Below are 57,671 nucleotides of genomic sequence, written 5' to 3' on the forward strand. Positions count from 1 at the left end.
CTTTATTAAAAAAACTTGAAAATCATCAAGGAACAACTCTATGCATTTTTAAAAACAGCAATTATGAAATTGATTCATATGATTAACTAATTGTTTAATTTGCTATTTGTTTTCCTTTCTCAGAAACCAACATATTATTAAGTACATAAAAATCCGATATTTTACTGTACTGTTTAACTTTCCCGTTTTCTATAAGAACTCCCATTGGAGTAGTATAGACATGATACGCTGTCGTTATATAAACTGATCTAATGTAAGTGATGGAAAGTGGTAATAACTTTTTAATTAGCGAATCATCTAAAGACTCATCATTATTTATCACAATTATGTTAAGATCGTAATTATCATTTATTAAGTCCACTTTACCTAAAATTGATTTGCAAATTGGACACTTAGAATTCACAAATAATATTAAAGTATTCTTATTATAGAATAACTGTTTTGCAATAACTTTTTTCCCATTATCATCCATCACTCTAAAGAGAGGAGATTCTTCACCTATATCCAATGTATTAAATTGAATCCCCTTTATACTTTGAATCTGTTTTAGAAAATTACTGTTATATTTTAACATGTAATAAAGAATACCTAGAACTGCTATAAGTAAGACGAGAATCACCGTTATCATAACATCCATGATCATATAAACTCCCCCTGTTATTCTTCAAAATATACTAACCTAGCACGTAACTTTCTAATCATTATATTATGTTCGATAAATACTTTAGCGACACCATATAATAATAGGATTGCTATAGAAACTAAAAAAGGAAGAACAATGTAGCTGTCCGAGTTAATGTTTAGAAAATCATTCATTTTCAACAAAGAAATACCTAAAATTATCAATACTATATTACGATATACAAGTAAGGTAGATAGTTTGTCGCTTTCAAGAACGCCACCACATCCACAAGAAATATAAATATTACCTCGAAACAAATTAATTAATATAGCTGTAGTATATACTATCAATATGAAAACTAATAACAGTATATTCAATAGACCTATTTCTTTTAATAAAAACATAAAACCTATGTAAGCATCAGTAGCCATAAAAATTGTACTTAAAGGTTTAATTAAACGATTTGGTATTATTCTATATTCTTCTACCTTTACTTTGAAAATTTTCCAATTTGTTATCTTATCAATAAAAGAAGCAATAAAAATAATCGAAATTAAATAACTACCTATAGAAATAAAAAAATCACCCAACCGAAACACCACCCCTCCTCTTTTTTAGTTGTTCAATTTGCTTATTGTAAAGCTCAAAGTATCTTCCCCTCTGTTTAACTAATCTTTCATGTGATCCTTGTTCAATTATTCTACCGTTTTCCATCAAAATTATCTCATCTGCGAGCATGGCCACATTGATACGATGGGTAATATAAACAACTCCTAAATCTCCGATTACTTCAAAAAGATTTTCAATTACAAATAGCTCACTTTCAGGGTCGAGTGCAGAAGTTGGTTCATCCAAAAAAAGAATATCCCCTTCTTTGAATAAAGCCCTTGCTATTGCTAATTTTTGCCACTGCCCGCCAGATAATTCTTGGCCACCATTGAATAGCCTTCCAAGTACACTGTTATATTTCAAAGGTAATTTTTCTACGTAAGTATGTAAACCTGTATATTTCATATATTTAGCGATTGCTTCCTTATTCTCTAACTTATCAAGATTAGTCATACCGATGTTTTCTTTCACTGTAAGGTCGTATTTATTAAAATCTTGAAAAAGCACACTAATTTTATCCCAATAGCTTTTTTTTATAATTTTTGATATATCATATTCAGTATTTATTTTTATCATATCATTTGTATCATATAGACCTGTCAAACACTTAACTAGAGTGGTTTTTCCCGCCCCATTACCTCCTATAATAGCAGTTTTCTTCCCTTTCTTAATACTAAGATTTAAATTGTCAAGGCTAGGCTCTAATTTATCTGGATAATAGAACGTTAAGTTGGTAGCTTCGATTGACTCCAATGAATTAATCGTCTCTTTTTCCTCAATGCATTTATTAATTGGCGGCAGGAAATTTATAAATTCTCTTACATGCAAAGTATACTCATAGAAATTTGATAAACTCCCTGTAAAACTGGGGACTATTCCTTGTAATCTTTGTATAGCTTGTAAAACAGCTGCTAATGCACCAATTGTTAATAATCCATTTACCATTAAATAGTATACATAGGTACCTGAACCAATAAATGAAATGAAAAGAAGTAAATTTGCAAGAAATAACCACTTTGTTTGTTTGATATCAAGTTTTATTTTTTCTTTTGCGTTTTTTATATAACTTGTTTGCCATTTTAAGATAAAAAAGTTCTCAAGATTATTTATTCTAATTTCTTTTAAGGATTCACGTCTTATTAATAAACTTTCAAAGTAATTTTCCTTACGTCCTCTCTCAACTAACCCTTTAGATAAATTAAATCTTTGTTTGCCATATTTAGTTTCAATAAAGATTAATGGAATAACCATTACAAATAAAAGAATTAAAAAATATTTGCTAATATTTATTAAATATATTAAGACAGATATGAGGGAAATCGTAGTTTGAATAATAGTTGTACTACTATCAACCACACTGATAATATTTTTTTGTCCAGTAAAAGCACGTAAAAAACTATTCTGAAATCGTGGATCTTCATAGTTAATATACGATATATCTTTAGCTGAATTAAAAAGTTTTCCTTTCATTTTCACTTCAAATTTATAGATTAAAATACTCCTTACTATATCTGTAAACTTGTTAAATGCAAAAGCAAAAAATACCGTCCCCGCTAGACCCGCTAGATATAACATAATTTCTATAGAAAATGCATTTTCCTTTACAGCAGCCAAAATACTATCAAATAAATTTTCAAAAAGCCATACACTAAGTAAAGGTAGAAATCCTAGAATAATTTTGGTAGTTAGAATTACCGTTAGACCTATTCTACTAACACCCCATACACTTTTATAACTGAAGGATAAAGATGAAATAATTTGTTTAGTTCGCAAAATATTACACTCCAATATTTTTTCAGAATAGGTTGACTCTTTTAAATAATAGTATAAAATGAAATGTAAGAATTGTAAATAAATTACTGTGTGGTGTGATAAATTGTATTTTAATTTTATAAACAGTCTTTTAATTTTAATATGCCTTGTTATGGTTATCTACCTACTGTATAGATTACTTACTTGGTGGTCTAAATATAAGAAATGGATTGATTCTGTAGAAAAAAGATTTGAGCAGCGAGAATTAAATATTAATTCTAGTGGGTTTGCCCAAGGCATTAAAATTCCTAATCTAATACTTAAGGACCCTTGGGATAATTCTTATATTGAACTACACAATTTGGTTCACAATGATAGTATTTTAGTTTTTTTGGATAAAAGTTGTCTTCAATGTAGTATTAACTTTGAAGAATTCTTCAACAGTAACCAAAAAGATAATTACTTTGTTATTTTTAAGGAACAAGATGTTGATAAAGCGAAAGAATTAGTAATGTTATACAATAATTCTTTTAGGGTCTACCTAGTAAATCAGTCACTATACAAAACTTTAAAACTCAAGTTTATGCCAGCTTTTGTAAAAATAAATCACAATTATATTGCAGAAAATGCTACTCCAGTTCCATATAAAGCAATTCACTTTTTATAACTATTATAGTAAGGGATACCTGAATCAAATCTTGACAATTAACAATTTTCCCCTTAAGAATCTCTTTTAATAGTTTGAACATTCAATAATTATATATAATATGTTTCTTAGTTTTTAGTAGTTTTAATAAAACTATTAATATAATTCCTCAATAGGAGGTGAAGATTATGCAATATGTACCATGTGGAGATGCTGCGTTTCGTAAGAGTAAAGATTATTGCTGTTATGACTATGATTGCTTTAGAATTTTCAAGAGAGATGCATTGTGCAGAGAAGTATATGATGGGCGTGATGGCACAGTATGCTCAGAATTTGTTGCAGAATGTCCCTGTTAACTTTTTAAATCCGTCTGACGAGCAAGCAAAAATAAGACTGCCGATAAAAAAGTCGGCAGTCTTATTTTTAGAGAAAGGAATGCTAAATAATGGTAAAAAGAATATGGATTTATATTATTGCAAGATGGCTTCTGAATTTATTTACAAAGAGAAAACAAGTTAAATACAAGATTAAAAAACACTTTTCTGGTTTAATAAAAAGCATAAACAATAATGATATCGATACATTTATGAGTTTCCAGAATTCTTTAAACTCTATTTTTTACGAGGAGCAACATAGATGGATGGAGGAAGTAGTAGCTCAAAAAAAGCAGTTCTTTATTTTTGAACCTTCGGTCCATAAAATTAAACTATGTAATAAGAAGCAGGGACTGCTATATTTTAATTTAAAAATTACTAGACCGTCTGGAAGGGTTAAAGATTATAGTGTAGTATACCGTATAGTAAAAGATAGTTCTCATAGTAAATGGATACTAGATGATTACCCTTTTTTAAATGTTAAAAGCCAGAATATAGACGTAAAATACTTTAAAGACGTTCATGACCAGGCTTTATTAGCAATAAATTATGGCAATAGAATTATAGATAATTACAATAAATTATTTAAATGGAATCCAAATCAGGTTAAAATTAAAATATTTAGCACTTTAGATCAAATCTCAACTTCCATACCCTGTTTTACAACGTACGGTTGGAGTGAAGAAAAAGAATCTATTAAAATTTTGGTACCCCATTATACGAAAGAAAAGACAAAAATTTTTTTACAAATGCTAACTCATGAACTATCACATAAAATGCTTTCAAATATCACTAATGATAATGCTTCACTGTGGCTACAAGAAGGACTAGCTGTTCTATTAGAAAAATCTTTTATATTTAAAGGTAATTCTATTAATTTTTCTGCGAGTAATTCGGAAAATTATGTAAAAAAAGTTCTAAAGGATGTTGGCTATACTCTCTTATCCTTATCAGAATTAAACAAACTTGACTATAGATCTGGTCATGAAATATATAACCAAGGTTTTCTATTAGTTTATTTCCTTTTCAGTAAATATGGGTTGCAAAAACTTGATAATATATTTAAAAATTTAAAGGAATTTAATTATATTAATAGTAGAACACAATGCAAATTAAAAAAATTGAATGCACGGACGAACATGGCTTTAGTACAAAACTTGGATAACTATGACGATCTACATAATCAATTAAAGACTTTCTACTTAAAATATACATAATATTAGTCTTAATCTTTGTTCTATAAACCTAAAAAGGCTGGACAAGAACCAGCCTATTATAATATCATTGGAGATTCATTTTATGCTATATTTTTAATCCTGCTCTACTTTACCAGTCATCTTTACCACAAGAATACCTGATTTTGCCCAAAATCTGTGAAAACCTTTCAATATCAAATTGTTAGTATCTTTAGGTACCTCATAAGTCAGTGACAACTTAACTTTTCCAGGTGATCCTAATCGTATTCTTCCCTTCCAATTTTCTGACTCTAAAACTTGATAATCTACTGGCTCATATTCGAAACCTTTGTCATCAACCAAGCGGTACGTTATATGCGGTTGATAATCAATAACCGTTGCTAAAGGTATTTTATCTCTAACTAATTCAGAGGATATAGTTATGAATTTTGTATCCTCACTTTTCTTTTCAATATCTGTTGGAGCCTCCTCCAATAATGTAAAAGTAAACCTTCTATCTCCATCTTGATAGGTTTTACCTAAATGAAAAACCTTTGTTGCACTTTTAACTATACTTTGCAAAGACTCTTTTTTAGATTTTTCTATAGTTGTATCTATTTCCGATTGGCTATGGTCAGATGAAAAAACTTCTTTAACTTCTCCCGAAGTTCCCTTCACATCTGAAGCTTTTGATTGCTTATTATTAGTTGATTCTTGTACATCAGGGATCGCTTGCGCCAACAAAGCAATAATACCTATAAATAGACAAATACCCATTGTGCTAAACACATACCGGAAATTTTTTTCAGTTTTCTTTGAATTGACAACACCACCAGTCAACCCTTCATAAGGCTGTATTTTTACTGCTTTTTTTGCTGGTAATGTTGCCCCTACTATGCCGGTAGTAATTGGAATAAAAATAGTAAGGAGAAAGAATGGTATTCTTTCAATTGGAAACTGATGATATATTCCCCATACCATTCCGAAGGCAAAAATTATTCCAAGCAACCCAGCAATTAATCCGCTTATTGCACCTTCAATTAGCACTAACAATCGAATTGTTCTGTTCTGCCATCCAACTGCTTTAAGAACCGCAAGTTCAGGTTGCCTTTCCGCTACATTTTGCCAAATAATTTCCGTGGTAGTTAAAATAGCGATTGCAATTGCAACGCCCATCGCTACATAATGCATCATCCCAACTTCTAATGCTACATACTCACCTAGCCATGTCGTAAACATAGTTCCACGTAAATGAAAAGTGACAAACAAGAAGAAGATTAACAGACTTGTTGGCAATGCGATAGATATTACTGATAAAATACTTCGTTTCCACTTTGTAAGCAGGTTCTTGAAACTCATACTAAGAATTGTTTTAGTTTTAAATAAATGTCTTTTATGAGTGGATACTTCTCCCGCTTTCATCGTTTCAAATGGAGGAACCTTTCTCACTAATAACCCAGGAATAATAGCCCCCGCTACATATATAGTAATACCCATTATGCCAATAAGAAATAAGCGAATAGCTGATGTTTGTATATCATGCATTACATATATCAGCCCAAGAATAAGCCAACTAATTATCGACACAAATAAACCAATTAGTGTTGCCTCAATAAAGAGTAATTTGCTTAATTGATTCGGTCTCCACCCAATGGAAAGCAAGACTGCAAACTCTTTTTTTCTTGCATACATCATAATAATATTTGATGAAAACACATATACAATTGCCACAATAATAACACTTGCAATAACACCCGACATCCCTACTTTAGATTCCTGAAAAATGGTTACAGATGATCCTAGTTTAATCCAAGGCTGTTCCACCCAACCGATACTCTTTTCATTTCCTACTTTTGGAATATGGGTGAGTGCTGGTTGTGGAGACGATCCTAAGGTAATATCAGTTAACAAACCTGTTTTATCTTCTATTCTTTTCGCAACTGCCTGTAGCTTTTGTTCACTTTCTTTATTTAATTCTTTTACACCCTTTATTTTCAGACGAATTGCAGATATGGGTTCATTTCCTAATATTTCGGCAGCAGATTGCAGTGTAGTAAGCATTAAAGGTGGCTTTGTTAAAAAACCGTATGGATTATTTAATGGTTTCATTTTTTTTGGAGGATTAATTGGTTTCCCATTATCATCTAACACCCATTGCGCTTTGGAAGGAAAGTAAGTTTCCATCGGTAGTTCTGTTAAAGGATCTTTGGATACATTTAATTTACTTGGATCAAATACCCCTTTAAAGTCTAATTGAATTCTCGGCCAAGAAGAACTTTCGTCACCAAACATAGATATTGGACGATAGGCATAATTAACAGCAAGTAATGAATCTTCTGGTACAATATACGGCTCTACTTCATAAGCAAATGGCCACCTTTCAACGTATGGGCTAGTTACTTCTCGGTAATTTACTGAAGAGGGTTTATACGGCATCCAGCTAGAATCTTTAGAATTAATATTGTCACTAATTTGCTTGACAACTTTTTGATGGGCTTCCTTAGTGGTATAGTTAAATTGATCAACTTCAGTCCCAGCAACTTTTTCTAAATAAGATTTCCCACCTTTTTCCTTAATTTTTTCCATTACAGAAGTAGGGTCATCTCCAAACTGTAGTTCGAGTTTTTCAATTGTATAATTAATTTTACCGTCTACATATTCTTGGTTACTTATAATGACCGGTATTTTATTTGTCTTAATTCCATCAATGACTTCTTCAGCTTTAACAGAATCTTTCTCATTAAGATACTCACTATCATTCACAATTGCATGATTAATACCTACTAGTTCTGCTTCTGCTTTCGGATCAATACCTGCAATTAATACATTCGTTCCATACGATAAATCCCCTAAAAATCTAGTAACACCATATTCACTTGTATCTTTTGGGACATCCCAATTTACCGTAAAATAAATGTTACTTTCATCTACTTCCTGTTTAACACCTGTATTAGTTGTTTCTTTTATTGTCATACGATAAATACCTGGTTCTGAATAGTTAACTTGATTAAGTTGAGTAGAATTTTGCATATATCCCATCATAGCAATAGGAGCTGCTACATCAATATCTGTCATTTTCTTAATTTCTTTGTATTGGTTGAGCGTTATACCACCAGAAAGTCCACTGAGATAATTTGGCTCTAATAAGTTTTGTTCTTCAGTCACACTACGAGAATCGGGCGGACGTACAACAATGTGGTATGATGATTTCCATCTCTGTTGTAGTTCATCCACTATTGTTGCGTTTGATGCTTGGGTAATACCCACTAAATAACTAAGACCAATACTTACGATAAGAGCGCCAATAATCAATAATAAGAAGCGTTCCTTGTTACGCCACCAGGAATTCCAAATGAACCTAAACATAAGACTCACTCCTAGTATCACTGATTAGCTTCCCATTTTTCATTCTAATAATGCGCTCTGCTCGTGATGCTAAATTCGGGTCGTGTGTTACAAAAATTACACCGCACCCTTTTTCTTGATTCAGAGTAATTAAACGATCAAAAATAATTTCACCAGTATAAGTATCTAGATTTCCAGTAGGTTCATCTGCTAGAATCCAATTTGGTTCATTAACTAAAGCACGAGCAATTGCCACACGCTGTTGCTGTCCACCGGAGAGCTGGGAGGGTAATGAATTAAATTTATCTTCCAAACCTATTTGAGATAGCAATCCTTCTGCACGCTCTTTTTTATCGTAGCTTATTTTGCGTGAAAATAATGGAGCCATAACATTTTCTATAGATGTAAGATAAGGTAATAGATGGAATTGTTGGAATATAAATCCAATATTTTTAAATCGAAAATCAGCAAGTTTTTTCTGACTTAATTTATTTATTGGATTGTTTCCATAATTTATTTTTCCTTTAGTCGGAAGGTCTAACGCACCTAACAGACTAAGTAAAGTTGACTTACCAGAGCCTGAAGGACCAACAATTGATACAAATTCTCCTTCTTTAAACTGTAAGTTAATATTATCTAAAGCAAATGTACTGATACCATCCCCTTGAAATACCTTGCTCACGTTTATACATTCTATCTCATGAGCCAAACCAATTCCCCCTTTATAGAATTTTCTTTATAATTAATTTATTCTAACTATAACATAAATAAAACAAATACATACCTTGTTTATAGCAGATAATGTAAATGAGTTCCCTAAAAAAATAACAACAACTTATATTAACTAGTAATTTCCCTTAACGTTTCAAAGTGTGTTCATTAGATCTGTGTAAACATTCTTTGTATTTATATTAAGAATGAGATGAAACAAGGGCCATATAGTTGAGCTTTACTTCTTTAGTATCATGAGTTTTCTATGTTTTGGTATGACCAAAGTCAACTTGGAATTATTCCCCCATAGGTGAATCAGGTATGGCTTCATATTTTCTTTATAAATTTAGTTCTTTCCTTGATTGGTGAGCATGTAAACAAAACACAAAATATTTCCCCTTCATTTACCATAAATTTTCTATAATATAAAACAAATATCGGTTTTACTTGAGGTACGGTTCACCGTGGTAAATAAGAGGAAAAAAATAAGCATTGATATTAACCTCCCAATGCTTATTTTCATATTTACAGGTAAGAAGCGTTGTTGGAGTAAAAAAACGCTTACTATCCTTATCTAGAATTTTTCACTAATCCCACTGTCTGTTATCTAATCTTTCTAAACGAAGTTCATGAAGCGTTTTTGTTTGTCCTTCTGGAATAATCCATTCATATACACTCATTGCACTCCAGCCTGTTACAACTTTTCCCCATTGATTATAAGACATTATATTCTCATTAAATGAAACCGTTTTTTCATCTACTACAGTTGCATCTAAATTATCTTGATTTTTAATAGATACTTTTTGATTTGGTGATAGTATCCCCCACTCAAATAGTTCCTTCATTCTAGGCAGATATCTTTTTTTACTTATTCGATTTGAATTATCCCTTTTGATTCGTTACTTTCCAAGAATGTATTCAAATTACGCTGAGCCTGTTCTACGGCAGTTAGTCCTTGTTGTGAGATCTCTCTTTTTTTCTCAATGTATGGTGCATAAATTTTATTTACCAGCGTTTCCACATTATTTATCTTTGCAAGAGTTGCTGCGTATCTGATCGCCTGAAACTCAAAAGGCTCTTTTCGAGATTTAATGTCATCCAGATCACGTTTTATTTCGATTAACACAAGATTTCCATTTTCATCAACAGCTATTAAATCTGTGCGTCCACTACTTATATTACGAACTTGTTGTCCGACTAATAATAAATTTTCATCATCTTCTACTAACAATTCTAGATTAGAAGCTAAAAATTCCTCTAATTGAGCTTCTCTTAAACCTAGATCTTTAAATGTAGTTTTCTCAACCTCAGAATTTGGAATATTCAACGTATTATTTTGTAATTCTAAAGGATAGAACATTCTAATCAGCCCTTTCACTATACTAACCAAATCGATGTAATTGTAGAATTACTTGTATCGTTCGTTACGTTATGTATACATTTCTCTAATTATTTTATTTGCCGGTTATATTATCGTCACGTTGATTAGACAATTTAAACGCGTTCTATGCGCTTAATTCTCTTTTCCATCCATACTAATTAAAATTATACTAGAATAATCTTACACTTGAAAACTTCTCTAACTCCTAGTAAACTATTCAAGTGTTCACTAAAAATAAATCGTACACTGTATAACCTCAAGAATATGGCTTGGGGGTCTCTACCAGGAACCATAAAATCCTGATTACAGAAAATGAGTCTATCATTTTTTGTAATCAGGATTTTTTTGTTTCCTAAGTAACTATCTATGAGAAAGGACGAAAAACAGAATATGAATAGAAAAGTTTTTATATTAGCATTATCCACTGTTGCGGTTGGACTTGTTGAACTGATCGTTGGTGGAATACTTCCTACGATTGCAGAGGATTTAAATACCTCTCTTAGCTCTGCTGGACAGTTTATTACCGTTTTCGCACTTATTTATGCAGTTTTTGGTCCAGTATTACTTGTTCTAACAAGTAAATTGGAGCGTAAAAAAGTATACCTTATTTCCTTAGGTATCTTTTTCATCAGTAATATCATGACGTATTTCAGCCCTGATTTTACATTTATGATGATTGCAAGGGTTTTAAGTGCGATGAGTACAGCACTGATTGTAGTACTATCGTTAACGATTGCTGCCAAGATTGTTACACCAGAACATCGAGCAAAGGCGCTTGGACTTATCTATATGGGGATTAGTTCATCCCTTGTCATGGGTGTGCCATTAGGAATACTCATTTCCGATAACTTCGGATGGCGTGTGATTTTCCTTGGCATTGCCATTTTATCTATTATTTCGTTTGTGCTTATTTCCATCTTCTTAGAACAAATTCCAGGTGGAAAAGTAGTTCCACTCAAACAACAGTTAAAAGCTGTTGCTAGCTTGAAAATTGGTAGTGCCCATTTGGCAACGGTATTTATGCTAGCAGGACATTATACGCTGTATGCATACTTCACACCATTTCTAGAGACTGAACTCCATATGAATGCATATTGGATAAGTATTTGTTATCTATTATTTGGAATTGCAGCAGTTAGCGGAGGAGCATTTGGAGGGTACCTATCTGATTCGGTTGGTCCGCAGAAAAGTATCATTTTCGTAATCACGACCTTTGCTGCGATGCTATTCTTATTACCATTAACGACCTTCTCCCTTGTTCTATTCATCCCCGTGATGATGATTTGGGGAGCACTGAGCTGGAGTCTATCTCCACCACAACAAAGCTATTTGATTGATACAGATCCAGAAACATCCGACATTCAGCAAAGCTTCAATAACTCAGCACTGCAAATCGGCATTTCTATCGGATCCGCATCTGGGGGACTCGTATTAAATCAAACTGGAACAGTTACCAATGCAGCTTACTTCGGTGGCGCACTTGTGATTGTATCCTTACTGTTTGCTGCTTTTTCTATAACAAGTAAGAAGAAGGATGAAGAAGGAGCAATGGTTGGTGATACGGTGAGTGATCGAGGGTAATGGTAGGGTTAAGCTAATCTTTATTAGAAAGACCATTTAGTCATCGTTTTCCATAGCATCTAGATTTAAAATAAATCCAATTGTTCTTTACCTTGGATTATTAGGGGACAATTCAGAGTCAGCATATTCTAATCCACCGGAACTACTGAGTTAATAAAGAACAAATGAAGGTAGGTATCACTTTCCATTCCTCACTAGGCTTCCTATTAAAACCTTCCTTGATCCAAACAAACACGAATGCTTTCTTCTAAAATAGCTTTCTCTTAAACCATTGTACAGAGCGATCTGTTCAAGGAAGATAAAATAAGCTCCATTAGAACAGAAAGAAACTAGGTAGAATAGCTAGAAAAACGCGAAGCTTTGACAAAAATAGAAAGCAAACATTATATCCATAAAAAATGTTTGCTTTCTAGATATTTATTTCGCTAATACAAGTGGAGAAAAAACAATATAAGATGCTACTACAATAACCAGTATTAAAATACCTACCCACTTAGAATGTTTCCAAGGAGTAATATCAACTTTGTTTTTATATTTATCAAATTGAAAGTCCTCTTGATCCGGCTTCAACTGGCTATAGAAATATAGGATACCTAAATCTAATAGGAACAAAACGCTCCAGACATATAAATAATGTACATCAGGAATCACTACCTTTGAAAGCGCATAAACAATAATGTGAAATATTAATACAACTTTCGCCCCAGTAGCAGATGTTTTTCTAGAAAAGAAACCAACTAGAATGATAGCTAAAAGTGGCATACTGTATAATCCATTGAACTCTTGGATTACTGCATATAATCCCTGTGGGAAAAGTGAAATAAAAGGTGCTATCAAAACAACTATTATCCCAATTACAACCGTTAGAATTCTTCCTGCTTTTGCTATTTGATGGTTTGTTGCCTGCTTATTAATAACCGGCTTGTAGAAGTCTAAACTGAATAAAGTAACAGTAGCATTTAGCGCCCCTACAAAAGAGCTAATAATTGCTCCAAATATTACTGCCCCAAAAAATCCGGCAGCCCAATTAGGTAACACTTCTGCTACTAATGCAGGATAAGCAAGGTCCATTTGCATTCCTTCACCAAACATATTGTAAGCTAAAATACCAGGAATAACTAAGAATAACATGCCTGTAATTTTAAAGAAACCAACGAACATTGCCCCTTTTTGTGCTTCCTTTAAGTTTTTAGCTGCAAGTGCTTTTTGCACAATCATTTGGTTTGTACACCAGAAATACAAATTATTAAATAGCATTCCTAAAAATAAAGTTGGCCATGGTACGATAGATGAATCTAGAGCTCCCCATGCATTTAGTTTTTCAGGGGAACTATTTAAAAATATATCTAAACCACGGAAAAAGCTATTTTCCCCTAAAGCAATAACTGCTAAAACTGCAATTGTCAATCCGCCAAGAAGGAGACCAATTCCATACAGCGTATCACTATGTGCTATAAGTGAAAGTCCCCCTACAAACAGATACGTAACACCTACCAAGCCAATAACTGTAGAAATAATGACAACTGCAGTTATGTTACTAACACCAAGATGCTCTTCAATCCCAAACAAATCATTAAAAATTAATGCACCGGAATATAATACAACTGGCATAAAACTTACTACATAAGTAACTATAAAGAGGATGGAAACTATTCTTTTTGTAAACGTATCATAGCGAATCTCAATAAAATCTGAAATCGTATTTACACCATATTTAAAATATTTCGGCAAGAAAACCCAAGCTAGCATAACAATGGCTACAGAAGCTGTTACCTCCCATGCCATAACTTCCATACCAGCTACATAACTTTGACCATTTTGACCTACTAATTGTTCAGTAGAAAGATTTGTCATAATAATAGTCATACCAACAGTTGTTCCGACGAGAGAACGGCCACCTAGAAAATACCCCTCTGAATCTTTTTTATCTATGCTTCTACTGCGATAATAAGCATATAAGTAAATGAACGCCAATACTAACACAAAACTAAAAATACTAAATAGATTCAACTCTTTCCCCCCTAACAAATGATTTATTCAGATATTTCTTAATATTTAACGTCTACTAATTTATTTTCATTGAACGATTTTTGACAGGCTAAAGCCACTTCTGTTCCTCGTAATCCATCAAGACTTGTTACTTCCGGTGACTTATTTTCACGAATACAACGTACAAAATCTTTTATTTCATTCTCATATGCTCGCGCAAATCGCTCAGGAAAATGTTGTGAGGACGGGCGAACTGTACCATGCTCGTTAAATACTGTCACTTTATTCTTTTCAGGTGCTGCGGCAACTCGAATCATTCCCTTAGTCCCAATGATTTCTGTCTCTACATGGTACCCATGTGAAGCGGTACGACCCGCCACAAGTAAAGCGGTTACATTATTCTCTAATTTCATAGTCACCGTTCCCATATCTAACTCATTCACTTCACTCAATTCAGGAGCAGCTTTATTATTACCGGTAGCCCAAACGGTTGAAATTTCCGAATTAGTTAACCATCTAATTACATCAATATCATGAACACTCATATCTAGAAATAACCCACCACTAGGACTCTTTTTTGCAAAGTTTACAAAACTATCTAATTCTTGAATTGGGTCAATACTATATGAACGAATTAGTGAGATATCTCCAATTCCTCCATTATCTATCAATTCTTTAGCGTATAAATAGTCTTCGTCATACCTTCTCATAAACCCTAAATGAAAAATACGATCATGTTTCTCAATAACTTTAATCGTATTTTTAATATCTTCTACATCTAAACCAATTGGCTTCTCACAAAATATATGTAAATTTTTTGCTAATGCTAATCTTATATGTTCTGTATGGAATCCAGACGGGGTTACAATACAAACTGCATCTAATTCTGGATTTTCCAGCATATCCTCATAGCTTGTGTAAGTATAAGGAACCTTATATTTCTCTTTCACTTTTTTGTTTATTTTCTCATCTAGATTAGAGATTGCTGTTAATTCTATTCCTTTCATGTTATATATATTTTCTGCATGAATTAAACCCAACCTTCCCAATCCAGCTACACCTATTTTAAGCGTTTCCATTTTATTTCCTCCTATAATAATTTTAGTTAAATGTTATTATTAGTTATATCTTTGTTATATATTAGTACAACATGTAATAATTAGTCAAGTATTAGTTAAATATTGGTCAATTATTTGTTATTTTTTGTGATATAATTGAATTATAGTAGAATTACTTTCATACTATACAAATTACCTTCCATAAAAGAACCTGAGATAAAACACAACTTCTTTACTCAAAACACGAATAATCATGTTATCACGCCGCACCGTGAAAATATACTCGCTTTCCGCGGGGCACGGCCTCAGCTAACTTGGTAAAGAAAAAACCTTTACCAAGTGGATCTTCGGACTCGTGCTGTTCCCGCAGGAGTCTCGCCTATTTCAGGTGCTAAATGAATGTTTATAATCAAAAAAACGAACGATAATTAATTTTGAATAATTATCGTTCGTTTTTACTGTTTCTTCATTCTTTTATCTCAGCCTCTTTTTACATCATAAGCTTTATACTTTTTCTGCCATTTTCAAGTGAAGCTCTGCTAATTCTTGTGCCATATCACAAATTATTTGAGCATTTGTCACATGATCCATCGCATGTATTAAAAAAACATTGACATCAGCTTGCTGCTCTCTAGAATTTAACTGAAGTAGCTCCGTTTGTTTATTATGGGCATTTATCAAATGCTTTTTTGCATAAGAAATCGCCTCTTCATATCCTGTGATATCTCTTCCCTTTGCAAACTCCAATGCATTATAAGCGAATGTCTTTGCTTGTGAAGCTTCCATAATTAAAGGCATAAATACTTGCACATCAATTAACATCCTTATAACTCACTCATTTGCTCATAAATGCTGTAGATATTCATTGTATTATAGTCACTTACAGAGATTTTAACCACTTTAGCATCTGTCGATTCGATGTATTTATCAGCTACATGATGAACTTGTGGACCCAATAATACAACATCAACTTTATTCTGTTTCAGATAGTCTAACCCTTCTTCCATACTTTTGGATTGAATATCATAATCCTCCCTCTTTTCCTTAGCAAGATCCTCTAATTTTTTTACTAATAAACTCGTAGTTATCCCAGCTTCACAGACTACAATTACTTTACCCAAAATTATCACCACTCCTGTAATTTATTATTTTTATCCACACAAATCGTAAGCATACAAAACGTGATATTTTACTGTAAGAGCTTACTAATTTGTTGCCTTAAGCTAAGTCAACCTTTCACTATACACTAATATGACTGGGGTATAAAACGCTATATTGATTATGCTCACTGTGTTTAATGTATTCTATCGGTGGTTCTTGATTTGTTATTAAATAATCAATTTCACTAAAATCACAATAGGTAGTTAATGCATATTTATCAAATTTTGTATGGTCAACGAGTATAAATACTTGCTCACTTTTCTGAATCACCTTTGCTTTTACTTGTGTCTCTAAAGGCGAAGAGTTTGTTATCCCCTTATCTAAAGAGATACCGGTCGAAGCCATAAAAGCTTTATTAAAATTATACTTTTGAATTACTTCTGCACTTTCTGTTCCAACATATGACCTTGTAGATCGTTCGAAAACACCACCAGTTGAATAAATATGTAAATTCGGATATGCACTGGCATCCAATGTGAAATCTAAATTATTGGTTACAATGGTAATATTTTTATGTTTCATAAATTCTAGCATCTCTACAGTAGTTGTACCAGAATCAATAAAAATAATATCTCCCTCTTCAACAAATTCTGCTGCTAATTTAGCAAGTTGTTGTTTTTCATTAAATTGCTTTATTTTACGATCTTGATAAGGAACTGTTAAAGGTTTTGCTATTGAAACTCCACCGTATACCTTCACTAGTTTTTCTCCATCAACAAGTTCTTGTATATCTCGCCTAATTGTATTTTTTGATACATCAAATCGTTCCACTAACTCATCAAGTGATACGGACTCTTTCTCTTTCACAAATTCGAGTATGGCATTTACTCGTTGTGCTTTTAACATACTAAGTGCTCCCTTCTTTATTTTTTCATCTTCCACAATGCTAAGATAAGTTCGTGCAATCATATTCATGTTAACTATATATTAACTTTTTAATAATTTATGCACAAATCAAATCATTTTCACCAATGAATAAAACATCGTAATTCAATCCCCCTGGTATTTACTTCCTTTCCAATAAGCTTTTAATCATAGTCTTCACCATTTACTTCTATTACTACCTACTAAGTCAGCAATCCTACTTTAAACTTATTTCTTCTTATTACAAATCCGTTTACATTTATAAAGATAGTCTTATTCTACATTATATAATCCGAGAGTTCCAAGTCATATTTAATGAATCAAATGCACGAAAACTACTATACCCATAGACAACCAAACTTAAAACTTATACACATAATTTATCTAACTTTATATAAAGTTTTGGTAATATTGTTGTTAACTTTTTGTATTTTATGTGCTATAATCTTAGACAAGAAAAGAGGTGATCAACATCAAATCTAAGCGCATCGCTAAATTGGAAGAATATATTACCCATAAGCAACAAGCTTCCTACGATGAACTCGTTGATAAGTTCGCTGTTTCTAAAAATACAATTCGTAATGATGTACAAGAATTAATAAAATCTGGAAAAATCATAAAAGTCCACGGTGGTGCAGCTGTAAAAAATCCTGTACAAGAAAAATCACAAAATAATGAAGTAACAAAACCTTTAACTTCCTTCACCTACCGGAAAGAAACAAATCTAGCAGGAAAGCAACGAATTGCACAACAAGCTGCTACATATGTTCAAGAAGGTGACATTATTTTTATAGACACAGGTACAACGGTATTGGAAATGATAGAACATATTCAAGAAAAAACGATTACAATTGTCACTAATAATATTGACATTATTCTGAGAACGATTCCTTTTGAGAATCTTACCGTTTATAGTCTCGGAGGATTGCTCGATCGAAGATCTCAATCTTTCACAACCCTTCAGGCACAGGAAATTATTAAAAAATACAATATCAACAAAGCTTTTTTAGCTGCAACTGCCATTTCTATTAAAAATGGTATTACAAGTTCAATTCCTGAGGAAACAGAGTTAAAATCCTATATTGCTAAACAAATTGATCAGAAGTTTTTATTAGTTGATCACCAAAAATTTGATAAAGTCGCCCTCACTACTTATTGCGACTTAAATCAATTGGATTATCTCATTACTGATCGATTACCAAATAACAAGTATGTCGAATATTGTACGAATAATAAAGTTGAGCTAGTGACTGCAAATCCGAATAAAGGAGTAAAGAAATGCCTTTAGTAAAAATTGATTTAATAAAAGGTAAAAAGCCTGAAGAAATCAAACAGATTATGGATGTAACGCATCATGTTTTATTGAAAACGTTTCAAGTTCCTGAGGGAGATCGCTATCAAATCGTTACTCAACATGAACCATATGAAATGATACTAGAAGATACTGGATTAGGATTTAGTAGAAGTAGTAATGTACTTTTGTTTACTGTAATCAGCACGCAAAGAACCGATAAAATGAAGCAAGACTTTTATCGAATTTTGACTGACAAATTAAAGTCTGAGTGCCAGATTGATTCGAAGGATGTAATGATAACGTTTGTTACAAACGGAGCTGGAGAATGGAGCTTTGGCTTTGGAAAAGCCCAATTCTTAACAGGTGATCTCTAGAGATTTATGAAGGCGCTATCTATCTTTCAGATTACTAGTATTAGAAGTTGTTAGAATAAAGAGGAGGATATCAAATGTCTAAAAAACTAAAAAACTTTATTAACGGTGAGTGGGTCGAAAGTAAAACTGATAACTATGAAAATGTTTATAATCCAGCTACAAAAGAGGTATTAGCTCAGGTACCAATCTCTACTTCTGTAGATTTCGAAGATGCCGTACAATCCGCTCAGGCAGCTCAAGATAAATGGAAAAAGGTATCTGTAGCAAAACGCGCTCGTATCTTATTTAAATATCAAAACCTATTAGAGGAACATAAAGAAGAATTAGCTAAATTAATTACACAAGAGAATGGAAAGAGCGTTAGTGAAGCATTAGGTGAAGTTGGACGTGGTATTGAAAACGTAGAATTTGCTGCTAGTGCGCCAACCCTAATGATGGGTGATTCACTTGCAACAATCGCAACAGATGTAGAAGCTACAAACTATCGTTATCCTGTAGGGGTTGTCGGCGGGATTGCTCCATTTAACTTCCCAATGATGGTTCCATGCTGGATGTTCCCAATGGCAGTCGCTTTAGGTAACTCCTTCATCTTAAAACCATCTGAAAAGACACCTATTCTTGCAGCTAGACTTGCAGAATTATTAGATGAAGCTGGTCTTCCGAAGGGTGTATTCAGCATTGTTAATGGTGCACATGATGTGGTTAATGGTATTTTAGATCACCCTGCTGTGAAGGCAGTATCCTTCGTAGGTTCTAAGCCTGTTGGAGAATATGTATACAAACGCGGAAGTGAAAACTTAAAACGCGTTCAGGCATTAACTGGTGCGAAAAACCACTCTACTGTACTAGCAGATGCTGACTTAGACTTAGCAACTAAAGAAGTAATTAGCGCAGCATTCGGTTCAGCTGGAGAGCGTTGCATGGCTTGCGCCGTTGTAACAGTAGAAGATTCTGTTGCAGATGAATTTATCGCTAAATTAAAAGAAGCTGCTGACAACATTAAAATGGGTAATGGCCTAGATGAAGGTATCTTCTTAGGACCAGTTATTCGCGATGAGGCAAAACAACGTACACTTGGCTACATCGAAAAAGGTATTGAAGAAGGAGCTACATTAATTCGTGACGGCCGCGATGAACAACTAGAAGACGGTTACTTTGTTGGACCAACTATTTTTGACGGGGTAACTCAAGATATGTCCATCTGGAAAGATGAAATTTTTGCTCCCGTACTGTCTATTGTACGTGTGAAAAACTTAAAAGAGGCTGTTGAATTTGCTAACCAATCTGAATTTGCTAACGGTGCTTGCCTATTCACTACAAGTGCATTGTCCGTACGCTACTTCCGCGAAAACATCGATGCAGGGATGTTAGGAATCAACTTAGGTGTGCCGGCTCCAATGGCATTCTTCCCATTCTCTGGATGGAAGTCTTCCTTCTATGGTACATTGCATGCTAATGGCAAAGACAGTGTAGATTTCTATACGCGTAAGAAGGTAGTAACAGCTCGTTATCTTGAACCTGATTTTTCATAATAAGAGAATACCAGCTTTCCAGTATTAACACGAGGTTGGGGCTTGTTATCCCACTACCCCGGCCTCAGCCCATATTGAAAGGAGTCCGTTATGAGTCATTTACTAAGAAAACCTGAAAATAATAAACTAGCAGACGGCGTGACGCTTGTTCATGAAGTGACAGAGAAAAATTCCGATCTTCATTATGTCGGTTTTAAAGTTGTTGATTTAGAACCTCATACTAGCTATGATGAAAAGCTGACTAATTTAGAACTTTGCGTTGTGGCACTGACAGGAAAAATCACTGTCACAGATGGATATCAAAGCTTCTCGGAAATCGGTACGCGTGACAGTGTATTTGAACGAAAACCAACGGACAGTGTTTATATTTCCCACAATAAAACAGCTACGATTACAGCCGTTACAGAAGCTCGTGTAGCACTATGCTTTGCCCCATCCGATAAAGAGCTGCCGACAAAGCTGATTAAAGCTGAGGATAATGGGGTAGAGCATCGAGGCAAGTATCATAACAAACGTCAGGTACACAACATTTTGCCAGACTCTGACCCTTCTGCAAACAGCTTGCTTGTTGTAGAAGTATTTACAGAAACAGCTAACTGGTCAAGCTATCCCCCGCATAAGCATGATCAGGATAATCTCCCGGAAGAGTCCTTCTTGGAAGAAAGCTATTATCATGAGATGGACCCTCCACAAGGATTTGTTTTCCAACGTGTGTACACAGAGGATCGTTCTTTAGATGAAACAATGGCTGTAGAAAACGCAAATGTTGTCCTTGTTCCGAAAGGCTATCATCCAGTCGGCGTTCCAGATGGCTATGCTTCCTACTATTTAAATGTCATGGCGGGACCAGAACGTATTTGGAAATTCCATAACGAAAAAGACCACGAATGGATTATTGATAGAGATTAAAAACCAAAAGCGGAAAGCGCTTGGGGCTGGACGTGGCTATTCCAGAATGAAAATGAAATCATGCCATAGTTTAGGTTTTCTGGATTAATAGATTTTGAATCGTCCCTCCTCTTTCTATTTTTATAAAATAGGACGCGGACGGTTCCTCTATGAAAATTCACAATTTAAGGAGCGAAAATCATGTCACTTACACTTAACCAGGATAGAGAATTCGATATTATCGCGATTGGCCGTGCAGCTATTGACTTAAATGCAAACGAATACAACCGTCCAATGGAAGAAACAATGACGTTTACAAAATACGTTGGCGGCTCACCTGCTAATATAGCTATCGGCAGCTCAAAATTAGGATTAAAAGCTGGATTTATCGGAAAAATTTCACAGGATCAGCATGGCAACTTTATCAAGCAATATATGCAGGATAAAGGAATTGATACTTCCAATATCGTTTTTGATACCGATGGACATAAATCCGGACTTACGTTTACAGAAATTCTAAGTCCAGAAGAATGTAGCATCTTAATGTATCGTGATAAAGTAGCAGACCTTTATTTAGATTCTACAGAAGTAAATGAAGATTATATTAAAAAAGCAAAAATGCTTCTTGTTTCTGGCACTGCACTTGCACAAAGCCCATCTCGTGAAGCGGTATTGCAAGCCATTCAATACGCTAAAAAGAATGATGTAAAAGTCATATTTGAATTAGACTACCGACCATATACATGGAAATCAACTGAAGAAACAGCTATTTACTATTCTCTTGTTGCTGAGCAATCCGATGTCGTTATCGGTACACGTGACGAATACGATGTAATGGAAAAGCTTAATTCTACAGGTGATAACGAAAAAACGATTCATCACTTATTCCAGCATCATACTGAGCTTGTTGTTATCAAGCATGGTGTTGATGGTTCTTATGCATACGAGCCAGATGGAACAGTTCACCGCGGTCAAGCATACAAAACAAAGGTATTAAAAACATTTGGTGCCGGAGATTCCTATGCATCTGCATTCCTTTATGCGCTTATCAAAGGAAAAGACTATGAAACTGCTTTGAAATTTGGTAGTGCTTCTGCTTCTATCGTAGTCAGCAAGCATAGCTCTTCCGAAGCAATGCCGACTGTAGAAGAAATTGAACAGCTTATTCGCGAGCGTTCTTAAACTTCAAGAGAAAGGAAGGTTGAACAAATGAGTAAAAGAATCCGTCTAACAACTGCGCAAGCGCTAGTAAAATTTTTAAACCAACAATTTATTTCTATAGATGGTATTGAAACACCTTTTGTTGAAGGTATTTTCCACATTTATGGACATGGAAATGTTTTAGGTTTAGGAGAAGCTCTTGAAAATAATCCAGGTCATCTAAAAAGCTATCAAGGAAAGAATGAACAAGGGATGGCTCATGCAGCAATTGCTTTTTCCAAACAGCATCTCCGCCAAAAGATTTTTGGTGTTTCTGCATCCGCAGGTCCAGGTTCAGCGAATATGTTAACTGCGGCAGGAACTGCTTTCGCAAATAATATCCCGGTATTATTCTTACCGGCAGATACGTTTGCAACAAGACAGCCAGACCCTGTTCTACAGCAATTAGAGCATGAGCATAGTACAGATATAACCACCAACGAAGCATTCAAAGCCGTTTCAAAATATTGGGACCGTATTGATCGACCAGAACAACTAATGAGCGCGTTGTTACGAGCGTTTGAAGTATTAACTAATCCAGCAACAACCGGACCTGTAACCATTTGTTTGCCTCAAGATATTGAAGCAATGGCTTATGATTATCCGACTAGCTTTTTTAATAAACGGGTTCACTATGTAGATCGCAAATTGCCGACGCAACGGGAATTAGATGGAGCAATATCCTCCATTACTCAAAGTAAACGTCCAGTTCTATTAGTTGGTGGCGGTGCTAAGTATTCACAAGCGAGAGATGAATTAGTAGAGCTTTCCGAAAAAGCGAATATTCCAATTGTAGAAACACACGCTGGAAAATCAACCGTTGCGTTTACTCACAATAATAATCTTGGTGGAAATGGTATTTTAGGTACTTCTGCTGCGAATAAAGCGGTAATGAATGCTGATTTAATTATCGGAATCGGTACGAGGTATTCAGATTTCACGACTTCATCAAAAACATTGTTTGACTTTGATAATACAACATTTTTTAATATCAATGTAAATCGAGGACAAGCATATAAATTTGATGGTTTTCAAGTTGTAGCTGATGCCAAAGCAACACTGCAATTAATTAACAAACATATTGGTGACTATCAATCAAGCTACGCTGAAGAAATGAATGCATTAAGACTTGAGTGGGAGAAGGAACGCAATCGCTTAGCTGGAATCGAATTCAATCGAGATAATTTCACACCAGAAATTTCGGAGCATTTCAGTCAAGAGATTTTAAATGCGTATGCAGATGCTCTAAAAACGGAACTAACACAAACAGCCGCATTGATTAAAATCAACGATATAGTCGATGACGACGCAATTGTTGTATCTTCAGCAGGCTCCCTTCCAGGTGATATGCAGCGTCTTTGGAATGCTAATGTGACGAATACGTTCCATTTAGAGTATGGCTATTCTTGTATGGGTTACGAAATTGCCGGAGCTTTAGGAGCTAAATTAGCGAACCCTGACAAGGAATCGTATGCTGTTGTTGGCGATGGTAGCTTCTTAATGCTTCATTCTGAAATTGTGACAGCACTTCAATATGATAAAAAAATCAACCTTTTGCTATTCAATAATTCTGGATTTGGCTGTATCAATAATTTGCAAATGGATCACGGAAATGGAAGTACAGGAACAGAATTCCGTAATTTGCATAACGAAATCATGAATATTGATTACAGTAAAATTGGCGAGGGATATGGTTTGAAAACCTATTCTGTAAATAATTTGGAAGATTTAACTACAGCTATGGAAGACGCAAAAAAGCAAAGTATATCTACGCTAATTGAAATAAAAGTGCTGCCAAAAACAATGACAGATGGTTACGATGGCAGTTGGTGGAATGTAGGTGTAGCTGAAGTTTCAGAAAGAGAAAGCGTACAAAGAGCTTACGCAAAAACACAGCAAGTTCGCGATAATGCAAGACAATATTAATCGAAGTTGGACGTGATGATCTATGGGGAAACAGGATATTCAATGGGGAATTGCCCCAATCGGATGGCGTAATGATGATATACCTGAAATTGGTAAAGCTAACACACTATCTCACCTTTTAAGCGATATTGTTGTAGCAGGGTTTGAAGGTACCGAGGTTGGAGGCTTCTTTCCTGATGCAGAAACATTAAAAAAAGAAATTGAACTTCGTAACTTAAAAATCGCTGGTCAATGGTTTTCCAGCTTTATTGTTCGAGATGGTATCGAGAAAGCATCTGAAGCTTTTCATAAGCATTGTACCTATTTAAAAAAAGTTAATGCAGCCGTTGCTGTCGTTTCCGAGCAAACCTACAGTATTCAAGGGTTAGCACAAAATGTTTTTGCTAATAAGCCAACATTTTCAGATGAAGAATGGAAGCAGCTTACGAACGGCCTTCATGTCCTTGGTAAAATAGCAAATAGCTATGGTTTAAAGCTTGTCTATCACCATCACCTTGGAACCGTTGTCCAAACATTAGAAGAAGTGGACCGCTTAATGGAAAACACAAATCCTGCCATGGTTCACTTACTTTATGATACTGGTCATATTTATGCCTCTGATAAAGAATATATGCCATTATTAGAGAAACATATTGACCGAATTAAACATGTACATTTTAAAGATATTCGTGATAATGTCATGCAAACTAGCAAAGAAAATGGTACATCATTCCAATCCGCTTTTCTTGCTGGAATGTTTACCGTTCCAGGTGATGGCGGTATCGACTTTAAAAAAGTTTTTGATAAGCTACAAGAACATAACTACTGTGGCTGGATTGTTGTTGAAGCTGAGCAAGACCCGGAAATTGCTCATCCACTTGAATATGCAATAATGGCTCGGAAGTACATTGATGAAAACATTTTAAACTAAGTAACAACTATCGTTAAGAGGATGTTCACGTCAAGTCCATATGCTGAAGTGGACATCTGGATATAGTCTATCAAGAATTGAGGTTAAAGTATGTCGCTTGTATCATTAAAAGAACTGATGCCTGAAGCAAAGAAAAAGCACTATGCTATTGGCCAGTTTAACATAAATAATTTCCAATGGGCAGAAGCAACCCTACGTGTAGCAGAAAGAGAAAAGTCTCCCGTTATTCTAGCTTCTACGGATCGAATTGTTGATTATCTTGGCGGATTTAAATTGATTGCTACCACAACTAAAAAAATGGTTGAAGAAATGGGAATCACTGTACCTGTTGTTCTACATCTCGACCACGGACTATCTGTAGAACGCTGTATAGAAGCAGTTGACGCAGGATACAGTTCGGTAATGTACGACGGTTCAAAGTTGCCCTTGGAAGAAAACATTGCTAACACGAAAGAAGTTGTCGATTACGCCAAAAAGCAGAATGTATCTGTTGAAGCAGAAATCGGTTCTGTAGGAGGTACAGAGGACGGAATAACTTCTGGTATTAAGTATGCAGATCCCAAGGAATGCTATCAGCTTGTAGAAGAAACTGGAGTAGACTTGCTTGCAGCAGCGCTTGGATCTGTTCATGGCATATATCAAGGCGAGCCTAAATTGGCCTTTGATTTAATGCAGGAGATTTCCACAAATTTGAATATAATTCCATTAGCCCTGCATGGAGGATCTGGAATACCTTCACATCAAATTGTTAAAGCAATTGAATATGGTCATGCAAAAATCAATGTAAATACCGAATGTAATCAAGCTTGGACAAAAGCAGTACGTAAATATTTGGAACTACATCCAGATTCACATAATATCCCGGAAATCATGCAAACAGGGATGAGTGCCATTGAAAGGGTAGTAGCAGAGAAAATACATTTATTTGGTACTTCCAACAAAGCATTATAATAGAAATAAACGTTTCATAAATAACATGACTGCCTCTACATATAGACAGTTACCGACTTGGGGGAATTAATTTATGTCAAAAGTAGTTGTAGGCATCATTGGTGCCGGACGTATCGGAAAGCTGCATGCCAAAAACATTCTTCTATCCGAGCATTATCAGCTAAAAGCTATTTCAGATGTAGACACTAATCACTTAAGCGATATAGATTATTTAAAAGCAGTTCCTATTATCACAGAGAATGCGGATGATATTCTGAATGATCCGGAAATTGATGCTGTGTTTATCTGCTCAAGCACTGATACACATATTGATTTTATTACAAAAGCTGCAAGGAACCATAAACATATTTTCTGTGAAAAGCCAATCAGCTTTGATATCGAGAAAACAAAAGAGACCTTACAAGTGATTAAACAAACAGGCGTAAAATTCCAAGTAGGATTTAACCGTCGCTTCGATACACATTTCAAAAAAGCACATGATGTTGTTCGCAATGGTGACATTGGTACACCACATGTTATTAAAATCACTTCTCGTGACCCAGAAGCTCCACCAGAAGAATATATAAAACGCTCCGGAGGATTATTTATCGATATGGCAATTCACGATTTTGATATGATCTGCTACTTATCTGGACAGGATGTTAAAAATATCACAGTAAAGGCTTCTTCTCTGGTGAATGATTGTTTTTCACGTAATGATGATGTAGATACGGCAATTATTACACTTACCTTTGCAGATGATTCGCTGGGAGTTATTGATAACAGTCGCCAAGCAGTATATGGATATGATCAACGTATCGAAGTATTCGGCAACAACGGAATGGTCCAAGTTGAAAATCAGAAGCCGACAAATGTTAAAGTAAGCACAAACGCTTCTGTTACAGAAGATAAGCCAATGTATTTCTTCCTTGAGCGTTATAATAAAGGATACATCGCTGAGATTCATGATTTTGCACAATCTATTTTAGAAGATAAACCAGTTGTAGCTAAATTCGAGGATGGATTACAGGCTGAGTTATTAGCAAAGGCTGCTAAAATTTCCTGGAAGGAAAATCGCACGGTAGAATTAAGTGAGCTTCAATAAGTTTAGATACTAGATACAATACTTTCTCATGGATCGTATAAAACTCAACTATGGGAACTGAAGTAACTAGCCGCCTGTTTTACGGGCGGTTTTAATTTCGTCCTATGAGGGCACTTTACCAACGAATCCCTAAAGGGACCTTTGAATTGACCATCAACCGTTTATTCTCCTTGTTTTTAATGGATCTACATATGCTCGCTTGTTTAGATTGTCTCGAAATCGTCTCATACGTTGCCTCCTATATGCTTTCTATTCAGACCTGAGGTTTGCCTCGAGCTTCCTGCAAATTCCACGTCACCCGTGGACACCCTTGCTTTTGACTATGTACGTATCGCTACAAGGTCGAACTGGGGACTTTCAGGCCTTAGAGAGTCCGCCCATGCTGGGCAAACCAAAAACGACCCACCTATTAGGTGAATCGTCCTAGTGCTATTCAAGGAACTTCTGCATATCCTCATTTAAATAAACCCAGCCTTTCCAACCAATATGAATCGTATCACGCATAAAATGAGGGTCGTATTCATGGTCGGAATAATCGGCGTAAGTAAAGCCACTATCATTAATTTGCTTCTTTATACGAGTGTAGTATTCTTGCCGTCCTTTTTCGGGGAAGCCTGTGTAGTCATAATACGCACCATTCACAGGTATAATGACAAAAAGAGGGTCGGCATTAGCTTCCTTGAGAATATCAAGCATCAGCTGGAAATCATCATACTCAAGTGATTCTGCATAGGAATGTCCTTTATTCTTTCCTTTCATTCCCTTGATATAATGCTTCCTGTACTTATACACGTTGTCATCAATATAAAATTTGGAATGCTGTGTCCGTTTCTCGCCATAAGCATCAGCTTGTGCCTGCAGTTCTTCCCACGTCTTGTCCTTCACTTCGTTTGACTGATGCCGATTAGTTGGTTTATCCTTCAGAAGTGTGAAATACAGATCCTTTTTCTTAAGTAAGGATATATAAGCCTTTGCAGAAACTGAAAAAATATTAAACTTAACCTTTTTGTCATTCAAATAAGCATCATAAAGCTGATAAAGTATCGTGTCGTTCTTAACCGCATCATACGTTATCAGGCGTTGCATCAATTTTCGTTTCACTTGCTCGTCCACTTCCTTATTGAAAGGAAGCTGGTAGGCTTGCAGAGCGGAATAGTTGGGTGCAAAATGCTGCTCGTCTGTACCATGCTTTACAAACCATTGCGGCGATACGATGATGACCATCTGCTTGTTCTTCAATTGATCAGCATGCGTGGCAAAGTTTAAATCATGAATAATAGAGGTCATCCCGCCTTTTCCTATTAAATAAGGTGTAAAGGCAGCGGCATTCGTTTCGAAATAATTTGATGGATGGAATGGATCCCAGCGCGACAATTCGGAAGAACCATAGATTGGAACATACGTCGAATGTTTGAGCATTTCACTTTGCAAATATGTTCCTTGGAACATATTTGACTCCAGACTGGTAGCCGATTCCTCCAAACGATCCTCCGGAACTAACTTAGCAAGCCATGATACGGGTACGAGTACGCCCCCGGCAAACAGGACCAATGCAAGAATGATTGGTCCAAAAAAATACTTCTTCTTCATTATTTCAACTCATTCAGACGATCAACGATAGCATTTGGTGTATTCCATGTATCTCGATCGAACTCCGTAATCGGTACATTGATATCAAGCTGCTCCTCGAATTGAACAAGTAATTCTACTGTCGCAAATGAATCAATCAGTCCTGCGTCGAATATATCCAAATCATGCTCTTCTTTCACAACATCATCTTCACAAACTTCTGCAATAACCTGTAGTACTTTTTCTTTAAAATTCATATTCATATTCCCCTTTTATTGAAATGGTCTGCCAGAAAACAGATAAAAACCGAAACAAACGACATGGAAAGTGATAACGATAGACACAATTGTCATCGCTCTTCCTGTTGGCCAGCGTTTATGTTTTTTATTCCAGGTCTCGAAGAAATTAAATCCGGCCATCATCAAGGCATGATATGCTCCATAAATGATGTACTGAATCGCTAAACCATGCCATACTCCCATTAGCAGGAACAGCAGAATATAACCTAGATTCGAGACGAGCATTTTGTTCTGTATCCATTTTTTCTTCTTCATTAAAAAGACGAAGCGCATGAACACATAGTCACGGAACCAGAACGACAGTGACATATGCCATCGATTCCAGAAATCCTTGATGTTGCGGCTGATGAATGGCTTATTAAAGTTCTCCGGTGACCGGATTCCCATCATATAACTGACTCCGACTGCAAACGCCGTATAGCCGGCAAAGTCGAAGAACAGGTACAAGCTATAGCTGTACATATACAACAGATGATAGATAAACTTGTAATCCGCTATATATTCTAGATTCATAATGAAGTACGTATTGATGCTGTAGCCGATTATAAATTTATACAAAAAACCAAGGAAGATTTTGTTAATCCCTTTATAAAGCAGTTCCTTGTACTCCTCCGGTGTCCAATGCTTTTCTTCATCCTTTTGAAATCGGCGGAAGCGATCAATCGGACCTGATGAAATTGTTGGATAAAACAGCATAAAATTGACAAGCTGAAAAATCGAGAGCTGATCCTTAATCAATCCATCTCTTGTTTCAATAATGATTTGAACAGCTCGGAATGTCAGATAGGAAATACCCAGAAAGCTTGCCCAGTTATCCACTGCTAAAATCGGCAAAACCTTGGATAAAATCAAAGGCAGGATCGATAGAAAACTTATTACATAGAATACGAGGCTGCTATTCTTTGTCTGTCGATAAGTAATATAGCCTTTGACCAGTACAACCTGAAGAATGGTGAAGGCTACTAACGAGAAGAAGCCTGCGTCCCCTCCTGAAAATATAATAGCCAATACAACAATGGTGACGAACACATTGTAATACCGCAGCTGCTTACCCATTGTGCCGAGAATCATCGTCGGCAGTAGCAAAATACCTAGAATGATAAAGAAAAGGAAAGAACTATACGGGGTCATGCGAATACCTCTTTCTTCATTTTCTTACGGTCTACTTTCCCATTCATCGTCATTGGAATAGCAGTATGATACGTGAACTTACGCGGGATCATATATGCCGGCAAGCGCAAAGCAAGATCTTTTCGAATAGCAGCTGTCAGCTTGTATTCCTTCTCAAAGTCATGATCGGCTGGTACCACTGCCGCAATCAAGTATTCAATTTCCTCGTTTGGCGCATGAGGGATAACAATGGCAGCCTTAATATAATCAGATTGATTAAGGTGGAATTCAATCTCTTCCAGCTCCATCCGGTAGCCGTGCAGCTTGATTTGATAATCCAGTCTGCCTTGGCAATACACCAAGCCGTCCTGAATAAAGCCGGCATCTCCAGTACGATAGGCGTTCATTCCGTTTATAATGCCGAATGCATTTTCTGTCAGCAGCGGCTCACCCAGATAGCCCTTTGACACACTTGGCCCTGCAAGGATAAGCTCCCCTTTTTCACCTTCAGGTAACAGATTTCCCGATTCGTCCACAACGAGAATACGCATATCGGGCTTTGGATAGCCAACCGGCAATGCCTTCTCTTTCGCGAGCAATTCTTCCGTAATTTCAACAGACGTCACAGCAACCGTTGCTTCTGTAGGTCCGTATGTATTAAAGATTCTCGCTCTCGGAAAACGTTTTTTCAGCTCTTTGGCTACAGCTAACGGCAGTACCTCACCACAGAACAGGAATACCTCAAGCTCAGGAAGCATTTTTTCATTAAAGTCCGGATTCGGAAAACACATTTGTACGAAGGATGGCGTCGATGTCCAAATTTGCAATGCCGAGCGACTCAAGTTCTCAAACAAAAGCTTTGGCTTATTGATTACATCTTTCTCCAATGCATGAACCGAACCGCCACTTTGCAACGCTGGATAAAAGTCCATGACAGACAAATCAAATGAAAACGGTGCCTGATTCAAGAACACTTTTCCTTGCTCTAACGGAAAGTCACCTGTCATCCAGTTAGTAAATGACTGCAGATTTGCAGCGGTTATTTGAACACCTTTTGGATTTCCCGTACTGCCGGATGTATAAATGATATAAAAAACTTCATCAGGCTGGACCCAATATTCATCACCAATAGGCTCTACTGTTTCCAGCTGCAGTGCTGACACGTGTAAAACAGCGATATTATCAAATTCCAGGCTGCTATCTGTTGTATTAATTACTAATTCTGCACCGGATTTTTCCACGATATAGCGCATCCGTTCCATTGGAATGGATGCATCTACCGGTATATAAGGGTGGCCAGCCTGCACACAGGCGAGGAAAGATACCGGTATATCGGTTCCCATATGACCATATACAACAATTGGTGTCTGCCGTCCAAGCTGTCTGGCATGTATGAAGCTTGCCAGTCTGCTCGACCTGTCCCAAAGCAATTCGTAGTTCAGCACCTGGTCCTCTGTACGAAATGCCGTCTGTTCCGGGTTGCTTGCCGCATGCTGTGCAATACGTGTTAAAAGTTTCATGTTATTATCTTCTCCATTTAGAAATCATTATAGATATAGTTGCCTGTATTAGCCGTATGGAAGCCGTACATCAAAAACAAGGTGACAAGAATTGCCAGATAAAAACAAGTATGCAAAGCAAAACGGACACCAGTGTGCGCATACAGCTGCTTGAGTTTATTCATCTTTTCTCTTCCTTTTATTCAAATTTATAGCCGGTTCCAATAACAGTCTTGATGTGATGTGATTCACAGCTTAGCTTAGCTCTCAGCTTTTTAATATGTGTATCGACAACGCGACTATCACCATCGAAGTCCAACCCCCATACGTGATTCAAAATTGCCTCACGTGAAAGGACGTTATTTTTATGGTGAAGCAAGAACACCAATAATTCATATTCTTTTGGCGTCAATTCTACTTGTTTGCCCTCAAGCTGAAGCTGATGGGACTTCATATTAACGATTGCTTGACCGAAGCTGATCATATGACCAGTGGGCAGGTAATGTTCGGTTGCGCGTTTCATTAAAGAATTAGCACGTGCGACTAGCACTTTCGGACTAAATGGCTTGGTTACATACTCATCGGCTCCAAGTTCAAACCCATGAATTTTATCATCGTCACTAGATCTCGCTGTCAGCAAAATGATCGGTACGCCAGATCTCTTTCGCACCTGCTTAGTAACAGCAAAACCATCCATTTGCGGCATCATGATATCGAGAATGACTAAATCCGGATAAACCGCATCATACCAATCGATAGCACTGCTACCATTATCCGTTTCATACACTTCCCAGCCGTCCTTTTTGAAGTAATCGGCTACAACTTCCCGGATTCTTACTTCATCCTCGACAAGCAACACTGTCTTTCCCATCGTGAATCTTCCTTCCACTCTATATACATAAATTAACAAGGTTATATGTCTTTTATGTGTCCTAATAAGTAATTTATCCCATTATTTGAAACGAACATAGAAACGCACACCGTCAGGCATGTTTTCCGCTCCGTAATGAAATGCATGCAGGTCTAGAATTTGCTGGACGATAGCTAGCCCCAATCCTGTACCGCCTGTCATTCGGCTTCGAGAGGATTCGGTCCGATAGAAACGTTTCCAGATCTCATCCAGCTGCTCTTCCGGTATTTGCTTGCCTTTGTTTTCAATTAACAATACACTGTCACCGTTTTCTTGATCTAATTCGATTCGAATCGAAATGACAGAATCGCTCTCACTGTGCCGGACAGCATTGATAAGGAGATTTTGCATTACTCGTTCCATCCACTCATAATCCGCCAAAACAGGCTGTTCATTCTTCGGCATGATTTCAATTATGACATTTTTCTCTTTCGCGATACAAAATAGTTTATTTGCCAAGCTCTCAATCATTTCACTAAGTAGAAAAGATGTTTTTCTTAATCGGATTGCACCGTTTTCCAACTTAGCCAAATCCAGCATATCCTTGATCAGCACTTCCATCTTGTCCGACTCTTCAATAATTACTTCAATATAGTGATCTCGCTTATCCGGACTGACACCATCCTGCAGCCCCTCTGCGAAGCTTTTGACAATGCTGAGCGGTGTCTTTAATTCATGTGATGCATGCTCAAAAAACTCGCGCTGCTCCTTCTCCATCTGCTCGCGCTTTTCCATATCCTGCTTTAGCTTTCCATTCGCTTGTTTCAAATCATTTAATGCGACATCGAGATTTTGTGCCATAACCAGCATATTGTTTGAAAGGCTCCCAAGTTCATCCTTCTGCTTAATCGGCTTTGCTGATGAGAAGTCCAAATGCACCATTTTTTTTGCCATTTCATTCAGCTTAATCAGCGGTCTGCTAACAAGACGTGAGTAGAATAGCGACAGCAATAGGATGAGTATAAAGCCTGCGATTCCTAGATATACATAAAATACTTGAAGTGATTCATTAGTGTCTCTAATTTCCTGAAGAGATGTGACAGAGAACATAAATTGCATTTCTCCATCTTTCTCAAACGGCTCAATTAGTACTAAATTATGTTTTCCACTCCATGACTCTACCCAGTCCAGCTGCAGGCTCTCCCCTTTAGAAAGCTGCTTTATCTGCGCCTTCTCAAGCGGGAACCATTCCACCAGTGCATCATAGAGAAGTCCGATCCCCCTATTCCACATCCCAGCCTTAGGCAGCGAAATGCTTTTTACTTCCCCTTCGATTGTCACTTCATTATCGACCAGATCTTCACCGACACTAGACGTATTCTTTGTAATAACAGATGGATAAATGACGGAAGGAACCATGGCATCTGCTTCTCCTTGCACAATCAATGTATCTCCTTTTGCGATATGTAATGCGCGCAGCTGTTTTCCGTAATCTGTGACGAGTAAGGAGAGCGATATTTCCACAATTTTGCCGTCTTCTGTTTCCAGCATGATGTTAAACGGATCCTGCACCAGCTGAAAACCTTCTGCGTCCACAATCGTCAACGGACTTTTGGTCTCTCTCATGTAAGAGAGTGTCTGTTTTGTCAGTTCCGCTTCGCTCCAGGAATTTTTCTCATAAGCTTCTGCTAACTGATGTATGTGCTTTGCTGCTTCTTTTGTTTTATGATGCTGATAAAATCGATCAAAAAATAATAACTGAAATATCATAATCATGGCGTAAAACACCAAAAAGAATAAAGCTGTCACAGCGAATAATTTAACGGTGATACCGCGTTTTCTCATGTTATACTCCTTTATTTCATAAGCGTTTTTTAATAACTTAAGCTATGGGTATGTTATTTATGTGTCCACATATACCCCTGCATATTGTACACATTTTTTTCAAGTTGCGGAATCTTTTTTGTACCTGCATATCTCCAGAAAAGAGGGGGATCATGGGCAAAGATAATCAGTATATGAATTACACAAAAGGCAATTTAATATCTTAGTGATATAGCTTGTTTATTGCATACGCGGATCAGCTAATGTTTCGTTAATTATCCTTTCACTAATGAGGTCGAAACAACTCATATTCATAAGTTGTCCCATCCCCTGTCCCCGATATGATAAAATAAGACATATCTCAACACATAGGATGAAAAATATGAAAGAACTAAAAGAAGCACTTGCTTTATATCCAAAGAAAACAATCGATATTAATCAACTACAAGAATTATCATCACCTTTTTTCGATAGCTATGAAGCTTTTGCTGAAGAAGTGCTTGCTTTAGAAGAAGCGGGCATTTTAGCGATGGTGAAAAGCAAAGGGCGTTCACCTAGAAAACCTTCTGTCGCCTTGCATTATCGTATTCAAAAAGCGAAGTTAAAACAAGCGCATCACCACCTCTTACAACAGTACCGTATTCAATTCCATCGTGAAATAAACCTTGACTATTACTATCAACATGATCCGAAACAGTTGCAGAAGGATTTACCCTACTTACGACAAATAGATCAATATATACGAACAAATGGTTTTCCTACAGAAGCGATTCCAACACCAGAAAGAAGCTATGAGATTGCTGGTGATGAGAAATGGATAACTGAGAAAAAAGGTAAAGAATTATTAGAACGGGTTCACCTATTCGATAAAATGAAAATAATGCCTGTATCAGAACCATTAAAATATGCGATTAATCCCAATCAAGTACAAGAGCCCAAACAACTCCATTTAATTGTTGAGAATAAAACCACCTATCAAGGTCTATTGCCAGCCATCAAACAAACAGCCTTTGCCACCTTGATTTATGGAAGTGGCAAAACGATCATACAGAGTATCGAGCAATTTAATCAGCAATATCCAATCACTGCTGACCACCACTTCTTTTATTTTGGTGATATCGACCGTGAGGGGATATCGATCTGGCATAGTTTGGCGAACAAAATCGAACTACGTTTAGCGTTTCCTTTTTACCGAGCTTGCTTGGCAAAACAGCCTGCGCAAGGTAAAGCCTATCAAAGAAAGCGTGAGGGAGCAGAGGATGCCTTTTTACAGTGGTTCGATCAACAAGAGCAGCGTCAAATCAAGCGATTACTCGCTGAAGGCTATTATTACCCACAAGAAACATTAAGAACAAAGGAATTACAACAAATATGGGAGGGATCAAATTGGAACGACATGATATAGCAACGATTACAGCAGGCTATCAGGAACGGATTCGTCGTCTGGCGTTATTTGATCCCTTAACGGATTTAGAACGTAAACGGGAAAAGGATGAGAATGGTAAGTTAATTGATATGAAAGGTTTAGGACTATTAACGTTACTATTTTTCTTTGAACAAAAAGTGATGCGTCACTATAAAACAGGGGTAAAGCAGTTAGCTGCCTTTATTCAAGAAGTGACGGCAGAACAGTATCAGTTACAAGCAAGTGATTATTCTCGTCTTGCTAGTAGTCTGATCGATAATTTTCGTCCAGGGACAGGGGTCAAGCGAACCTATTCCTTCTATAACTGGGAAACAGGTCAAGACGAACAGCTCGAATATTCGATTCTCAAAACGAATAATTTTAATCCAACGACAAATGAACAGTTTTATACGTTAGACGATGATGGCTTGGAACTTGTCTTTGCTACAAAAGAGTTCTATAGTGAATTTCAATTATCGATTAATCAATTGATGCTTCGTAAACAATTAGAGCGCGGCGAGTTCAATGGGGCATTAAGACAAGTCAATGAAATGCGTGTCGCAGTAGAAAGTATTGATGAGCGGATGCTGGCACTCAAACAGGAAATTCAACGCAGTATTGTTTCAGAAGAAACGTTTGATCGTTATAAAGAGTTATTAAATGATAGTTACAGTCGTTTGCAGCGTGAAGATGATGAATTTAAAGAGTTGCGCCAATTTGTGAAAGAAACGAAGGACAGGCTCTATGCGAAAGATATTCATCGCAAAGAACAAAAAACGTATGATTTAATTTTGACGATCACTAGAGAGCTAGAGGCGGTTCACTACGATCATTCGAGACTACTAGAACAGACCTTATCATTAAAAAATACGACCTTAATTACAGCGCAAGAGTCGTTGTATTACACGGGAATTGAAGCGTTTAATTTCGATCATGAAATTACCTCGCATATTATTTCGGTGCCGTTGCCACTGGAAACGATGAAAGGTGTGCTCCATCCGTTCTTAAAAGTAGAGGAAGAACGAACCTGGTCACCACTAACACTTTTTGCTGATCAAACTATTGTCGAAGATCAACAAGCAGATCAAACGACGACAATGCCTGAAGCGGAAAGTGATGAGGAAATCGATGCTAGAGCAAAAGCGTTAAGAAAACTATATAAAAAACTAATGGAAGAATTATTATCTGTTTTAAGTAAGATGCGAGAAATCAGACTATCTGCCTTTTTTGACTATTTAACCGAGACCAATCAAGCCCAACTGTACGCATCAAGGTCTTTTTATGAATTTTGGTTAATCTTACATCAGCGTTCACCGATAACGCGTGGTAATATGGAGCATGACGAGGATGGTAAATCGCTATTAACCGAAGCATTGTACATCCTTGGTGATAATCGTTTAGTTATTACCGAAGAGAAAGCCATTTTAAATCGTTATAAACGTTATTCCATTCAAGAGATGGTGATCCGATTGGAGGAGTCATAGTGCATTACAGTGAGGAAAAGGTAATCGAAGCCTTTCGTATTTATACGAAATTAGCGCGTACGTCTGTTACAGATCAAGAAGCGGTCCAGCTATATCGAGCCGACGATGATATTCGTAGTTTACTAGATTTATATGCAAAAGAAGTAGATGCTGTTATCGTTAATACGAGTGAACATTTATATTTAATTCCTGAGACGAAATTGTCGAGCTTTCATGTTAGTAATGACTGGATTAAACGCCATTATTTGCGTTCTGGCGCTACTAATGCAGATATTTACTTACTGTATTTTACGACGATCATTTTGTTTGGTAGCTTCTATAATTCTTATCAAAGCGCACGCCCGACACGTGATTTCTTACGGATCGAGGAGTGGATGCACCAGATTCAGGAACGGATTGAGCAATTGCAGGCCTTAGAAGAAGAAGTTTTAAAGGAAAAAGAGCGTGAATTCTCCTATAACTGGCGCCAAATAGTCGATAAATGGAATGATATGAATGATGTGAAAGAGAGTGCCAAACGTCAAACAGGTAATACGATTAGTCGCTATAGCTTTATCGATACTGTGAAGCGTTTTTTACTTGATCAAGATTTAGTCAAAGGCCTTGGAAATCAAGAAATAACCTTAACTGATAAAGCGCAAACCATTATCCAGCGCTATTTTATGGAAGTGGAATATAACAAAGGAATCCTTACATTCATCTATGAGATGGAGGGAGAGAATACAGATGCCAACGATTAGTAAAATTCGCTTAGCCAATGTCATCTATGAGGAAGGCAATAAACGTTATAATGATGAATTATTTTTATTTGATGGCTACAATGGGGCAATTCTATTAGAAAATGGTGGCGGTAAAACGGTGTTGATTCAAACAGCACTACAGGCAATGCTACCACACACAGAGCTCGCTAGTCGCAAAATCGGCAAAACATTAACATTAGAAAGCGCGCCTGCCCATATTGCGGTCGAATGGATCATTAATGACAAACCAAGGCGTTACGTCGTGACAGCTGTTACCCTTTATATGAATAAGCATGGTGTCGACTCGCTCCGTTATGTCTATGAATATCAGCATGGCGATCCCCATGCGATTGAGGAGATCCCTTTCGTCCGTGAGGTGCAAGGTGGTAAACGTCCTACTGAGCGCGGGGAAATACAAGATTACTATAGTATGATGAAGGATAAATCTTTGTCAGCGAATACCTTTGCCACGATTAAAGAGTATCGCCAATACATTGAAGACAACTATCAGATTATTGCCAGCGAGTGGGAGAACATTGTCAAAATCAATAGTTCAGAAGGTGGTGTTGAAGCCTTCTTTGAAGCGTGTAAAACGACAAATCAGCTGTTTGATCGCTTGCTAATTCCAACCGTTGAAAGCGCGATGGCTGGTCATAATCCTACCCTTTTTGCTGATTTGTTTGAGCAACGGTATGAAAGCTTTAAAAATTATCAAAAGTTAAAAGAAACGATTGCTGAAAACCAGAAGATCCAGGATGAATTAGTTGGCTATACGACTGCTTTTGAGCGTCTCCATACGAAAGAGCAACAATTGCTCGAGGCGAAGCAACGAACCAAAGGAATCTGGGAACAAACCAAAGCAGACAAACAGACCTTTTTAACAGAAAAAGAAGCGATTGAAGCAAAAATAACTAACTGGCAGGATGACACGCACCAACATAAAGCGAAGATCGCTTCCAGCGAAGTTGCCGCAAAAGAAGCAGAAAAAGAGCAAATGAACAAAGAATTTCAAAACGCCAAGCTTCTTTTGCAAGAACAAAAAACAACGGTAGCTGATATCGAAGAGCGTCACGCAGCATTACGGTATGCCAAATTTGCCGAACAACAACAAGCAGCAAATGAATCCTTATCCTTTATCCAAGATCAAATTGCTTCGTTCGAAAAGGAAGCAGATATCGAGATGTTAAAGGATCAGCTGATAGAAGTAGAGCAAGCCTTACATGGTGCCTATCAAGCTCAAATCGATGACATTAACAAGCAACAACAAGACTTACAACGGGAAAGGAATCCATTACAAGAGCAAATCAAAACCTTAGAGAAACAACTCACCAACCATGAGCAAACGGAGCAACAGTGGAGTAACGAGGTAAACAAGCTTCAATCTTTTATCGAAACTCGTGAAAAAGATAGTGATCGCTTGCGTCAAGCACTGCTCGCGAATCCAGAACAGGAAACAATTGAAGAGCTATTACCAAAATGGCAAGCTCGTTACCAAGTGTTAGATGATGAATTGGTTCACTTGAAAACAGAAAGAAAACGATTGGCGCGTGAAATAGACGAAAAGCAGCAAGAAAGAAATCACTTACAAAAGAATTTCCAAGAACAAGCTTTACAAATACAGCGTGTCGAACAGCAGTTACAGGCGATGTCAGATGAAGAGCAACAATTGGTCGAGTCTCTGGCGATATTAAGAAGTGCTTGGCAGGATGTTGCAGGTATTCACTTACAGCAACAATCGATCGAAGGTCAACTCGAAAACTATATTGAAAAACAACGAATCGAGCGCAAGAAATGGTTGGATAAGGAGCGGGTTGCGTTACGCTATGTTGATGACTACGGGGAGCAAGAGACTTTCTTCAGTGATCCATTCCTCTCCGAACAAATCGAGCTATGGAAGAATCAACTCGATTATCTGGAAACAGGTGTGAATTATCTCAACCAGCTACCAGAAGAGCAGCAGGCATTGTTAAAGCAGGCGACGTTATGGCCGAGTATTTTGGTGACAACGACAAAGGCAAAGCCCCGATTAATCAAGCGTTTAGAACAGGTTTCCGATCGCTTTACCTTGCCGGTGATGGTGGTGACGACAGAAGAAGCAACCGCTATAACGGATATCGAAAAAGGCAACTGGATCGTCCCGAATCATTGGCGTGACAACATAGACTCCGAAACGTTTATCGCATGGCAACAGCAATTAAAACGTCATGCTGGCGAGATCACAACAACAAGAGAAAACGTTGAGATCGAGCTGAAAAGCTGGGAGCAAGCGTTGACACAATTCCGCCAGTTTTTAAGGAAGTATCCTTTTCAGCAGGTAGAAGACTGGCAAGAGCAGTTACACAGTCTGCAAACAGAGCAGGAAAATCTAGCAGCCAAGATCGAGCAAACAGACAAACAAATTACGGATCATCAAGCAACCATCGATAAATATCGTAACAGAGCAGAAGAAGCAGAGGCTGAGCGCACCGGAATCGAATCAAAACTGCGAGATGGCCAGCAATATGTAAGCTTCCAAAAGGAAATCTCCCAGCATCAGCAGGAAGTTGACACATACCAAGAACAACAACAGGAACTAGCGCAGAAAATCAAGCAGACGAAACGATCGATGACTCGTTATCAAGAAGATGTCGATCTGTTAAACGACCGTATTCGTGATCTAGAGATGAAACAAGAAGTAATCACCAGTGAAGAGCAATATCAGGAAGTAGCAACATTACCAGCAACGTTCACAGATGAAAGGATCACCAGTCTGAAATCAAAACGCAAAGAATTACAGCTACAGAAAGAAAAGATCACACGTCAAACCGGTGAATGGGAAGCGAAACAAGAAACCGAACAGCAGCGGATCGAGACGACTACAGAACGGATGGACGAAATTGAACAAGCTTTCCCATCCGTTGATAAAACAGAAGTATTCCCAGCTGATGGTGACCAGTATATTGACCGATTACACGGACAATTACAGACAGCAAAAAGCGAATTAACCGAAATTAGAGCAACCTATCAAACGACTGAACGAGATTTACATGTCAAACAAGAGTTACTAAATGAAGCATATAAAGACTTTTATAAACGATTCCCTGATGACGAAGTGGAGCGATTTGAGCAAGACTTAACCGTTGTTAACGAACAGTTACAACAAGAGCAAACCGAGCTAAAAAAGCAAAAAGCTTATCTCGATCAAGAGTTCAAGCGTGTGAACAAGGAGTTAGCTAGTCTTGATGAAGCGGAGAGGCTATTGGAGAATTTTATAGAAGGGTATCACTTTAACGCACCAGGAATTGCGAGTATTACGTTAACCGAACAAGAGGAGACTGATTTTCAATACCAGCGTAAACGTTTTGCCAAACAAGCGACAGATAAGCTAAAAGAAATGAAGCAGCTAGTCGATGACGAAAGCGAGCTTGTCCGTCTTGCTAGGGATCAGTTCCGTATCTTTTGTCGAACAAAAATTACCGATAAAAAATTACAACAAATGGCGATTCAAGGAGTCGAACAGAAGCGTGACTATCAGGAAGTCGTCACCTTTAAACAGAATATGTTCGCAAGCATTCAACGAATCACTAAATATGCCAATGAGCATATTCGCAAAAGTGATGAAGAACTTCAACTTTTTATCAATCAAATTCATACCCATTTGCAAACATTAGTCGAAGAACTCGAGCAAATCCCGAAGAAAACGAGAGTGAAAGTGGATAACTGGAAGCCAATCTATAGCTTCTCCATTCCAAAATGGGAGCCAGAAGACGGCAAGTTACGCATTCGTGATCATACCGAGTGGATCATTAACCAATTAGATGGTGAGAAATACCACAATGAGCAAGGGCATCAGGATATGAATAAGATTCGTGTGGATTTAGAAAAATGGCTGGAATCCAAGCAATTACTCAAGGTTGTCATGGATCGCGATGTGATGAAGGTGCATTGCCGTAAAGTAACCAATGATAATCAAATTTCTACACGCTCTTATTCCTGGGAGCAAAGCAATGTCTGGTCAGGAGGAGAAAAGTGGAGTAAAAACATGACGCTCTTCTTAGGCATATTAAAATATGTAGCAGAAAAGAAAAAAGCCAACTTAACCGACCGTGCTGTTATTTTAGATAATCCATTTGGCAAAGCATCAAGTGATCATGTTCTAAGTCCGGTCTTTTTTATCGCCGAGCAGCTGGGCTTCCAAATCATTGCGTTAACGGCTCATGCTGAAGGCAAGTTTCTGCAGGATTACTTCCCGATTATTTATAGCTGTCGATTACGCGCGTCAAAGGACACCAACAAAAAAGTCATGACAACAGATAAATGGATGCATCATGCTTATTTTCAGGATCATGAGCCAGCTGTTATTGATCGGTTAGGGCAGGCAGAGCAGTTGGATTTGTTTGAATGATAGGGTTATGTGGTGATTCAGCCATTGAAATGAGCCACTTCTGACATACTAATGACCACTAAAAGACAAAAAGTGTACCAAAGAATGACAGGATTGTACACACCACTCCAACCTTCTGGTGAAACCATACTTTATTTTTGAGAACTGAAAATAAAGTATGGTTTTTTAGCCAATCATCCAGTACATAGCTTATGGGTAAGATTAACTCTTTTATGGTGTAGTAGACTGATACTGTAAAACAAATTATTTCCATAATTTTATTGTGAAGATTTGTTTAAAACGTTCTTTAATGGTAAAGCCCATTATAAGACTAACAAAGGCTTTTTGCTGTTGATGAGAGTAGAAGGCGCATACACAATTTTAATTGATGAACCTAAAGTTGTCTTTTTAATATTTCTTAATCTAGAATTTCTTCTACCCTCTGCTTTACCACTACTTGTGATACGGTTCCCCTCTATTAATCCGAAACCCACGATAAACCTGCTCCAACAATACCAAGCGCATCAATTGATGAGGAAATGTCATTTTTGAAAAGGACAATGCTAAGTCGCTTCGTTTTTGTACTCCCTCACTGATTCCTAAAGACCCACCAATGACAAAGGCGATTTTACTTTTACCGTATGTAGCTAGCTCGTCCATTTTCTTGGCTAGCTGTTCTGAGCTTAGCATCCTGCCATTGACCTCTAGTGTGATGACATAGGTGTCTGCGGAAAGCTGTGATAAGATGCGCTCGCCCTCCCTCTCCTTGACCTCCAGCATTTCTGCTTCGCTCATATTTTCTGGTGCTTTTTCATCCGCTACTTCTTTTATCGACACTTTGGCGTAAGCGTTTAACCGTTTCATGTATTCGTCAATACCTTGCTTCAAGTATTTTTCTTTTAATTTTCCAACCGATACAATCGTAATTTTCATAATACGTAACTTCCTTTTTCGAATTTTTCTATCCCTTATTTCAGCATAATACCATACAACCCATTTCCTTCAACTTACCAATTAAAAACTACACTACCAACCAAACAACAGCATATAGTGCGAACATACAAACAAGACTAATACAAAGTAACATCCTTGTTGTTCGCTTCGATAAACGCTGCATTTGTTTTCCTCTATACCAACCTGAGAATTGATACTTATTTCGATAAAAAATATAGATGACCCCTACTACCCCTACTCCTTGAAGAAGTCGAAAGAAGAACAAATATCCATTGTCCTCGATTAGTTCTTGAACGTCTAGGTTGGTCGTATTTTCAAAAACACCATTCACAACTATTCCAATTAACACAAAAAAGAAAACTATAACCACAAGCACACGGACAATTTCCAATATAGCTGATAGCATAACCTTCATCCCCAACACCCCATCGTTTTTTCTTTACTATAACAAATTCTCCTCGCAGTTTACATAAATCTTCCAAAAATTAACTTGTCCTCTTGAATTCTTTCTTGTATTATATATCTAAATGATACATATCATATAGATAGGAATGAACAAATATGAATAAAACTTACAATCACACCACCTATGCATTGCTTGGAATATTAACGACGGATTGTCGTACGGGGTATGAGATAAAGCAATTGATCGATCAGAGCTTAAATCACTTTTGGAAAATTAGCTATGGACAGATTTATCCAACCTTAAAAAAGCTAGTAGCCGATCGGTTAGCAACCGTTACGACGACAGCTCAGGATGGGAAGCCAGATCGCAAAGAATATACCTTAACCGCAGAAGGTAAAAAAGCGTTACAGGAATGGCTGGAGCAGCCGCTTCAGCAGATTCCTGTCGAGCGAAATGAAGTCATTTTGAAGCTTTTCTTCAGTCGCCATCAGCGTACAGAGCATACCCTAGCGCTACTACAGGACTACAAGCAAAAATTACTGGAGCGTTATGAAACCTATCAATCCATCGAACAAATGATCAAAGGCAGCCACCTAGAAAGCGCGGATGCAAACTATTGGCTGTACACGTTGGATTATGGCAAGCGGATGACGAAAGCCACCATGGAGTGGTGTGAGGTAACCAAGGGACAAATCAATCAGGAGGAGGATTAAGATGGGGAAACAGATCTTTCACGGTCGCTATACGACAGAAAATGATGAGGATATGGTTGTCTTTCTAATTGGCATGCGGATTAATCGTCGGCTGGCTGTTCACAAATGGCTGCCTGTTTTTACTGCAATGCCTGGCATGATTAAGGAGCTGTATACACATCAAGAGGAGTTAGGGTTTCTAGCGATGGAGAATTACTTCGGCTTACGAACAACGGTGATGATCCAATATTGGCAGTCGACAGAGCATTTGTTGAACTATGCAAGGGGGCAGAAGCATTTGGCTGCTTGGCAGGCATTTAATCAAAAGGCGAGCGCTACGAATGCTGTTGGTATCTATCATGAAACATATGTTGTTCCAAAAGGGAACTATGAATCGATATATGGAAATATGCCATTATATGGGCTTGGGAAAGCAAGAAAGCATATCCCGATCACAAAAGAACGAATCACTGCTAGTAAGCGATTGAAGGCTCAAAAATAACATCCGCAAATAACACTTGGGTGCAATCAACTAGCCATCCCATTATAGGAGTAAATCATAACAATCCTTTCCAATCAATCATAGCTCCTCCATCGATTTTATAAGTAAGAGTCATCCATAGTACTTATAAAATCTATCAAGCTGCTACATTCATCTAGTTGCCAATATCAACCGAAAAGCTTACATTTTATCTAGCTACTCGATTGCTAAAGCTCCAATCCATCGTCCATAAAACAAAAAGTCATTCTTCATCAATCACTGTTTTGATGAGAATGACTTTAGCTTGCACTTATAAGGATTGCCCATTGGAAGTAATCACAGCTTGATACCAATGGTAGCTTTGCTTTTTAATTCGCTCCAATGTTTTAAGATCCGTATCATCACGATCAATATATACTAAGCCATATCGCTTTCTGAATCCACTTGATGTACTGAGCAGATCGATAAATGACCAAACAACATATCCCCAAACTTTAACCCCATCCTGCATAGCTAAATGCAATTGGATTAAGTGATTTCTTAGAAAATCAATTCGCTCTTCATCAAGAATTTCCTTCTTCTCCGTTAATTCATCCATCGTACCAATTCCATTTTCTGTAATCAGCACAGGAACATCATACCGATCATAGATATCATTCAATAAATATCGCAATCCGACTGGATCAATCTCCCAATCCCACTGCGTTTTATTCGTATAAGGATTAGCTGCTCCCTCGTACAAACCAGGGATATTTTCAAATTGTGTCTCGTCAGCTTCCCCATCATAATTAAGCTTTAATTCTTTCTCCGCTGTATCCTTTGGTACAAATTTCACAACACGAGATTGATAGTAATTGATCCCGATAAAATCTGGCTTGGCCGTCTTGATGCATGCCATATCTCCAGGTTCTATCGTTGGCTCTACTCCTTTATGGACCATATAATTCCACACCGATTGTTTGTACTTCCCCTTCATGTAAAGATCCATAAACAAATAGGTTCTTAAATCATCAGCATGTTTGGCAGCTAAGATATCCTCTGGCTTGGCCGATGCAGGATAGTTAGGAATGATCCCTAATGCTGGACCAATTTTCGCATCGGCAATCGTTTGCCGACAACGGTGGATCGCCTTAGCATGCGCGACTGTCATAATATGATTCATTTCAAATTTCTGCTTTTCTAATGGGAGCTGCTCATCAAACTCCATTAAATAAGGAAGTTGAAACATGTTACTCTGTTCATTAATCGTAATCCAATACTTTACATCATTACCAAAATGATCGAATAGCACCTGACAGTATTCTTCAAAATCTTTGATTATCTTCCGTGACGACCATCCCCCATACTCATCTTGTAAGCATTGAGGAAGATCAAAATGATAGATTGTAACAATTGGCTCAATATGGTATTCTTTCAATTTAGCTATGATGTTTCGATAAAAATTAATTCCTTCTTGATTGACCGCTCCTCTACCATTGGGAAGGATACGAGGCCATGAAATAGAGAAGCGATAGGCTTTTAAACCTAAGTCCTTCATCAATTCAACATCAGTTTCCCAAAGCTGATAATGCCCAGAAGCAACACTAGGATCCGCATATTGGTTATTGATATTTTTTTCAACAACCGATAGTGTTTTACCATTCGTTAGATGTGCACCCTCACACTGATAAGAAGATGTACCAGCTGCCCAAAGGAATGACTCCGGAAACGTAGAATTTGTTGTATAAAGCATCTTTCACCACACCCATCTCATGATTTTTTAACTTTCTATCTATATTTTGCTACTGTTCATCTGAACGCTATATCATGGACAACGGGCCAGTAAACTAGCTTGACCGTTATTTTTTCTCTAGACGGCTAATTCTCTCATCGAGACCGCGACAGATCGTTACTAGATTTTTTGCCGTATTCCACTCACTCATCACCGTCATGAGATGATCCTGAGCATGCGTAAATAATAGCGAGAACGTAATTTCCTCTCCTCTGGCTTCACCTTGAATCGTATCTGTTTGTACAGAATGAGCCGTTGTTATATGCTCTTTAGCCTGCGCCAACTTTTCTTCAGCAGTTGTGAAAGCAAAGACTTCCATCTCCTTTAATGCTGCTTGAATCTCTTCTCGTGCATTACCGGCTGCCAAAATAATTTTCATTGCAACCTCATGAATATTTTCCGTATTCTTTTCCATAAAACAGCCTCCTTTACTACTCCGTAGCCTCTTCTTTAACCTTTTGATTATCATAAACTTTAAAGAATGGATACCAAATGATAAATGATACTACTAGAATAAGAACTAATAAAATCAATCCTCGAAAATCAGTATTAACTAAGAAAGTAGAAATTCCCACTGGTAAATACCATAACTGCAATACCTCTGATGGTATCGTAACCATCCCAAGGTTTAAAACAACATACGTAATAACTGGTATGATGATTCCGTTTAGCCACATCGGCACCATGAGAATCGGATTAAAAGCAATAGGTGATCCGAAGATAACCGGTTCGTTAATATTAAAAATAGAAGGTACTATCGTTACTCGTCCTATGGCTTTTAAGTGCTTCGATTTAGCGAGCAACACCATGAGCACAACTAAAGGAAGTGTCGTACCCATTCCGCCAATCCATACCCATGCCATCATTGTTTCAAACACATGAATGTTTTCCGGCTGTATGCTTTGGCTTACATTAGCGGCATTTTGTTCTACACCCGAAACCCAGATCGGAAAAATGATCGGGTAAAGCGCCCAAGGGCTAATTCCAAACGTATATAAAAACACACATAAAAACGTGATTAATACAAACCCGACAAAGCTTTGACCAATTTGATTTAAAGGCTCAAACAGGCTAATAATTACCAGATAAAGGTCAAAGTCCCAAACAAATGTGAATAGCCATCCGCCAAGCAACAATAATGTTATAGGCAAAATGGTATCAAACCATACGATAATGAAATCAGGTAGTGAACTAGAGCTTTTAAAAAAAGAAAATTTACTAAACTGATAAAAGACAAATCCGACTAATAGCCCGACAAATAACGAAACAAACATACCATTCGCTCCAAACCTTTCAAAAGCAAAGGATATGGCTCCTTCATCCGTAAATTCGGGTGCGAGTAACATTAAAAACATCGCTGCCCCAGTTAATCCAGCAACTAGTCGCCTATCTGTTTTCTTTAACTTATCCATAATGAAATAGGGAGTTAAAAATGCAATAAATAAGCTCATTAATCCAAACGAAAAATCACTTATTGGCTGTAGGTTAGGCATACCAGAAATAAAATCATTTAAAATCGATATCAGTGTTATTAAAGAGCCTACGAGAATAAGTGGCAAAACACCCATAATTGCTTCTTGAATAGCTGAAACCCAAGCATTTCTTGTGATTTTGTTCATCCGAGGTGCAAATGATTCATTCATCCATTGAATAAATTTTTTCATGCTATATTTCACCCTCTATGATTATTATTTTTCTTCGAGTTGATGAATAATAATATCTAAGCCCTTTTCTCCATCTAGCAGGCCATATGTGGATGGATCAATTAGTGTGCAAGGAATGCCGCTTCCATTTAGCTGCTGTTCGATATCCTGTTGGATATAGCTAAGGTGTGGGGCAATGAGTACAACGTCAATTTGATTCATATATTCTCTTAATTCAGATTCTCCGCGAGCAATTACTTCGATTTCCATTCCTCTTTTTTTCGCCGCTTTCCGTATATTCTGAGCCAAAAATCCACTAGATGCTCCTCCACTACAAATTAAAAGTGCTGTTTTTTCCATTGAAGCTCCTCCTCATTACTTGTTGTACTGTAATTATGTAACAAATCCTTATAGGTTTACCAATCAACTTATTGCCTACTGTTCGGCAAAAAGCTGATTATAAAATGACTAAAAAATAGGGTAAGCTATAATATAATAAGGTTTGAGAAGAAATGGTTGAGAAGGCTTTGCACGTTATTGTTTCGAATCGGCTACTCTTTTTTGAACAAATACTAGAAGGAAGTGGGGGTGCCTTCATGCGTAAGGATAAGAAGGAATTACTTATTGAATACTTGCAGGAGAAAAATGATTGGGTCCAAACAAAAGAGCTAACAGAACTCTTGAATATTTCACCGCGTACGTTGAGAAATTATATCTCGCTTTTCAATCATCCTTCATCCGATGTACACATTGAATCCTCTCATCTTGGTTATCGCTTCGTTGGTTTTCGGAAGAATGATATGCCTCATGAGAAAAAATCTGAAGCAAGCCGATCCGTTATTCAAACGCCGTCACAACGTATGTATTATATGTTACAACAGCTCGTCTTACTGCCAGAGGGGATCGACCTCTTTGAAATAAGTGATTACCTCCATATCAGTATGCCTACGGTGGAAAGGGATATGCAAAGTTGTCGATCATTTTTAAAAAACTTTGATTTACAGCTATGTCGAAAAAAAGATCAGCTCTCCTTGAGTGGTTTGGAAAGAAATAAGCGTAAACTGATGAGTGCCATTTATTTTAAAGAATATAATACAACCTTTTATAATATTATTGATTTGGAAGAGGTGTATGATTATGACCTTCATGCGTTTCGCGATCGCCTGTTACAAATCTTAAATAATCATGGCTTAGACATTAATGAATATACCATTGGTAACATTATCTACCATATCGTCATCTCGATTGAACGTATCAAGGACGAACAATATATCCAAAAATTTTCATATGAATTTGAACAGCCGTTAATTCCAGCCGAGGTGCTAACTGAGGTTAAACATTTGATAGAAGACTATTTTCATGTGTTTATTAGTAATGCTGAAATGAACTACCTGCAATCATTATTAGCAAGTAAAACTACCATTAATCTAAAAGATGAGCGCTCAACTAATCTATTCAACAGCTTTATCAATGAAAAGTACATCCATTTAGTACAAAAGATTATCGAAAAGGTTAACGATAGCTATCTAGTTGATCTTGCCGATGAAGAATTTCAAGCAAAGTTTGCCCTGCATATTAAAAATATGGCGGTAAGGGCGGCGAGTGGATTTTCATCCAAGAACCCGTTAACCCAGACTATTAAAACCTCCTCTCCGCTTATTTATGATCTAGCGGTATTTATTTCAAACATCATCACGGAAGAGGAGCATGTAAAGCTACCTGAGGATGAAATCACGTATATAGCCTTACATGTTGGGAGTTGCCTAGAATTAAAACAACATACAATGACAAAGATTCAGGCTATCCTAATTACTCCCGGCTATTATGATATACACAAAGATATACAGAAAAAAATACGAAAGCATGTTGGCAATCAGATAACATTCAAACAGGTAATTACGCAAATGGATTATCAGTTATCAATGAATGCAGATATGATCATCACTACAATGCCGACAACCGCTTCTGGGAATACTCCTACGCTAACGATAAGTCCTTTTGTATCAGACTATGACTTGATAAAGATTCGCGATGAAATAGAGCGCTTAAAAGCAGCCAAGGCTAGAGCAAGAATGAAGCAACAACTACTTTCACTATTTGATGAGCGTCTATTTGTCCGAGGTAAATCATTTGCCAATGAAACAGAAACAATAAACTATTTAGGAAAGAAGATGATAGATCATGGACTTGTTCCTAAAAACTATCTTGGAGATGTACTCAAACGGGAGAAGATGTCTTCCACAGCGTTTAATCAAATTGTCGCTGTTCCGCACTCCATGAAAATGGACGCCTTACAAACAACTATTGCTATTCTTATACCCAAGCAACCGATCCATTGGGGAGAAAGTGACAACGTCCGCATTGTTTCACTGATTGCAATGAGCCAAAAGGAAAGAAAGATCTATCGGGAAATTTATGATGAATATATAAAAGTGTTAACAAATCCGGCAAACGTTTCCCAACTTGCAACATCAACTAACTTTCAGGAATTTATTGACCAATTGTCAATATTAATGGGAAATGACGCTTAATCTTAGGAATAGAACAAAACAAACTAACAAATGAGATGAGTGATTAAATATCCGAAACACGGTGCGTATATGAAAAAACAGGATATCTCCTTCTCTATTGAGTAATCCTTAAATTTTAAATATATTGGGCCATATGATAGATATTTTCATCATAAAAAAGCTACCATGAAAGAATGTATGCAGACTTTCGAGGTAGCCTTATATTTCCTCTATTATTAACCTGTTAATATATCTTCCTTAGGATGAGCTATCTCTTCGGACAGCTCCCTTCCTCTCTTTCTACCATTTCACTACATAGCTAGCTTCATAACGATTCATTTTATCAATTAATGCTGCTGGCTCTTCGGCAACAATAATCATATCGCGATATTCCTTTTTCATAAATCCTTCATCAATTGTATGGTCTAGCATTTGAATTAGTGGATCGTAAAAGCCGTTGACATTCAATAAAGCGATTGGCTTATCATGATATCCTAATTGTGCCCATGTAAACACCTCGAACCATTCCTCTAACGTTCCCGCTCCACCTGGTAATGCTACAAAACCATCGGCTAAATCTGCCATTTTTGCCTTACGCTCATGCATCGTTTCTACTACATGAAGCTCTGTTAAATGCTCATGGGCAATTTCTACATCCATTAGCTTTTGGGGGATTACGCCAATCGCTTGGCCACCTTGATCTAACACAGCATTTGCCACAGCTCCCATACAACCGACCTGGGCACCGCCATATACCAAGGTTTTATTGTTTGCTGCCATCGCTTCACCTAGTTGCTTTGCGTTTTCTATATAAACACTGTCCTGACCAGCGCTTGAGCCACAGAATACAGCAATTCGCTTCAAATCCATCCTCATCACCCTCATTTCTTGATTGTCATACTTCCATTATATCATTCTCACATCAAGTTGCTGCATTTTAATTTATTATGTTTCCTTATCTAATTATTATTGAGAATGGCACCTTCAATAAACGCTACAGCTCTACTAGTCATTTTAGTAAATTCGCAGTTTTCATTACAATCGATTTTATATAAAAATTTTTGTTTACTAGACTCTTGTCATGTGGTTTTCGCCCATCTTTCAAAAAAAGAATTTGCAAGGTAGAGAGGGATTTACGTGACCTTCCTAGAAATAAAGAATTTGATACGCAAATAAGTTTTGCTGGAGGAGCAGTTTGTAAATATTTATTTCAAACAACAGTCGATACGTATGGAGGTAAAGACAGGCTTGTAAAATACTTTCCTAAGTGGGTGTTGTAATTGAATCATTTAAATAGTGTTTTTAATAGAATAGGATTATTAGACTTAATATTTATAGTTCCTATGTTTATGTTATTTTCTTATTTACCTAGCTATAATGTTTGGAGTGTATTATTAAACATAGTTATTTTTTATATTTTTTGCTTTTGGTTTAGCTATGGCTTTTCACATTATTGTTGACTCCATTAAAAAAAAGAAGAGCCATTGACTTTCAACCTGATTAAAATGAATCTGACAAAAGTATTCTATTCACATAATAATCCGAACCATTGTGATATGCTCCCTTTATCGTAGACAGAGAAAATAAAAATTCTCTTACTACTATGAAGGGAGTATTTATTGTGTTTAAAAGAACACCAAGCAGACTGATATTATGTCAATAAAATAGATGCAGCGAATGGGGAGAATTTTTCTTTTCCCTACCGTGCCTCGCTTACTGCCCTCTCTGTTAGGAGAAGGATAATACCTTCTACACAGTGTATGGTTTAAGCGCTTATCATACTTCTTTTCATCGTTAATCGGTGACATGTATTGATTAGTTAAGCCTTTACATTTTATATTTTGACTTTTGCTACAAAATGAGGTACATTACTAATAGACGAACAATCATAATATATTATATAAAATCATTCGGATTTTGGGGTGTAAATCATGGAAAATGTATTTGATTACGAAGATATTCAGCTAATTCCTGCAAAATGTATGGTGAATAGCCGTGCAGAATGTGATACAACTGTTACGTTAGGTGGAAACACCTTTAAATTACCAGTCGTTCCTGCAAATATGCAGACGATCATAGATGAAAAGATTGCTTTGTTTTTAGCAGAAAATGATTACTTCTATATCATGCACCGCTTCGAACCAGAGAAGCGTATTGCCTTTATCAAAGATATGCAAGCGCGAGGCCTAATTGCTTCGATTAGCGTTGGTGTAAAAGAAGAAGAGTATGGATTTGTGAAGCAACTAGCTGATGAGCAGCTAACACCAGAATATATCACCATTGATATCGCTCATGGTCATTCAGAAGCAGTTATTAAAATGATCAAGCATATTAAACAGCATGTACCTCAAAGCTTTGTCATTGCTGGAAACGTTGGAACACCTGAGGCGGTTAGAGAATTAGAAAATGCTGGTGCTGATGCGACAAAAGTGGGAATCGGCCCTGGGAAAGTATGTATTACCAAAATAAAAACAGGCTTTGGTACAGGTGGCTGGCAATTGGCGGCACTTCGTTGGTGTGCAAAAGCAGCAAGCAAGCCAATTATTGCCGACGGTGGCATCCGGACACACGGTGATATCGCGAAATCCATTCGCTTTGGTGCAACCATGGTAATGATCGGTTCATTATTCGCAGGACATGAGGAATCCCCTGGCGAAACGATTGAAAAGGACGGTAAGGTGCTGAAGGAATATTTTGGCTCTGCCTCTGAATTTCAAAAAGGGGAAAAGAAAAATGTAGAGGGAAAGAAAATGCTTGTGGAGCATAAAGGTTCCCTTACGGATACGCTAAAGGAGATGGAGCAGGATCTACAATCATCGATTTCTTATGCAGGTGGCAACAAGCTGGAGTCGATTCGCCATGTAGACTATGTTGTCGTTAAGAACTCCATCTTTAATGGAGATAAAGTTTACTAATTACGTGTTGATGAATAACTTGGTATTTCAAAAGGGACATACGATTAGCCGGGATCTTTTTCAACTAGCCCGTACAATCCCCCAGATAAGATAATGGAAGCCGAACTAGCATCCGTGGATACGACGTTATATCCGGATCATAGTTCGGCTTATTTTTGAAATGGTAATACGTCTTACCGAAAAAACTAGATTCCGAGGGATCTGCTAAGAAAATAGCATACGTCCATAGAACCATGTATCGGAAAATAAATTAACGCTGACAATAACCGCAGGAAGCATCCTCTATGTCAAATTACGATGAAAGCATAAAATGATTATATGGCTTTCAAGATCGCTCCCCTTATAGCACCTCTTTCACTAGACCCTTCTACCTAAATTTTCGTTCAATTCTACGAAAACTGCTATACTAGATGTAGCTAAATCCGCTCGGTAAGGAGGGGTTATTTCTGTGTGGGAATTATTATTAACCATGGTAGAACGGATTGGGATTCTCGTTACGATCGCATTCATCTTAACAAGGTTCCGATTTTTCCGCAGTATGTTCTATCAAAATCAACTGAATCGCCGACAGCAATTTACCGCCATTCTATTCTTCGGCTTCTTCGGCATTATCGGTACGTATTCAGGTGTTAGTCTTAGCACAGAGAATTTGGAGTTTCACCGTTGGGCAGCGGAGCTAACGGCTGATGAAGCAATTGCCAACTCGCGTGTTATCGGTGTGGTAATTGCAAGCCTGCTTGGCGGTCCAACGGTTGGAATTGGCGCTGGGATCATTGCCGGATTACATCGATTTACCTTAGGCGGATTTACGGCAATTGCCTGTGGTCTTGCCACGATAATCGCAAGTATCCTTGCTAGTCTATTTTATAAAAAGCATAAACGGGTGAGACTGCAAACCGCATTTATTATTGGTGCGCTGGCGGAGTCCCTGCAAATGTTAATTATTTTAATGATTGCCCAGCCGTTTGAACAGGCAAGCGCACTTGTGAACATTATTGGCATTCCCATGATTTTAGCAAATGGGCTTGGATCTGCACTATTCCTGCTCGTCATTAAAAATGTATTAAGCGAGGAAGAAAAAGTAAGCGCTCTCCAAGCGCAGAAGACGCTTCGTATTGCCGATCAGACGATTTCTCACCTACAGCATGGATTAACACCAACGGCGGCTGAAGCCGTTTGTCATATTATCCATCAGGAAATTCAAACGAGTGCTGTTTCGATTACGAATCGTTCGGAAATATTAGCACATGTTGGGCTTGGACATGATCACCACCGTACCAATAGTCCGATCCAAACAAAGATCACGCTTGATGCAATCCAACAGGGGAAGGTCTTGATTGCCAATCAGGAGTCGATTCATTGTGCAGTTACGAATTGCCCCTTAGGCGCAGCAGTTATTGCACCACTTAGACAATGCGGAAAAACAATAGGCACCTTAAAGTTCTATTTTCGCTCGGAAAAGGAGATTACAAACGTAACAAAAGAGCTAATTAAAGGGCTTAGCTCGATGATTAGTCACCAGCTTGAAACGGCAGAGGTAGATCGTGCCTATCAATTGGCAAAAGAGGCAGAGATAAAAGCGCTTCAGGCGCAGATTCGTCCACATTTCTTGTTTAATACGCTGAATACGATCATCTCCTTAATCCGCTTAGATCCAGGTAAAGCCCGAAAAATGCTAGTGTCTCTTTCTCATTTTCTCAGGCAAAATCTATCAGCTACGACCCAAAGCACGATCACCTTACAACAGGAATTGGCTCATGTGAAGGCTTATTTATCCATTAAAGAAGAACGATTTAAAAATAAATTAACGGTTAGCTATGAAATCGATCCTTGTGTACTTAACCAGCTTATTCCACCACTTACGCTACAACCAATAATTGAAAACGCCATGAAGCACGGCTTTAAGGATAAAGAAACAGATTGCTTGCTAAAAATAAAAATAAACCGGAATCAAGATCGAATTTGCATCTATGTAGCAGATAATGGCAAGGGAATGAGCACGGAGCTGGCTGAGCAAGTCATTCAAGCGCCTATTGATTCAGCCTCTGGCAGTGGCTTGGCCCTGTACAATGTAAATAGAAGATTAAGCATTATGTTTGGCGAGGATGCTTCGCTGCAAATCAGCAGTAGCATTAATCAAGGAACTGCTATTCAGTTTTCCATACCCTATAAGGAGATGTCACAACAATGGATCAGTTAATTCAAACACTTATTGTGGATGATGAATTATATAGTAGAGATGAATTGAAGCATTTATTAAGCAGCTTTCCTTCTATTCAGCTCGTTGATGAAGCTGCGTCTGGCGAGGATGCTGTGATAAAGGCCCTTCAGCACCAGCTAGATGTTGTCTTCTTGGATGTAGAAATGCCAAAGATGGATGGGATGAAGGCAGCAGAAGCCATTCGAAAGCTGAAGCATGCACCGTTAATTGTGTTTGCAACTGCCTATCCACAATTTGCAGCGGAGGCATTCCGTCATGATGCTGTGGATTATTTGCTGAAGCCCTATGATGAGGAGCAATTACAGGAGACAATTCAACGAATTGAAAATAAATTATTTACTAGCCAGCAGACCGATAAAACGAAACCAACGGGTAAGCTAGCCGTTGATGCGGATGGGGAGATCTTTTATCTGGAGCCAAAAGAAATTCTCTATATGTCACGGGTGGATAAATTAACAAAGCTGATTACGAAGACCGGCGAATATGAAACGAAGATCCCATTAAAGGAATTAGAAAGCAGGCTGCTTGCATACGGATTTTTCCGAATTCATAAAAGCTTCTTAGTGAATTTAGAATATGTTAGCCGGTTAACCCCATGGTTCAATGGTGCCTATCACCTGCATGTAGATGGACATGACGAAGTGTTATCCGTAAGCAGGAATTATGCCAAAGCATTAAGACAGCGTTTAGAAATCTAGTAAGCTATTTCACATCTTAATAGAACAAGCTAACATGTTAATCTGATTTTTCTACGTGTTATTCTCCATTCCCCCTTTCTTTCTTAGGTTTCTTTTATACTTGATGTAATCGCATTCATTTATAGAAATAGGGGGAGAGCGCGTTGTATACTTTTTTAGCTGGAATTGCACTACTGATTATCGGTTATTTCACATATGGTAAATTCATTGAAAAATTATTCGGTGTAAAACAGGAGCGAGCAACACCTGCTTATGTAAACGCTGATGGGGTAGATTATATTCCAATGAGTACCGCAAAAAATTCATTTATCCAGCTGTTGAATATTGCTGGTACTGGCCCTGTATTTGGACCAATTATGGGAGCACTCTATGGACCAGCAGCCTTCATTTGGATTGTTGTTGGCTGTATTTTTGCAGGTGCGGTACACGATTATTTAACAGGGATGATTTCCATTCGTAATCGTGGTGCCCATTTACCGGAATTAGCTAGTAAATTTTTAGGAAAGGTCATGAAGCATATTGTAAATGCATTCGCTGTTCTGCTCCTTTTATTAGTAGGTACGGTATTTGTCTCAACACCAGCCAGCCTGCTTCACTTACTGACAGATGGTAGTGTTGCCGTGTGGATCTTTATTGCTGCTATTTTTGTTTATTATATTGTCGCTACATTACTTCCAGTAGATAAAATCATTGGCAGACTCTATCCATATTTTGGCGCACTGCTATTACTAAGTGCACTTGGCGTTGGTGTTGGATTAGTAGTCACTGGTGCACCGATTCCTGAGCTGTCCTTACAAAACTTCCACCCAG

At 37.2% G+C, this 57,671-nt stretch carries 51 protein-coding genes, 1 pseudogene and 1 riboswitch (1 of these 53 running past the window's edge); of the genes and pseudogenes, 26 read left to right on the forward strand and 26 right to left on the reverse strand.

The genetic code is table 11. The features are described 5' to 3' along the window. Window positions 1-94: 94 nt before the first annotated feature. Genes traF through Q1A47_RS04155 form a run of 3 tightly spaced genes read right to left on the reverse strand, consistent with a single transcriptional unit; the run spans window position 95 to window position 3,004 of the window. Window positions 95-643, reverse strand: a complete 549-nt coding sequence (gene traF, locus Q1A47_RS04145; protein ID WP_166530261.1) for a conjugal transfer protein TraF — start codon at window positions 641-643, stop codon at window positions 95-97. 14 nt (window positions 644-657) lie between these two features. Further along, window positions 658-1,212 carry a MauE/DoxX family redox-associated membrane protein gene (locus Q1A47_RS04150; RefSeq protein ID WP_166530262.1) on the reverse strand — a complete coding sequence of 185 codons (555 nt, stop codon included), beginning with the start codon at window positions 1,210-1,212 and terminating at the stop codon, window positions 658-660. Next, window positions 1,205-3,004 carry an ABC transporter ATP-binding protein gene (locus tag Q1A47_RS04155; protein ID WP_166530263.1) on the reverse strand — a complete coding sequence of 600 codons (1,800 nt, stop codon included), beginning with the start codon at window positions 3,002-3,004 and terminating at the stop codon, window positions 1,205-1,207. Before Q1A47_RS04155 ends, Q1A47_RS04150 begins: the two co-directional genes overlap by 8 nt. A gap of 103 nt (window positions 3,005-3,107) precedes the next feature. On the opposite strand from Q1A47_RS04155, the gene Q1A47_RS04160 reads away from it, so the two are divergent. The 3 genes from Q1A47_RS04160 to Q1A47_RS04170 all read left to right on the forward strand — a co-directional run bounded on the left by Q1A47_RS04160 (window position 3,108) and on the right by Q1A47_RS04170 (window position 5,220). Beyond that, window positions 3,108-3,650: a hypothetical protein gene (locus Q1A47_RS04160; RefSeq protein ID WP_166530264.1), complete on the forward strand. Its 543-nt coding sequence runs from the start codon at window positions 3,108-3,110 to the stop codon at window positions 3,648-3,650. Window positions 3,651-3,839: 189 nt separating this feature from the next. Continuing rightward, complete coding sequence (locus Q1A47_RS04165; protein ID WP_299630784.1) at window positions 3,840-4,148, forward strand: hypothetical protein; 309 nt, start codon at window positions 3,840-3,842, stop codon at window positions 4,146-4,148. Between the two features lie 121 nt (window positions 4,149-4,269). After that, window positions 4,270-5,220: a hypothetical protein gene (locus tag Q1A47_RS04170; RefSeq protein WP_166530266.1), complete on the forward strand. Its 951-nt coding sequence runs from the start codon at window positions 4,270-4,272 to the stop codon at window positions 5,218-5,220. Window positions 5,221-5,313: 93 nt separating this feature from the next. Here the strand turns inward: Q1A47_RS04170 and Q1A47_RS04175 are convergent, their stop codons facing one another. The 4 genes from Q1A47_RS04175 to Q1A47_RS04190 all read right to left on the reverse strand — a co-directional run bounded on the left by Q1A47_RS04175 (window position 5,314) and on the right by Q1A47_RS04190 (window position 10,594). Then, window positions 5,314-8,544, reverse strand: coding sequence for an ABC transporter permease (locus Q1A47_RS04175; protein WP_166530267.1), 3,231 nt, complete (start codon window positions 8,542-8,544; stop codon window positions 5,314-5,316). After that, window positions 8,537-9,205: an ABC transporter ATP-binding protein gene (locus Q1A47_RS04180; protein WP_299630789.1), complete on the reverse strand. Its 669-nt coding sequence runs from the start codon at window positions 9,203-9,205 to the stop codon at window positions 8,537-8,539. The genes Q1A47_RS04175 and Q1A47_RS04180 overlap by 8 nt, the downstream gene beginning before the upstream one ends. 616 nt (window positions 9,206-9,821) lie before the next feature. Then, window positions 9,822-10,079: a hypothetical protein gene (locus Q1A47_RS04185; RefSeq protein ID WP_211911258.1), complete on the reverse strand. Its 258-nt coding sequence runs from the start codon at window positions 10,077-10,079 to the stop codon at window positions 9,822-9,824. 23 nt (window positions 10,080-10,102) lie between these two features. Then, window positions 10,103-10,594: a hypothetical protein gene (locus tag Q1A47_RS04190; RefSeq protein ID WP_211911261.1), complete on the reverse strand. Its 492-nt coding sequence runs from the start codon at window positions 10,592-10,594 to the stop codon at window positions 10,103-10,105. 247 nt (window positions 10,595-10,841) lie between these two features. Then, a riboswitch (purine riboswitch) is annotated at window positions 10,842-10,941 on the forward strand. A gap of 64 nt (window positions 10,942-11,005) precedes the next feature. On the opposite strand from Q1A47_RS04190, the gene Q1A47_RS04195 reads away from it, so the two are divergent. Then, window positions 11,006-12,196, forward strand: a complete 1,191-nt coding sequence (locus tag Q1A47_RS04195) for an MFS transporter (protein ID WP_166530269.1) — start codon at window positions 11,006-11,008, stop codon at window positions 12,194-12,196. A gap of 417 nt (window positions 12,197-12,613) precedes the next feature. On the opposite strand, the gene Q1A47_RS04200 is transcribed toward Q1A47_RS04195, so the two are convergent. The 5 genes from Q1A47_RS04200 to Q1A47_RS04220 form a co-directional block, all read right to left on the reverse strand. Then, window positions 12,614-14,206 carry a solute:sodium symporter family transporter gene (locus Q1A47_RS04200; RefSeq protein ID WP_166530270.1) on the reverse strand — a complete coding sequence of 531 codons (1,593 nt, stop codon included), beginning with the start codon at window positions 14,204-14,206 and terminating at the stop codon, window positions 12,614-12,616. A gap of 38 nt (window positions 14,207-14,244) precedes the next feature. Next, entirely contained in the window at window positions 14,245-15,264 is a 1,020-nt protein-coding gene (locus tag Q1A47_RS04205; protein WP_026682386.1) for a Gfo/Idh/MocA family oxidoreductase, read from the reverse strand. A 483-nt stretch (window positions 15,265-15,747) separates the two neighbouring features. Then, entirely contained in the window at window positions 15,748-16,065 is a 318-nt protein-coding gene (locus Q1A47_RS04210; RefSeq protein ID WP_166530271.1) for a PTS lactose/cellobiose transporter subunit IIA, read from the reverse strand. A gap of 2 nt (window positions 16,066-16,067) precedes the next feature. After that, window positions 16,068-16,364 (reverse strand): PTS sugar transporter subunit IIB, encoded by a 297-nt coding sequence (locus Q1A47_RS04215; RefSeq protein WP_166530272.1) that lies wholly within the window; start codon window positions 16,362-16,364, stop codon window positions 16,068-16,070. Window positions 16,365-16,482: 118 nt separating this feature from the next. After that, the gene (locus Q1A47_RS04220; RefSeq protein WP_166530273.1) at window positions 16,483-17,250 is read right to left on the reverse strand and encodes a DeoR/GlpR family DNA-binding transcription regulator; all 768 of its coding nucleotides are present in this window, start codon (window positions 17,248-17,250) and stop codon (window positions 16,483-16,485) included. 481 nt (window positions 17,251-17,731) lie between these two features. Between Q1A47_RS04220 and Q1A47_RS04225 the strand changes: the two genes are divergently transcribed. The 9 genes from Q1A47_RS04225 to iolG all read left to right on the forward strand — a co-directional run bounded on the left by Q1A47_RS04225 (window position 17,732) and on the right by iolG (window position 27,427). After that, window positions 17,732-18,556 (forward strand): DeoR/GlpR family DNA-binding transcription regulator, encoded by an 825-nt coding sequence (locus Q1A47_RS04225; RefSeq protein WP_228088937.1) that lies wholly within the window; start codon window positions 17,732-17,734, stop codon window positions 18,554-18,556. After that, window positions 18,547-18,936 carry a tautomerase family protein gene (locus Q1A47_RS04230; protein ID WP_026682279.1) on the forward strand — a complete coding sequence of 130 codons (390 nt, stop codon included), beginning with the start codon at window positions 18,547-18,549 and terminating at the stop codon, window positions 18,934-18,936. The genes Q1A47_RS04225 and Q1A47_RS04230 overlap by 10 nt, the downstream gene beginning before the upstream one ends. Window positions 18,937-19,010: 74 nt before the next feature. Beyond that, on the forward strand, window positions 19,011-20,468 hold the full coding sequence (locus tag Q1A47_RS04235) for a CoA-acylating methylmalonate-semialdehyde dehydrogenase (protein ID WP_166530274.1): 1,458 nt from the start codon (window positions 19,011-19,013) through the stop codon (window positions 20,466-20,468). A 90-nt stretch (window positions 20,469-20,558) separates the two neighbouring features. Next, window positions 20,559-21,377, forward strand: a complete 819-nt coding sequence (gene iolB, locus Q1A47_RS04240; protein WP_166530275.1) for a 5-deoxy-glucuronate isomerase — start codon at window positions 20,559-20,561, stop codon at window positions 21,375-21,377. A 180-nt stretch (window positions 21,378-21,557) separates the two neighbouring features. After that, a complete protein-coding gene (gene iolC / locus Q1A47_RS04245) occupies window positions 21,558-22,538 on the forward strand; it encodes a 5-dehydro-2-deoxygluconokinase (protein WP_166530276.1) in 981 nt (326 codons plus the stop codon). A 27-nt stretch (window positions 22,539-22,565) separates the two neighbouring features. After that, window positions 22,566-24,482: a 3D-(3,5/4)-trihydroxycyclohexane-1,2-dione acylhydrolase (decyclizing) gene (gene iolD, locus Q1A47_RS04250; protein ID WP_166530277.1), complete on the forward strand. Its 1,917-nt coding sequence runs from the start codon at window positions 22,566-22,568 to the stop codon at window positions 24,480-24,482. A gap of 22 nt (window positions 24,483-24,504) precedes the next feature. Further along, entirely contained in the window at window positions 24,505-25,392 is an 888-nt protein-coding gene (iolE, locus tag Q1A47_RS04255) for a myo-inosose-2 dehydratase (RefSeq protein ID WP_166530278.1), read from the forward strand. 90 nt (window positions 25,393-25,482) lie between these two features. Further along, on the forward strand, window positions 25,483-26,343 hold the full coding sequence (gene fba / locus Q1A47_RS04260; protein ID WP_166530279.1) for a class II fructose-1,6-bisphosphate aldolase: 861 nt from the start codon (window positions 25,483-25,485) through the stop codon (window positions 26,341-26,343). 73 nt (window positions 26,344-26,416) lie between these two features. Beyond that, window positions 26,417-27,427, forward strand: a complete 1,011-nt coding sequence (gene iolG, locus Q1A47_RS04265; protein WP_166530280.1) for an inositol 2-dehydrogenase — start codon at window positions 26,417-26,419, stop codon at window positions 27,425-27,427. Window positions 27,428-27,856: 429 nt separating this feature from the next. On the opposite strand, the gene dltD is transcribed toward iolG, so the two are convergent. The 7 genes from dltD to Q1A47_RS04300 all read right to left on the reverse strand — a co-directional run bounded on the left by dltD (window position 27,857) and on the right by Q1A47_RS04300 (window position 34,599). Continuing rightward, a complete protein-coding gene (gene dltD / locus Q1A47_RS04270) occupies window positions 27,857-29,017 on the reverse strand; it encodes a D-alanyl-lipoteichoic acid biosynthesis protein DltD (RefSeq protein WP_166530281.1) in 1,161 nt (386 codons plus the stop codon). After that, entirely contained in the window at window positions 29,017-29,253 is a 237-nt protein-coding gene (gene dltC, locus Q1A47_RS04275; RefSeq protein ID WP_026682562.1) for a D-alanine--poly(phosphoribitol) ligase subunit DltC, read from the reverse strand. The genes dltD and dltC overlap by 1 nt, the downstream gene beginning before the upstream one ends. 15 nt (window positions 29,254-29,268) lie before the next feature. After that, window positions 29,269-30,426 carry a D-alanyl-lipoteichoic acid biosynthesis protein DltB gene (dltB, locus tag Q1A47_RS04280; RefSeq protein WP_166530282.1) on the reverse strand — a complete coding sequence of 386 codons (1,158 nt, stop codon included), beginning with the start codon at window positions 30,424-30,426 and terminating at the stop codon, window positions 29,269-29,271. Beyond that, window positions 30,423-31,925, reverse strand: coding sequence for a D-alanine--poly(phosphoribitol) ligase subunit DltA (gene dltA, locus Q1A47_RS04285; RefSeq protein ID WP_166530283.1), 1,503 nt, complete (start codon window positions 31,923-31,925; stop codon window positions 30,423-30,425). Before dltA ends, dltB begins: the two co-directional genes overlap by 4 nt. A gap of 17 nt (window positions 31,926-31,942) precedes the next feature. Continuing rightward, on the reverse strand, window positions 31,943-32,089 hold the full coding sequence (locus tag Q1A47_RS04290; protein WP_080668743.1) for a teichoic acid D-Ala incorporation-associated protein DltX: 147 nt from the start codon (window positions 32,087-32,089) through the stop codon (window positions 31,943-31,945). Window positions 32,090-32,103: 14 nt separating this feature from the next. Continuing rightward, window positions 32,104-32,775: a response regulator transcription factor gene (locus tag Q1A47_RS04295; protein WP_166530284.1), complete on the reverse strand. Its 672-nt coding sequence runs from the start codon at window positions 32,773-32,775 to the stop codon at window positions 32,104-32,106. 81 nt (window positions 32,776-32,856) lie between these two features. After that, window positions 32,857-34,599 carry a HAMP domain-containing sensor histidine kinase gene (locus Q1A47_RS04300; protein ID WP_166530285.1) on the reverse strand — a complete coding sequence of 581 codons (1,743 nt, stop codon included), beginning with the start codon at window positions 34,597-34,599 and terminating at the stop codon, window positions 32,857-32,859. 361 nt (window positions 34,600-34,960) lie between these two features. Between Q1A47_RS04300 and Q1A47_RS04305 the strand changes: the two genes are divergently transcribed. The 5 genes and pseudogenes from Q1A47_RS04305 to Q1A47_RS20855 form a co-directional block, all read left to right on the forward strand. Further along, entirely contained in the window at window positions 34,961-35,983 is a 1,023-nt protein-coding gene (locus Q1A47_RS04305) for a Wadjet anti-phage system protein JetD domain-containing protein (RefSeq protein WP_166530286.1), read from the forward strand. After that, the gene (locus Q1A47_RS04310; protein WP_166530287.1) at window positions 35,965-37,467 is read left to right on the forward strand and encodes a replicative DNA helicase; all 1,503 of its coding nucleotides are present in this window, start codon (window positions 35,965-35,967) and stop codon (window positions 37,465-37,467) included. The genes Q1A47_RS04305 and Q1A47_RS04310 overlap by 19 nt, the downstream gene beginning before the upstream one ends. Beyond that, window positions 37,467-38,207 carry a DUF6063 family protein gene (locus tag Q1A47_RS04315; RefSeq protein ID WP_166530288.1) on the forward strand — a complete coding sequence of 247 codons (741 nt, stop codon included), beginning with the start codon at window positions 37,467-37,469 and terminating at the stop codon, window positions 38,205-38,207. The genes Q1A47_RS04310 and Q1A47_RS04315 overlap by 1 nt, the downstream gene beginning before the upstream one ends. Next, a complete protein-coding gene (locus Q1A47_RS04320) occupies window positions 38,194-42,591 on the forward strand; it encodes a hypothetical protein (protein WP_166530289.1) in 4,398 nt (1,465 codons plus the stop codon). Before Q1A47_RS04315 ends, Q1A47_RS04320 begins: the two co-directional genes overlap by 14 nt. A 276-nt stretch (window positions 42,592-42,867) precedes the next feature. Beyond that, window positions 42,868-42,987: pseudogene (locus tag Q1A47_RS20855) on the forward strand (AraC family transcriptional regulator); the annotation flags it as partial. Window positions 42,988-43,023: 36 nt separating this feature from the next. On the opposite strand, the gene rlmH reads toward Q1A47_RS20855, so the two are convergent. Then, complete coding sequence (gene rlmH / locus Q1A47_RS04325; protein ID WP_166530290.1) at window positions 43,024-43,503, reverse strand: 23S rRNA (pseudouridine(1915)-N(3))-methyltransferase RlmH; 480 nt, start codon at window positions 43,501-43,503, stop codon at window positions 43,024-43,026. A gap of 88 nt (window positions 43,504-43,591) precedes the next feature. After that, window positions 43,592-43,939 carry a hypothetical protein gene (locus Q1A47_RS04330; protein ID WP_166530291.1) on the reverse strand — a complete coding sequence of 116 codons (348 nt, stop codon included), beginning with the start codon at window positions 43,937-43,939 and terminating at the stop codon, window positions 43,592-43,594. A gap of 146 nt (window positions 43,940-44,085) precedes the next feature. On the opposite strand from Q1A47_RS04330, the gene Q1A47_RS04335 reads away from it, so the two are divergent. Continuing rightward, entirely contained in the window at window positions 44,086-44,643 is a 558-nt protein-coding gene (locus Q1A47_RS04335; protein WP_166530292.1) for a PadR family transcriptional regulator, read from the forward strand. Window position 44,644: 1 nt separating this feature from the next. Beyond that, window positions 44,645-45,124, forward strand: coding sequence for a DUF4188 domain-containing protein (locus Q1A47_RS04340; RefSeq protein WP_026681929.1), 480 nt, complete (start codon window positions 44,645-44,647; stop codon window positions 45,122-45,124). A 289-nt stretch (window positions 45,125-45,413) separates the two neighbouring features. Here Q1A47_RS04340 and Q1A47_RS04345 read toward each other — a convergent pair whose 3' ends face one another. From Q1A47_RS04345 to Q1A47_RS04360, 4 genes are all read right to left on the reverse strand, one after another. Further along, window positions 45,414-46,835 (reverse strand): glycoside hydrolase family 1 protein, encoded by a 1,422-nt coding sequence (locus Q1A47_RS04345; protein ID WP_166530293.1) that lies wholly within the window; start codon window positions 46,833-46,835, stop codon window positions 45,414-45,416. Between the two features lie 106 nt (window positions 46,836-46,941). Beyond that, a complete protein-coding gene (locus Q1A47_RS04350) occupies window positions 46,942-47,289 on the reverse strand; it encodes a PTS lactose/cellobiose transporter subunit IIA (protein ID WP_026681927.1) in 348 nt (115 codons plus the stop codon). A 16-nt stretch (window positions 47,290-47,305) separates the two neighbouring features. Continuing rightward, window positions 47,306-48,538: a PTS sugar transporter subunit IIC gene (locus tag Q1A47_RS04355; RefSeq protein WP_166530294.1), complete on the reverse strand. Its 1,233-nt coding sequence runs from the start codon at window positions 48,536-48,538 to the stop codon at window positions 47,306-47,308. Between the two features lie 24 nt (window positions 48,539-48,562). Continuing rightward, a complete protein-coding gene (locus Q1A47_RS04360; RefSeq protein WP_026681926.1) occupies window positions 48,563-48,877 on the reverse strand; it encodes a PTS sugar transporter subunit IIB in 315 nt (104 codons plus the stop codon). A gap of 236 nt (window positions 48,878-49,113) precedes the next feature. On the opposite strand from Q1A47_RS04360, the gene Q1A47_RS04365 reads away from it, so the two are divergent. After that, complete coding sequence (locus Q1A47_RS04365) at window positions 49,114-51,048, forward strand: transcription antiterminator (RefSeq protein WP_166530295.1); 1,935 nt, start codon at window positions 49,114-49,116, stop codon at window positions 51,046-51,048. 279 nt (window positions 51,049-51,327) lie between these two features. Here Q1A47_RS04365 and Q1A47_RS04370 read toward each other — a convergent pair whose 3' ends face one another. Further along, complete coding sequence (locus tag Q1A47_RS04370) at window positions 51,328-51,891, reverse strand: TIGR00730 family Rossman fold protein (protein WP_026681924.1); 564 nt, start codon at window positions 51,889-51,891, stop codon at window positions 51,328-51,330. A 479-nt stretch (window positions 51,892-52,370) separates the two neighbouring features. Between Q1A47_RS04370 and Q1A47_RS20860 the strand changes: the two genes are divergently transcribed. The 5 genes from Q1A47_RS20860 to Q1A47_RS04395 all read left to right on the forward strand — a co-directional run. Further along, window positions 52,371-52,487 (forward strand): DUF6007 family protein, encoded by a 117-nt coding sequence (locus Q1A47_RS20860; RefSeq protein ID WP_343231059.1) that lies wholly within the window; start codon window positions 52,371-52,373, stop codon window positions 52,485-52,487. 471 nt (window positions 52,488-52,958) lie between these two features. Next, window positions 52,959-53,942: a GMP reductase gene (gene guaC / locus Q1A47_RS04380; RefSeq protein WP_121604168.1), complete on the forward strand. Its 984-nt coding sequence runs from the start codon at window positions 52,959-52,961 to the stop codon at window positions 53,940-53,942. Window positions 53,943-54,390: 448 nt separating this feature from the next. Beyond that, complete coding sequence (locus Q1A47_RS04385) at window positions 54,391-56,142, forward strand: sensor histidine kinase (protein ID WP_166530296.1); 1,752 nt, start codon at window positions 54,391-54,393, stop codon at window positions 56,140-56,142. Next, complete coding sequence (locus tag Q1A47_RS04390) at window positions 56,130-56,861, forward strand: LytTR family DNA-binding domain-containing protein (RefSeq protein WP_026681919.1); 732 nt, start codon at window positions 56,130-56,132, stop codon at window positions 56,859-56,861. Before Q1A47_RS04385 ends, Q1A47_RS04390 begins: the two co-directional genes overlap by 13 nt. A 143-nt stretch (window positions 56,862-57,004) precedes the next feature. Beyond that, window positions 57,005-57,671, forward strand: the 5' end (the start) of a protein-coding gene (locus tag Q1A47_RS04395; protein WP_026681918.1) for a carbon starvation protein A. Its footprint extends 785 nt past the window's final position; only the first 667 of its 1,452 coding nucleotides appear in the window; it begins with the start codon at window positions 57,005-57,007; its stop codon lies off the right edge, out of view.

It is taken from the genome of uncultured Virgibacillus sp. (assembly GCF_947495635.1).
Lineage (GTDB): Bacteria > Bacillota > Bacilli > Bacillales > Amphibacillaceae > Virgibacillus > Virgibacillus salarius.

What these genes read in the sequence shown, in the direction of transcription:
- Q1A47_RS04205 (WP_026682386.1), bottom strand. Translation starts at nt 15,264, where the DNA reads ATGGAAACGCTTAAAATAGGTGTAGCTGGATTGGGAAGGTTGGGTTTA.
- Q1A47_RS04305 (WP_166530286.1), top strand. Translation starts at nt 34,961, where the DNA reads ATGAAAGAACTAAAAGAAGCACTTGCTTTATATCCAAAGAAAACAATC.
- Q1A47_RS04390 (WP_026681919.1), top strand. Translation starts at nt 56,130, where the DNA reads ATGGATCAGTTAATTCAAACACTTATTGTGGATGATGAATTATATAGT.
- iolB (WP_166530275.1), top strand. Translation starts at nt 20,559, where the DNA reads ATGAGTCATTTACTAAGAAAACCTGAAAATAATAAACTAGCAGACGGC.
- Q1A47_RS04300 (WP_166530285.1), bottom strand. Translation starts at nt 34,599, where the DNA reads ATGAGAAAACGCGGTATCACCGTTAAATTATTCGCTGTGACAGCTTTA.
- fba (WP_166530279.1), top strand. Translation starts at nt 25,483, where the DNA reads ATGTCGCTTGTATCATTAAAAGAACTGATGCCTGAAGCAAAGAAAAAG.
- Q1A47_RS04235 (WP_166530274.1), top strand. Translation starts at nt 19,011, where the DNA reads ATGTCTAAAAAACTAAAAAACTTTATTAACGGTGAGTGGGTCGAAAGT.
- Q1A47_RS04320 (WP_166530289.1), top strand. Translation starts at nt 38,194, where the DNA reads ATGCCAACGATTAGTAAAATTCGCTTAGCCAATGTCATCTATGAGGAA.
- Q1A47_RS04190 (WP_211911261.1), bottom strand. Translation starts at nt 10,594, where the DNA reads ATGTTCTATCCTTTAGAATTACAAAATAATACGTTGAATATTCCAAAT.
- rlmH (WP_166530290.1), bottom strand. Translation starts at nt 43,503, where the DNA reads ATGAAAATTACGATTGTATCGGTTGGAAAATTAAAAGAAAAATACTTG.
- iolD (WP_166530277.1), top strand. Translation starts at nt 22,566, where the DNA reads ATGAGTAAAAGAATCCGTCTAACAACTGCGCAAGCGCTAGTAAAATTT.
- Q1A47_RS04365 (WP_166530295.1), top strand. Translation starts at nt 49,114, where the DNA reads ATGCGTAAGGATAAGAAGGAATTACTTATTGAATACTTGCAGGAGAAA.
- Q1A47_RS04195 (WP_166530269.1), top strand. Translation starts at nt 11,006, where the DNA reads ATGAATAGAAAAGTTTTTATATTAGCATTATCCACTGTTGCGGTTGGA.
- iolC (WP_166530276.1), top strand. Translation starts at nt 21,558, where the DNA reads ATGTCACTTACACTTAACCAGGATAGAGAATTCGATATTATCGCGATT.
- dltA (WP_166530283.1), bottom strand. Translation starts at nt 31,925, where the DNA reads ATGAAACTTTTAACACGTATTGCACAGCATGCGGCAAGCAACCCGGAA.
- Q1A47_RS04175 (WP_166530267.1), bottom strand. Translation starts at nt 8,544, where the DNA reads ATGTTTAGGTTCATTTGGAATTCCTGGTGGCGTAACAAGGAACGCTTC.
- Q1A47_RS04170 (WP_166530266.1), top strand. Translation starts at nt 4,270, where the DNA reads ATGGAGGAAGTAGTAGCTCAAAAAAAGCAGTTCTTTATTTTTGAACCT.
- Q1A47_RS04360 (WP_026681926.1), bottom strand. Translation starts at nt 48,877, where the DNA reads ATGGAAAAAACAGCACTTTTAATTTGTAGTGGAGGAGCATCTAGTGGA.
- dltD (WP_166530281.1), bottom strand. Translation starts at nt 29,017, where the DNA reads ATGAAGAAGAAGTATTTTTTTGGACCAATCATTCTTGCATTGGTCCTG.
- traF (WP_166530261.1), bottom strand. Translation starts at nt 643, where the DNA reads ATGATCATGGATGTTATGATAACGGTGATTCTCGTCTTACTTATAGCA.
- Q1A47_RS04340 (WP_026681929.1), top strand. Translation starts at nt 44,645, where the DNA reads ATGGGGAAACAGATCTTTCACGGTCGCTATACGACAGAAAATGATGAG.
- Q1A47_RS04330 (WP_166530291.1), bottom strand. Translation starts at nt 43,939, where the DNA reads ATGAAGGTTATGCTATCAGCTATATTGGAAATTGTCCGTGTGCTTGTG.
- iolG (WP_166530280.1), top strand. Translation starts at nt 26,417, where the DNA reads ATGTCAAAAGTAGTTGTAGGCATCATTGGTGCCGGACGTATCGGAAAG.
- iolE (WP_166530278.1), top strand. Translation starts at nt 24,505, where the DNA reads ATGGGGAAACAGGATATTCAATGGGGAATTGCCCCAATCGGATGGCGT.
- dltC (WP_026682562.1), bottom strand. Translation starts at nt 29,253, where the DNA reads ATGAATTTTAAAGAAAAAGTACTACAGGTTATTGCAGAAGTTTGTGAA.
- Q1A47_RS04220 (WP_166530273.1), bottom strand. Translation starts at nt 17,250, where the DNA reads ATGTTAAAAGCACAACGAGTAAATGCCATACTCGAATTTGTGAAAGAG.
- dltB (WP_166530282.1), bottom strand. Translation starts at nt 30,426, where the DNA reads ATGACCCCGTATAGTTCTTTCCTTTTCTTTATCATTCTAGGTATTTTG.
- Q1A47_RS04355 (WP_166530294.1), bottom strand. Translation starts at nt 48,538, where the DNA reads ATGAAAAAATTTATTCAATGGATGAATGAATCATTTGCACCTCGGATG.
- Q1A47_RS04345 (WP_166530293.1), bottom strand. Translation starts at nt 46,835, where the DNA reads ATGCTTTATACAACAAATTCTACGTTTCCGGAGTCATTCCTTTGGGCA.
- Q1A47_RS04230 (WP_026682279.1), top strand. Translation starts at nt 18,547, where the DNA reads ATGCCTTTAGTAAAAATTGATTTAATAAAAGGTAAAAAGCCTGAAGAA.
- Q1A47_RS04350 (WP_026681927.1), bottom strand. Translation starts at nt 47,289, where the DNA reads ATGGAAAAGAATACGGAAAATATTCATGAGGTTGCAATGAAAATTATT.
- guaC (WP_121604168.1), top strand. Translation starts at nt 52,959, where the DNA reads ATGGAAAATGTATTTGATTACGAAGATATTCAGCTAATTCCTGCAAAA.
- Q1A47_RS04290 (WP_080668743.1), bottom strand. Translation starts at nt 32,089, where the DNA reads ATGAATAAACTCAAGCAGCTGTATGCGCACACTGGTGTCCGTTTTGCT.
- Q1A47_RS04165 (WP_299630784.1), top strand. Translation starts at nt 3,840, where the DNA reads ATGCTGCGTTTCGTAAGAGTAAAGATTATTGCTGTTATGACTATGATT.
- Q1A47_RS20860 (WP_343231059.1), top strand. Translation starts at nt 52,371, where the DNA reads ATGTTTATGTTATTTTCTTATTTACCTAGCTATAATGTTTGGAGTGTA.
- Q1A47_RS04295 (WP_166530284.1), bottom strand. Translation starts at nt 32,775, where the DNA reads ATGGGAAAGACAGTGTTGCTTGTCGAGGATGAAGTAAGAATCCGGGAA.
- Q1A47_RS04185 (WP_211911258.1), bottom strand. Translation starts at nt 10,079, where the DNA reads ATGAAGGAACTATTTGAGTGGGGGATACTATCACCAAATCAAAAAGTA.
- Q1A47_RS04335 (WP_166530292.1), top strand. Translation starts at nt 44,086, where the DNA reads ATGAATAAAACTTACAATCACACCACCTATGCATTGCTTGGAATATTA.
- Q1A47_RS04210 (WP_166530271.1), bottom strand. Translation starts at nt 16,065, where the DNA reads ATGTTAATTGATGTGCAAGTATTTATGCCTTTAATTATGGAAGCTTCA.